The sequence below is a fragment of the Streptomyces sp. NPDC093111 genome (assembly GCF_040683955.1).
Lineage (GTDB): Bacteria > Actinomycetota > Actinomycetes > Streptomycetales > Streptomycetaceae > Streptomyces.
Genome location: NZ_JBFBNW010000015.1, coordinates 230,686 through 288,356 on the forward strand (window position 1 = coordinate 230,686; position 57,671 = coordinate 288,356).

General features: G+C 73.9%; 46 protein-coding genes and 1 pseudogene (2 of these 47 only partly in view). 37 read left to right on the plus strand and 10 right to left on the minus strand.

Annotation, left to right across the window (positions count from 1 at the left end):
* The 22 genes from AB0Q96_RS26780 to AB0Q96_RS26885 form a co-directional block, all read left to right on the plus strand.
* A protein-coding gene (locus AB0Q96_RS26780; protein WP_365329731.1) for a CHAT domain-containing protein crosses the window boundary here: on the plus strand, positions 1-2,483 show its 3' portion. Its footprint begins 895 nt before the window's first position; only the last 2,483 of its 3,378 coding nucleotides appear in the window; its start codon lies off the left edge, out of view; it ends in the stop codon at positions 2,481-2,483.
* The gene (locus AB0Q96_RS26785; RefSeq protein ID WP_365329733.1) at positions 2,480-3,262 is read left to right on the plus strand and encodes a hypothetical protein; all 783 of its coding nucleotides are present in this window, start codon (positions 2,480-2,482) and stop codon (positions 3,260-3,262) included. Before AB0Q96_RS26780 ends, AB0Q96_RS26785 begins: the two co-directional genes overlap by 4 nt.
* Before the next feature lie 35 nt (positions 3,263-3,297).
* Positions 3,298-3,948 carry an RES family NAD+ phosphorylase gene (locus AB0Q96_RS26790; protein WP_365329833.1) on the plus strand — a complete coding sequence of 217 codons (651 nt, stop codon included), beginning with the start codon at positions 3,298-3,300 and terminating at the stop codon, positions 3,946-3,948.
* Positions 3,949-4,078: 130 nt separating this feature from the next.
* Positions 4,079-5,302 carry a glycosyltransferase gene (locus AB0Q96_RS26795; RefSeq protein ID WP_365329735.1) on the plus strand — a complete coding sequence of 408 codons (1,224 nt, stop codon included), beginning with the start codon at positions 4,079-4,081 and terminating at the stop codon, positions 5,300-5,302.
* A gap of 297 nt (positions 5,303-5,599) precedes the next feature.
* Entirely contained in the window at positions 5,600-6,262 is a 663-nt protein-coding gene (locus tag AB0Q96_RS26800; RefSeq protein WP_365329737.1) for a hydrolase, read from the plus strand.
* Positions 6,263-6,267: 5 nt separating this feature from the next.
* Positions 6,268-6,777, plus strand: coding sequence for a DoxX family membrane protein (locus AB0Q96_RS26805; RefSeq protein ID WP_365329739.1), 510 nt, complete (start codon positions 6,268-6,270; stop codon positions 6,775-6,777).
* A 100-nt stretch (positions 6,778-6,877) separates the two neighbouring features.
* Positions 6,878-7,456, plus strand: coding sequence for a DNA starvation/stationary phase protection protein (locus AB0Q96_RS26810; RefSeq protein ID WP_365329741.1), 579 nt, complete (start codon positions 6,878-6,880; stop codon positions 7,454-7,456).
* The gene (locus tag AB0Q96_RS26815) at positions 7,456-8,895 is read left to right on the plus strand and encodes an NAD(P)/FAD-dependent oxidoreductase (RefSeq protein ID WP_365329743.1); all 1,440 of its coding nucleotides are present in this window, start codon (positions 7,456-7,458) and stop codon (positions 8,893-8,895) included. Before AB0Q96_RS26810 ends, AB0Q96_RS26815 begins: the two co-directional genes overlap by 1 nt.
* Positions 8,896-9,053: 158 nt before the next feature.
* The gene (locus tag AB0Q96_RS26820; RefSeq protein ID WP_365329745.1) at positions 9,054-9,896 is read left to right on the plus strand and encodes an alpha/beta hydrolase; all 843 of its coding nucleotides are present in this window, start codon (positions 9,054-9,056) and stop codon (positions 9,894-9,896) included.
* Positions 9,897-9,943: 47 nt separating this feature from the next.
* Positions 9,944-10,900: an alpha/beta hydrolase gene (locus tag AB0Q96_RS26825; protein WP_365329746.1), complete on the plus strand. Its 957-nt coding sequence runs from the start codon at positions 9,944-9,946 to the stop codon at positions 10,898-10,900.
* Positions 10,897-12,780 carry an amidohydrolase gene (locus tag AB0Q96_RS26830; protein WP_365329747.1) on the plus strand — a complete coding sequence of 628 codons (1,884 nt, stop codon included), beginning with the start codon at positions 10,897-10,899 and terminating at the stop codon, positions 12,778-12,780. The genes AB0Q96_RS26825 and AB0Q96_RS26830 overlap by 4 nt, the downstream gene beginning before the upstream one ends.
* Before the next feature lie 13 nt (positions 12,781-12,793).
* Positions 12,794-13,522: a GPR1/FUN34/YaaH family transporter gene (locus tag AB0Q96_RS26835; protein WP_365329749.1), complete on the plus strand. Its 729-nt coding sequence runs from the start codon at positions 12,794-12,796 to the stop codon at positions 13,520-13,522.
* 179 nt (positions 13,523-13,701) lie between these two features.
* Positions 13,702-15,033 carry an extracellular solute-binding protein gene (locus AB0Q96_RS26840; protein WP_365329751.1) on the plus strand — a complete coding sequence of 444 codons (1,332 nt, stop codon included), beginning with the start codon at positions 13,702-13,704 and terminating at the stop codon, positions 15,031-15,033.
* A complete protein-coding gene (locus AB0Q96_RS26845) occupies positions 15,033-15,998 on the plus strand; it encodes a sugar ABC transporter permease (protein ID WP_365329753.1) in 966 nt (321 codons plus the stop codon). Before AB0Q96_RS26840 ends, AB0Q96_RS26845 begins: the two co-directional genes overlap by 1 nt.
* Positions 15,995-16,882 carry a carbohydrate ABC transporter permease gene (locus AB0Q96_RS26850; RefSeq protein WP_365329755.1) on the plus strand — a complete coding sequence of 296 codons (888 nt, stop codon included), beginning with the start codon at positions 15,995-15,997 and terminating at the stop codon, positions 16,880-16,882. The genes AB0Q96_RS26845 and AB0Q96_RS26850 overlap by 4 nt, the downstream gene beginning before the upstream one ends.
* Positions 16,879-19,635 carry an AAA family ATPase gene (locus tag AB0Q96_RS26855; RefSeq protein ID WP_365329757.1) on the plus strand — a complete coding sequence of 919 codons (2,757 nt, stop codon included), beginning with the start codon at positions 16,879-16,881 and terminating at the stop codon, positions 19,633-19,635. Before AB0Q96_RS26850 ends, AB0Q96_RS26855 begins: the two co-directional genes overlap by 4 nt.
* A gap of 130 nt (positions 19,636-19,765) precedes the next feature.
* The gene (locus tag AB0Q96_RS26860) at positions 19,766-20,602 is read left to right on the plus strand and encodes an alpha/beta hydrolase (protein ID WP_365329759.1); all 837 of its coding nucleotides are present in this window, start codon (positions 19,766-19,768) and stop codon (positions 20,600-20,602) included.
* 103 nt (positions 20,603-20,705) lie between these two features.
* The gene (locus tag AB0Q96_RS26865; protein ID WP_365329761.1) at positions 20,706-21,791 is read left to right on the plus strand and encodes an LLM class flavin-dependent oxidoreductase; all 1,086 of its coding nucleotides are present in this window, start codon (positions 20,706-20,708) and stop codon (positions 21,789-21,791) included.
* Complete coding sequence (locus AB0Q96_RS26870) at positions 21,788-22,402, plus strand: FMN reductase (protein ID WP_365329763.1); 615 nt, start codon at positions 21,788-21,790, stop codon at positions 22,400-22,402. Before AB0Q96_RS26865 ends, AB0Q96_RS26870 begins: the two co-directional genes overlap by 4 nt.
* A gap of 60 nt (positions 22,403-22,462) precedes the next feature.
* Positions 22,463-25,330 carry an AAA family ATPase gene (locus AB0Q96_RS26875; protein ID WP_365329765.1) on the plus strand — a complete coding sequence of 956 codons (2,868 nt, stop codon included), beginning with the start codon at positions 22,463-22,465 and terminating at the stop codon, positions 25,328-25,330.
* 137 nt (positions 25,331-25,467) lie between these two features.
* Positions 25,468-26,604: a helix-turn-helix domain-containing protein gene (locus AB0Q96_RS26880; protein ID WP_365329766.1), complete on the plus strand. Its 1,137-nt coding sequence runs from the start codon at positions 25,468-25,470 to the stop codon at positions 26,602-26,604.
* A 112-nt stretch (positions 26,605-26,716) separates the two neighbouring features.
* Positions 26,717-28,972: a helix-turn-helix domain-containing protein gene (locus tag AB0Q96_RS26885; RefSeq protein WP_365329768.1), complete on the plus strand. Its 2,256-nt coding sequence runs from the start codon at positions 26,717-26,719 to the stop codon at positions 28,970-28,972.
* 54 nt (positions 28,973-29,026) lie between these two features.
* Here AB0Q96_RS26885 and AB0Q96_RS26890 read toward each other — a convergent pair whose 3' ends face one another.
* On the minus strand, positions 29,027-30,019 hold the full coding sequence (locus AB0Q96_RS26890; RefSeq protein WP_365329770.1) for an alpha/beta hydrolase: 993 nt from the start codon (positions 30,017-30,019) through the stop codon (positions 29,027-29,029).
* Positions 30,016-31,032 (minus strand): helix-turn-helix domain-containing protein, encoded by a 1,017-nt coding sequence (locus AB0Q96_RS26895; protein WP_365329772.1) that lies wholly within the window; start codon positions 31,030-31,032, stop codon positions 30,016-30,018. Before AB0Q96_RS26895 ends, AB0Q96_RS26890 begins: the two co-directional genes overlap by 4 nt.
* A gap of 306 nt (positions 31,033-31,338) precedes the next feature.
* Here AB0Q96_RS26895 and AB0Q96_RS26900 point away from each other — a divergent pair, with 306 nt between their 5' ends.
* Positions 31,339-32,028, plus strand: a complete 690-nt coding sequence (locus AB0Q96_RS26900) for a DUF6445 family protein (protein WP_365329774.1) — start codon at positions 31,339-31,341, stop codon at positions 32,026-32,028.
* A 250-nt stretch (positions 32,029-32,278) separates the two neighbouring features.
* Positions 32,279-33,295, plus strand: a complete 1,017-nt coding sequence (locus AB0Q96_RS26905; protein WP_365329776.1) for a DUF3533 domain-containing protein — start codon at positions 32,279-32,281, stop codon at positions 33,293-33,295.
* A 112-nt stretch (positions 33,296-33,407) separates the two neighbouring features.
* On the opposite strand, the gene AB0Q96_RS26910 is transcribed toward AB0Q96_RS26905, so the two are convergent.
* Both AB0Q96_RS26910 and AB0Q96_RS26915 read right to left on the minus strand, forming a co-directional pair.
* Positions 33,408-34,421, minus strand: coding sequence for an SDR family NAD(P)-dependent oxidoreductase (locus AB0Q96_RS26910; RefSeq protein WP_365329778.1), 1,014 nt, complete (start codon positions 34,419-34,421; stop codon positions 33,408-33,410).
* Positions 34,418-35,620, minus strand: coding sequence for a UDP-N-acetylglucosamine--N-acetylmuramyl-(pentapeptide) pyrophosphoryl-undecaprenol N-acetylglucosamine transferase (locus AB0Q96_RS26915; RefSeq protein ID WP_365329780.1), 1,203 nt, complete (start codon positions 35,618-35,620; stop codon positions 34,418-34,420). The genes AB0Q96_RS26910 and AB0Q96_RS26915 overlap by 4 nt, the downstream gene beginning before the upstream one ends.
* 72 nt (positions 35,621-35,692) lie before the next feature.
* On the opposite strand from AB0Q96_RS26915, the gene AB0Q96_RS26920 reads away from it, so the two are divergent.
* The 11 genes from AB0Q96_RS26920 (at position 35,693) to AB0Q96_RS26970 (ending at position 49,545) form a co-directional block, all read left to right on the plus strand.
* The gene (locus tag AB0Q96_RS26920) at positions 35,693-36,397 is read left to right on the plus strand and encodes a response regulator transcription factor (RefSeq protein WP_365329781.1); all 705 of its coding nucleotides are present in this window, start codon (positions 35,693-35,695) and stop codon (positions 36,395-36,397) included.
* A gap of 134 nt (positions 36,398-36,531) precedes the next feature.
* A complete protein-coding gene (locus AB0Q96_RS26925; RefSeq protein WP_365329783.1) occupies positions 36,532-37,851 on the plus strand; it encodes a HAMP domain-containing sensor histidine kinase in 1,320 nt (439 codons plus the stop codon).
* Positions 37,852-38,015: 164 nt separating this feature from the next.
* A complete protein-coding gene (locus AB0Q96_RS26930) occupies positions 38,016-38,690 on the plus strand; it encodes a beta-glucanase (RefSeq protein WP_365329785.1) in 675 nt (224 codons plus the stop codon).
* Positions 38,691-38,867: 177 nt separating this feature from the next.
* Positions 38,868-40,208: a lipase gene (locus tag AB0Q96_RS26935; RefSeq protein ID WP_365329787.1), complete on the plus strand. Its 1,341-nt coding sequence runs from the start codon at positions 38,868-38,870 to the stop codon at positions 40,206-40,208.
* Positions 40,209-40,218: 10 nt separating this feature from the next.
* A complete protein-coding gene (locus AB0Q96_RS26940) occupies positions 40,219-41,244 on the plus strand; it encodes an alpha/beta hydrolase (RefSeq protein WP_365329789.1) in 1,026 nt (341 codons plus the stop codon).
* Positions 41,241-42,695 carry a carboxylesterase family protein gene (locus AB0Q96_RS26945; RefSeq protein WP_365329791.1) on the plus strand — a complete coding sequence of 485 codons (1,455 nt, stop codon included), beginning with the start codon at positions 41,241-41,243 and terminating at the stop codon, positions 42,693-42,695. Before AB0Q96_RS26940 ends, AB0Q96_RS26945 begins: the two co-directional genes overlap by 4 nt.
* 179 nt (positions 42,696-42,874) lie before the next feature.
* Positions 42,875-45,571, plus strand: a complete 2,697-nt coding sequence (gene lanL / locus AB0Q96_RS26950; protein WP_365329793.1) for a class IV lanthionine synthetase LanL — start codon at positions 42,875-42,877, stop codon at positions 45,569-45,571.
* Between the two features lie 50 nt (positions 45,572-45,621).
* A complete protein-coding gene (locus AB0Q96_RS26955; protein ID WP_165962041.1) occupies positions 45,622-45,777 on the plus strand; it encodes a VenA family class IV lanthipeptide in 156 nt (51 codons plus the stop codon).
* A 103-nt stretch (positions 45,778-45,880) separates the two neighbouring features.
* Complete coding sequence (locus tag AB0Q96_RS26960) at positions 45,881-46,951, plus strand: ATP-binding cassette domain-containing protein (protein WP_365329795.1); 1,071 nt, start codon at positions 45,881-45,883, stop codon at positions 46,949-46,951.
* Positions 46,948-47,802: an ABC transporter permease gene (locus AB0Q96_RS26965; RefSeq protein WP_365329797.1), complete on the plus strand. Its 855-nt coding sequence runs from the start codon at positions 46,948-46,950 to the stop codon at positions 47,800-47,802. The genes AB0Q96_RS26960 and AB0Q96_RS26965 overlap by 4 nt, the downstream gene beginning before the upstream one ends.
* 345 nt (positions 47,803-48,147) lie before the next feature.
* The gene (locus tag AB0Q96_RS26970; protein WP_365329799.1) at positions 48,148-49,545 is read left to right on the plus strand and encodes an APC family permease; all 1,398 of its coding nucleotides are present in this window, start codon (positions 48,148-48,150) and stop codon (positions 49,543-49,545) included.
* Between the two features lie 87 nt (positions 49,546-49,632).
* On the opposite strand, the pseudogene AB0Q96_RS26975 reads toward AB0Q96_RS26970, so the two are convergent.
* Positions 49,633-50,964, minus strand: a pseudogene (locus AB0Q96_RS26975) (solute carrier family 23 protein).
* A complete protein-coding gene (locus tag AB0Q96_RS26980; RefSeq protein ID WP_365329801.1) occupies positions 50,961-52,085 on the minus strand; it encodes an aryl-sulfate sulfotransferase in 1,125 nt (374 codons plus the stop codon). The pseudogene AB0Q96_RS26975 and the gene AB0Q96_RS26980 overlap by 4 nt, the downstream one beginning before the upstream one ends.
* Before the next feature lie 194 nt (positions 52,086-52,279).
* On the opposite strand from AB0Q96_RS26980, the gene AB0Q96_RS26985 reads away from it, so the two are divergent.
* Positions 52,280-52,834, plus strand: a complete 555-nt coding sequence (locus AB0Q96_RS26985) for an XRE family transcriptional regulator (protein WP_365329803.1) — start codon at positions 52,280-52,282, stop codon at positions 52,832-52,834.
* A gap of 126 nt (positions 52,835-52,960) precedes the next feature.
* On the plus strand, positions 52,961-53,812 hold the full coding sequence (locus AB0Q96_RS26990; RefSeq protein ID WP_365329805.1) for a serine protease: 852 nt from the start codon (positions 52,961-52,963) through the stop codon (positions 53,810-53,812).
* Between the two features lie 102 nt (positions 53,813-53,914).
* Here AB0Q96_RS26990 and AB0Q96_RS26995 read toward each other — a convergent pair whose 3' ends face one another.
* From AB0Q96_RS26995 to AB0Q96_RS27010, 4 genes are all read right to left on the minus strand, one after another.
* Positions 53,915-54,802 carry a hypothetical protein gene (locus AB0Q96_RS26995; protein WP_365329807.1) on the minus strand — a complete coding sequence of 296 codons (888 nt, stop codon included), beginning with the start codon at positions 54,800-54,802 and terminating at the stop codon, positions 53,915-53,917.
* A 175-nt stretch (positions 54,803-54,977) separates the two neighbouring features.
* The gene (locus AB0Q96_RS27000; protein WP_365329809.1) at positions 54,978-55,907 is read right to left on the minus strand and encodes an acetoacetate decarboxylase family protein; all 930 of its coding nucleotides are present in this window, start codon (positions 55,905-55,907) and stop codon (positions 54,978-54,980) included.
* Entirely contained in the window at positions 55,904-56,995 is a 1,092-nt protein-coding gene (locus tag AB0Q96_RS27005; RefSeq protein ID WP_365329811.1) for a hypothetical protein, read from the minus strand. The genes AB0Q96_RS27000 and AB0Q96_RS27005 overlap by 4 nt, the downstream gene beginning before the upstream one ends.
* A gap of 5 nt (positions 56,996-57,000) precedes the next feature.
* Positions 57,001-57,671 carry the end of a hypothetical protein gene (locus AB0Q96_RS27010; RefSeq protein ID WP_365329813.1) on the minus strand. The gene runs 1,288 nt beyond the window's last position, so 671 of the gene's 1,959 nt are visible here — the last part of the coding sequence; its start codon lies beyond the right edge, outside the window; the stop codon is at positions 57,001-57,003.

The window sequence follows — 57,671 nt, forward strand, 5'->3', positions numbered from 1 at the left end:
GCACCGGCGACCCCAAGGCGCTCAACGAGCTGCTCGGCAGGCTGCGTTCGGCGCAGGACCTGCCGCTGCCCGAAGGCTTGGACGCGGCGCCGGCCCTGGAGGCCATCAGGGCCTCCCTGCTCGCCGTCAGCCCGGCCGTGGGCGGCACCCACCAGGACGTGGCGGCGGGGCGCGCCCACATGGACGCGCTGGTCGGCCACCTGGCGAGGCTCCGCGGCGAGCTGCCCGTCGGCGTGGGCGATCCCGCCGTCCTGGGCCGGGCGATGGACATCAGCACCCGGGCGATGGCGGCCCGTGAGGCCGAGAACGCCACCGCGCTCCACGCGCTCGTGGCCGAGGCCGAGGCCCTCGGGGCGGCCGTCACCGAGGACGATCCGCTCCGGTTCGCGGTCGACGTCGCGATCGGCACGGCCCTCGCTTCGCTCGGCATCGTGACCCGGGACAAGGAGACGCTGCTGCGCGCCCTGCCGTACATCGAGCGGGGCGCGACCCGGGCCGGGGAGAGTGACCTGCCGTTCGCCGTCGAGCTCCCCCAACCGTGGGCGCAGGACATCGGCATGAGCCGAGCCGCCCTCGCCGGCGAGGCGCCGCCCCCGGGCCCCGAGCGCGTCCCCCCTCCTCCGGACGCCTCGATGGAGGACCGCTACTCCTTCGCGCTCTCCCTCGGCGTGCGCTTCGATGTGCACCGGGACCCGGCCACCCTCGATGCCATGATCGACGAACTGGAACAGCTCCGGGTGGGCGTCCGGGAGGGGAAGGCCCCACGGATCGCCGCCGATGCGCTGTGGCAGCTCACCGAGGCGTACCACCTGCGCGCGCAGCTCACGGGGAACGCGTCCGACCCGGTCGGTGAGGCCACGGTGACAGCCGCCGAGCAGGCGCTCACGGCGCTCGCCGCCGACGTGCTCCTCCAGGCGGGCGCCGAGCACGGGCTGCTCGCCGCTCGTGCCGGGGCGAGCCGGGGCATCCGGGCGGCCAGGATGGCGGGCTCGTACGGCCGGCTGCACGAGGTGCTCGCCGCCCTGGAGCTGGGCCGGGCGCTGGTCCTCCAGGCGGCCTCCACAACCTCGGCCGTGCCCGAGCTGCTGGAGGCCGCCGGGCGGGAGGACCTCGCGGAGGCATGGCGGGCGGCGTCCGGTGCGGCCGGCGGTACGGGCGGGCCGGGAGCGGTGCCGGGCCTACTGCCGAGCACCGTGCGCCGCGAGGCACTGGAGACCCTCGGCTACCGCGAGAGGGGCGGCCTGCTCGGCATTCCCACCATGGGCAAGCTCTCGGACGGGCTCGCCGAGGCGGGTGCGGACGCGATCGTCTACCTGGTGGCCGGGGACGAGCAGGGGCCGGGCCTGACGATCACCATCGGGCCGAAGCTGGGGGCCGGGGCGGGCTCCCTGCCCTTGCTCACCGATGTCGAGGGCGGCCCGCTGGCCCGGTACGTGGACGCGGCGGCGGCCCGGGACCTCTCCCTGAACGATCCCGACGCCGCCCAGGCATGGGAGGAGGCCCTGGAGGAGTTGTGCGACTGGGCCTACCAGGTGGTCGGGCGGGCCCTCGGCGAGATCGCCGAGCGGCTGAGGACGGTCGACGAGGCACGGGGGGACTGTCCTCCCCGGATCGTCCTGGTGCCCTGCGGGCGCCTGGGCATCGTCCCGTGGCACGCCGCCCGGCTCCCGGCGTCCGGGGAACACGAACGGCTCTGCCAGGCCATGGTGATCAGCTACGCGGCGTCCGGCGGGCAGTTTCTGCGTACGGTCCGGCGCGCACCACGAGAGCCGGCCGCCGCCCCCGTACTGGTGGTGGACCCGCTGATGGAGCTGGGCTACGCCGATCTGGAGGCGAACGCCCTGCGGGACGTCTTCTACCCGCACGCCCGGGTGCACGGTGCGCTCTACGGGGAGGAGCTGCCCCCTGGCACGCCCGAGTCGGTTCTGGGGTTCATGGCCGACGGAACCTCCGTGCTGCACCTGGTCTCGCACGGATCGGCGGGCCCGCAGCCCACCGAGTCCGCCGTGGAGCTGGCGGCCGACGCGGACGGCACGCGAGCCCGGTTGACCGTGGCCCGGATCCTCGACCGCGAGGGCCAACGGGAGTCGAGCGAAGGGCCGTTGGTCGTCCTGAGTGCCTGTCAGACCGACCTGGGCAAACGTGACCACGACGAGGCGTTGACCCTGACCACCGCGTTCATCGCCGCCGGCGCGCGCAACGTCGTCGGGTCACGGTGGTTGGCCCAGGACGGTGGCACGGCCCTGCTGATGGCGGTGTTCCACCACCACCTGGTGGTCGACGGGCTCAGCCCCGTGGACGCCCTGCGGGCCGCCCAGTCGTGGATGCTCGACCCGCACCGCGAGAACCCGGGTTCCCTCCGGGGCGACCTGCTCAGGGAGGCGGAACGCCCGGGCCTGGACCGGACCGCGCTCTGGGCCACCTTCATCCATCAGGGGCATCCGGGCCCGAACGCGACGGACACAGGAGAACCGACCACATGAACGAGGAGGCCCGCGGACGATCCGCGGAGCCGGTGCTCGCCCTGATCAGGGAGCACCGGGAGTCCATTCGGGCGGCACTCGACGAGGAGCAGCACTCCCTGCTGCTGTCCCGGCTGGCCGAGCTGGCCGAGGCGCCGCCGGACAATCCCATGGCGGTCCGCAGGGCGCTCCAGGGCGTCAAGCTGGCGTTGCGCCCGCTGCCGTTCGGCCACCCGGTGCGGGCCGTGGTGGACGGGGTGCGGCTGGTGGCCGCGCCGCCCGGTCCGGCGACCGTGACGGACGCGTTGGCGCTGGTCAACCTGCTGGCGGCCGCCGCCCCGGAACCGGAACCGGAACCGGCCCGTACGCCGGCCCCTGTCCCGGACCCGGACCCTGATCCTGTCCCGGGCCCTGCCTCTGCCTCTGCCTCTGCCCCTGCCCCGGCCTCCGGCCGTACGGCGGACCACGCCCGCGACCCGCTGTTACTGGAGCCCGCCCTCTCCGCGGCCGAGGTCAGGGCCCGCTGCGGTGGCGCGCCGCCGGCCGAGCTGATCAGGCTGCCCGACCCGCCACGCGGGGACCGCTACCCGGAGTTCCAGTTCCCGGCGGGCGGCGGCACCCCGCACGCGGTGGTGCTGGAGGTCAACAGACTGCTGCTGGCGGACATCGACCCGCGCGGCGCCGCCTCCTGGTGGTTCGGAGGCAACAGCTGGCTGGGCGGGCCTCCCGCGTCCCTGCTGGGGCAGCTGCCCGACCACGAACTCGTCGGTGCGGCCACCGCGCTCGTGGAGGGTGAGTGATGAGGACCGTCCTGCCAGTGATCAAGTTCTTCCCCATGATCGCGGACGTACTGCGCCCCAACCTCGAGGTGATCCCGGCGGGCACGGAGCTGTGGCGGGTACACAACTCCCGATACCGACCCGGGCAGTTCAACCCGACCCTCGCCGACATCCACTTCAACGGCGGCCGTTTCGAGGGCACCGTGCTGGACCCGTACCACAGCCTCTACCTGGCCCACAGCCGCCTGACGGCCGTCGCGGAGAGCGTCCTGCGCTCCACTCCCTACGGGCTCGGCGGCAAGCGGGTCATCCCCTATGCCGCCGTCCACGGCCGGTCGTTGAGCATGCTGCGCACCACCTGCGAACTCACCGTGGTTTCACTGGTGCACGAGAAGGACCTGGCCGCCGTCCAGCAGAACGCCGACCTCCTGGACGGCGAGCACAGCTACGCGAAGGCACGGCGTTGGGCGAGCGAGATCAGGGCCCAGGCCCCGGATGCCATGGGGTTGGTGTGGCAGTCCCGCCGGAACCGGCCCGAGAACGTGCTGGTGTTGTTCCACGACCGGTTCGACGACCGCCACGGCAGGGCCCTGGAGGTGGTCCCGGACCAGGGGATCGCCGATCTCGGCTCCCGGGAGGGCGTCAAGGAACTGAACCTGCTCCTGGACCCGTTGTGGGCGGAGGTGTCCCGGCCTCTTGACCGGTGAGTCGGGTCTGTCCGGTGAGTCCGCCGGTGGCCGCCGACGTCACCCGGGCGGTGTCCCGCGCCTTGGGCGACCCGCACTGTGGCGTAGGAGCCTCCTGTGGTGGGGCGTCCGGGTGCGGCACACTGCCGGCATGCGCATCGTGATGATGACGGCGGGGTCGCGGGGTGACGTCGCGCCGTACACGGGTCTGGGTGCCGGGCTCGTGCGGGCGGGGCACGAGGTGACGCTGGCCGCGCACGGGATGTTCGAGCCGCTGGTGGCGGGGTCGGGGGTGCGGTTCCGGCCGCTGCCGGTGGACCCTCGTGCCGAACTGCACTCCGCGCGGGGTCGCCGGCTGCACGAGGCGCGGACCGGCGCGGGGAAGCTCGTACGGCTGGCGTCCATGGCCCGGGGAGCGGTCGACGAGATGACGGCGACCCTGGTCGAGGCGGCGCGGGAGGGTGACGTCCTGCTGGTCGGCGGGTCGCTGGGGCCGCTCGGGTACGCCATCGCCGACGGCCTGTCGGTGCCCGCCCTGGGACTGCATCTCCAGCCACTGCATCCGACGGGCGCGTTTCCCGCCCCGGTCCTCGGGACGCGGTCCCTGGGCGTGGTGGGGAACCGTCTGAGCGGACGGGCCGTGATGACGTCGGTGGACCTGCTCTTCGCAGGCGCCGTGCGGTCGCTGCGGCGGTACGGGCTCGCGACGGCGGTCCGCTCCCGGGGACGGCGGACGCGGCTGGTGCTGCACGGCTACAGCGAACTCGTCGTCCCCAGGCCCCGGGACTGGCCCGATGCGCTGAAGGTGTGCGGGTACTGGTGGCCGCACGAGACCGGGCGGTTGTCCCGGGAGGTGGAGGACTTCCTCGCGGCCGGGCCCCGACCGGTCTTCGTCGGCCTGGGCAGTGCCACCGTCCCCGATCCCGAGCGAGTGAGCCGCGAGATCGTCACCGCCCTGCGCGTGGCCGAGGTCCGCGGGATCGTGCAGCGCGGCTGGGCGGGACTGGAGGCCGGGGGCGACGACATCCTGACCGTCGACGAAGTGCCGCACGCCCTGCTCTTCCCCCGGACTGCCGCCGTCGTCCACCACGCGGGAGCGGGCACGACCGGCGCCGTCCTGCGGGCCGGGGTGCCCTCCGTTCCGGTGCCGGTCCAGTTCGACGCCGCGTTCTGGTCGTCCCGGCTGACCGCGCTGGGCACCGCCCCCGGAGCGGTGCCGCTGCGCCGCCTGACCTCCGGGACCTTGGCCACGGCCCTGCGCCGGGCGACGGAGAACAGCTCCTACCGCGCCCGCGCCCGTGCGCTGGCCGACGGGCTGGCCGTGGAGGACGGCGTCGCGCCGGTGCTCGCCGCGCTCGCCGGCTTGGCCTCCTGACCGCTCGTCGGACGAGCCTGGCGGGGCCGCGACGCTTCCACTCGTCCTCAGGAACAGCGCGGCCCGGGCCGGAGGTGGGGTTCGCCCGGCAGTGCCCCCGGTGCCGTCGGCGTACCTCCGGGAGAGGGTGCGTCGGGCCCCTCCTCGTGCCGGTCCTCGCCATTGACGGGTTGTGCGCTGTCGTGCCAACCCCTGGGCGCAGGAGGTCAACTCGGGCGTTCGGGTCGCTCGTAGCTTGAAGGAGTGCCGAGCCGCGAGGCGGCGGGCACGTTGCCGATCGCTTCGAGAGGACCCCTCATGTTCGACATCAACAAGGTGCAGGCCGCCCCGAGCAAGGATCTGCTCACGCCCGACAACGCGGTCATGCTCTTCGTGGACCACCAGCCGCAGATGTTCTTCGGCACCGGCAGCGGCGACCGTGCCGCGATCATCAACAGCACCGTGGGTCTCGCCAAGGCGGCCAAGGCGTTCGACGTGCCGGCCGTCCTGACCACGGTCGCCGCCGAGTCGTTCTCCGGGCCCCTGCTGCCGCAGCTCGCCGAGGTGTTCCCCAAGAACGAGATCATCGACCGCACCACCATGAACGCCTGGGAGGACGAGGCGCTCGTCGCGGCGGTCAAGGCGACCGGGCGCAAGAAGATCATCCTGTCGGGTCTGTGGACCGAGGTCTGCCTGGTGCTGCCCGCGCTCTCCGCGCTGGAGCAGGGCTACGAGGTGTACGTCGTGACCGACGCCTCCGGCGGCGTCAGCCCGGCCGCCCACGAGCACGCGCTGCAGCGGATGATCGCCGCCGGCGCCGTCCCGGTGACCTGGGTCCAGGTCCTCCTGGAGCTCCAGCGCGACTGGGCGCGCCAGGAGACGTACGGCGCCGTCATGGAGATCGTCAAGGCCCACGCGGGCGCCTACGGCCTGGGTGTCGTGTACGCGCAGAGCGTCATCGGCGCGCACGCGGCCGGCTGACCCCTGTGGACACCGGCATTCTGATCCTGCGTCTACTGGTGGGACTGCTCGTCGCCGGCCACGGAGTGCAGAAGGTCAGCCGGCACCTGGGCGGCAAGGGACTCGAAGGCGGTACCGAGGAGTTCCGTGGCGACGGCTTCCGCGGCGGTGCCCTCACCGCCCTCGCCGCGGGCGGTGGTCAGATCGGCTCCGGCCTGCTGCTCGCCGCCGGCCTGCTGACCCCGCTCGCCGCGACCGGTGTCGTCGGCGTCATGACGGTGGCCCTCACCGTGAAATGGCGCCACGGGCTCTGGGTGCAGAACGACGGGTACGAGTACCCGCTCGTCCTCATCGGCACCGCCGCCGCCCTCGCCGCCACCGGCCCCGGCGCCTGGTCCCTCGACGCGGCCCTCGGCCTCACGCCGTACCCGCTGTGGTGGGCCGCCCTCGCGCTCGCGGCCGGTCTAGGCAGCGGACTCCTCGCCCGGCTCGTCCTGCACCGGGCCCCCGCCGCCCCGGCGATCGCCGAGCGCTGAGCGCTGAGCGCGAGCGACACAGACCGGGTCCGGCCGCCCGAAACCCCCCGACCGGGCGGCCGGGCCCACCCACCCCCTTCTCCCCGTACAGGAGCACCCGATGGACACCCTCACGACCTCCCACGGCGGCGGCCAGCCGCTGCTGCACCAGAAGGGCGCCGAGACCCAGGCGTTCGGCACGCTCAAGCAGCTGCCGATCGGCCTCGGCCACGACACCCGCATGTACGCCTGTCAGCGCCTGAACCGCGTCCTCGCCGACACCCAGATCCTCCACTCCCTCTACAAGAAGCACCACTGGCTCATGCGCGGGGCGACCTTCTACTCGCTCCACCTGATGCTGGACAAGCACGCCGACGCCCAGCTGGCCATCGTGGACGCGCTGGCCGAGCGGGTCCAGAGCCTCGGCGGCGTCGCCGTCGGGGACCCGCGCCACGTCGCGGAACTGACCGCGATCCCCCGGCCGCCGGACGGCGTCGAGCCGGTGCCCGTCATGCTGTCCCGGCTCCTGGACGCGCACGAGCGGATCCTGATCGACGCCCGCGACGCCGCCGCCCGGCTCTCCGGGGAGGGCGACGAGGGCAGCGCCGACCTGCTCGTCTCCGATGTCATCCGTACCGGCGAGGCGCAGGTCTGGTTCCTGGCCGAGCACCTCGTGGACACCCCGCTGGTGCACGGCTGATGGACACCACGCACGCGCACACGTACGACGTCGTCGTGGTCGGCGGCGGGCCGGCCGGAGAGGTCCTCGCCGACCGGGCCGTCCGCTCGGGGCTGACCGCCGTCGTCGTCGAGGCCGAGGCGGTCGGCGGCGAGTGCTCCTACCGTGCGTGTGTGCCGAGCAAGGCCCTGCTGCGTCCCGGCGCCGCCCGGGCCGCGGCCCGCTCGGTCGACGGGGCCCGGCAGGCCGTCACCGCGCCGCTCGACCCGGCGCGCGTCCTGGCCCGCCGTGACCGCTTCACCGGGCGCGGTGACGACACCGGCCAGGCCGACTGGCTCGACGGTGCGGGCATCGCGCTGGTACGGGGACACGGACGGCTCGCCGGTGAGCGCCGGGTGGAGGTGACCGGGACCGACGGCACGGTCAGCGCGCTGCGGGCCCGGCGCGCGGTCGTGGTCTGCACCGGCACGGCAGCCGCCCTTCCGCCGGTCGAGGGGATCGACCGGATCGGTGTGTGGACCAACCGGCAGGCCACCACCGCCGACGCGGTGCCCGCGCGGCTCGTCGTCATCGGCGGGGGAGTGGTGGCCTGCGAGATGGCCACCGCGTGGCGCTCGCTCGGAGCCTCCGTGACCCTGCTCGTCCGCGACCGGGCGCTCCTCACCGGCTGGGAGCCGTGCGCAGGCGAAGAGGTCGCCCGGGGGCTGGGCGATCTGGGCGTCACGATCCGCTTCGGGGTGTCGGCCGTCCGCGTCGCCCGTGACGAGGACACCCGCACCGTGACCGTGGACACCGACGACGGCACCGCCCTCGTCTGCGACGAGGTCCTCGCCGCCGTGGGCCGGCGCCCGCGCACGACCGACCTCGGCCTGGAGACCGTCGGACTGCCCGCCGGCGACTGGCTCCCGGTCGACGACACCTGTCGGGTCACCTCGGTCGAGGGCGACTGGCTCTACGCCGTCGGCGACGTCAACCGCCGGGCTCCGCTGACCCACATGGCCAAGTACCAGGCCCGCGCCTGCGCGGCGGCGATCGCCGAACGCGCCGCGGGGCGCCCGGCCACCACCGGCGGCCGGCAGCCGTGGAGCGCGGAAGCCGACCGTTACGCCGCCCCGCAGGCCGTCTTCACCCGTCCCGAGGTCGCGAGCGTCGGTCTCACCGAACACGCGGCACGCGAAGCGGGTCTCGCGGTGCGCGCGGTGGAGTACCGCATCGACGACGTCGCCGGCGCCGCGCTGCACGCGGACGACTACCGCGGTCTCGCCAAGCTGGTCGTCGACGAGGCCCGCGGCGTCGTCGTCGGCTGCACGCTCACCGGCCCCCTGGCGACCGAGCTCATCCACACCGCCACCGTCCTCATCGTGGGCGAGGTCCCCCTGGAGCGCCTCCGGCACGCCGTGCCCGCCTTCCCGACGGTGAGCGAGGTCTGGCTCCGGCTTCTGGAGGCGTACGGCCTCTGAGACGAGGGCCCGCCCGGCCGCCGTACCTGATCGGCCTGCCCCCGCATCCGCCCGCCCCACCGGCGCCCGCTCCCCCCCGCATCCGCCCGCCCCACCGGCGCCCGCTCCCGCCCGCCCGAGCGCACCCGAACGCTTCACCACCCGCCAAGGAAACCCTCATGCATCTCAAGCGGCGTACCCTCGCCCTCGTCCTGCCGGCCACGCTGGCCGCCCTCGTCGGCGCCGCACCCGTCCCTCCCGCCGCACCCGCGAGCGTCCCGGCCGCCGCCGCCGGTACCGACCGGCACGAACCCAAGCCCACGGTCGTCCTGGTCCACGGGGCGTTCGCCGACGCCTCCAGTTGGAGCGGCACGATCAGGGGGCTGCAGCACGCCGGTTACCCGGTCCTGGCGCCCGCCAACCCGCTGCGCGGTCTCGCCGCGGACACCGCCTACCTGCGCAGCGTGCTGGCCGCCGTCGACGGCCCCGTCATCCTGGTCGGGCACTCCTACGGCGGCGCCGTCATCAGTGGCGCCGCGGTGGGCGACAGCCGTGTGCGGGCCCTCGTCTACATCGCCGCGTTCACCCCGGACAAGGGCGAGAGCGCGGCCGAGCTCGCCGCCAAGTTCCCCGGCTCCACGCTCGGCGACACCGTGAACCCGCGGTCGTACCCGCTGCCGGGCGGTGGCACCGGCACCGAACTCGTCATCGACGAGGTGAAGTTCCACCGCCAGTTCGCCGCCGACGTCCCCACCGCCGACGCGGCCGTCATGGCCGTGACCCAGCGCCCGGTCGCCACCGCCGCGCTGGAGGAGAAGGCCGGCGGGGCGGCCTGGAAGACGATCCCGTCCTGGGCGCTGGTCGCCACCGCCGACAAGAACATCCCGCCGGCCGCCCAGCGTTGGATGGCCCGGCGCGCCGGATCGCAGGTCACCGAGGTGGAGGCGTCGCACGCCGTGGCCGTCTCCCGTTCGGCCGTGGTCACCCGCGTGATCCTCGCCGCCGCACGGGCGACCCGCTGAGCCCCCGGCCCGCCCCCTCCCGCACGTCCCCCGAAGGAGAACCCCTCATGCACAAGAACCGTCCGGTCCTCGAAGCCGCCGCCCAGGCCTTCGCGGACGCCACGGCCCAGCCGCCGTACCTCTACCAGATCCCCGTCGCCGAAGGCCGCAAGGCCGTGGACGGCGTCCAGGGCGGCGAGGGTGTTCCGCTGCCCGCCGTCGACGAGGAGTGGATCACCGTCCACGGCGGTCCGACCGGCGACGTCCGTGCCCGGATCGTCCGCCCCCGCGGCGCCACCGGTCCGCTTCCCGTCATCCTCTACATCCACGGCGCCGGCTGGGTCTTCGGCAACGCCCACACCCACGACCGGCTCGTCCGCGAGCTCGCCGTCGGCACCGGAGCGGCCGTCGTCTTCCCCGAGTACGACCTCTCGCCCGAGGCCCGCTACCCCGTCGCCATCGAGCAGAACTACGGCGTCGCCCAGTGGATCGCCCGCGAGGGGCACCACAAGGACCTCGACGGCGGCCGGATCGCCGTCGCGGGCGACTCCGTCGGCGGCAACATGACCGCCGCCCTCACCCTCATGGCCAAGCAGCGCGGCGACGTGACGCTCGTCCAGCAGGTGCTGTTCTACCCGGTCACGGACGCGAGCTTCGACACCGACTCGTACCGCCAGTTCGCCGAGGGCTACTTCCTGCGCCGCGACGCCATGAAGTGGTTCTGGGACCAGTACACGACGGAGGAGGCCGAGCGCGCCCAGATCACCGCCTCCCCGCTGCGCGCCTCCACCGAGCAGCTCACGGGCCTGCCGCCCGCCCTGGTCATCACGGCCGAGGCGGACGTCCTGCGCGACGAGGGCGAGGCGTACGCGGCGAAGCTCCGCGCCGCCGGCGTCCCCGTCACCACCCTGCGGGTGCAGGGGGTCATCCACGACTTCGTGATGCTGAACGCGCTGCGCGAGACGCGGGCCGCGGAACTCGCCATCGGTCTCGCCACCGACACGCTCCGCAAGGCCCTCGCATGACCGCGCCGTCGAGCATGCCGGTGGCGGGCCTCGTCCCCGCCCCGCGCCGGGAGCGCGAGCACGCCGACCTCCTCGTCCGCAACGCCAAGGTGTTCACCGGCGACCCCGACCGGCCCGGGGCGCGCGCCGTCGCCCTCCGCGACGGCCGGGTCGCGGCCCTCGGCGACGACCACGACCTCGCCCACCTCGTCGGTCCGGGAACGAAGGTCGTCGACGCCCTCGGCCGCCGGGTGATCCCGGGGCTCAACGACTCGCACCTGCACGTCATCCGGGGCGGCCTGAACTACGTCCTGGAGCTGCGCTGGGACGGGGTGCGCAGCCTGCGCCACGCCCTCGCGATGCTGCGCGAACAGGCCGGCCGCACCCCCAAGGGGCAGTGGATCCGCGTCGTCGGCGGCTGGACCGCCGAACAGTTCGCCGAGCGCCGGATGCCGACCGTCGCCGAGCTGAACGCCGCCGCCCCCGACACCCCGGTCTTCGTCCTGCACCTCTACCAGTCGGCCCTGATGAACCGGGCCGCCGTCCAGGCCGCCGGATTCACCCGGGAGACCCCCGACCCGCGCGGCGGGCAGATCGTCCGGGGCCGTGACGGCGAACCCAACGGCGTCCTCCTCGCCGCTCCGAGCGCCCTCATCCTGTACTCGACCCTGGCCAAGGCGCCGGCCCTGGACGAGACCGACAAGCGGACCTCGACCCGGCACTTCCTGCGGGAGCTCAACCGCTTCGGACTCACCTCGGCGGTCGACGCCGCCGGCGGGTTCCAGAACTTCCCCGACAACTACGCCACGGTCACCGACCTAGCCCGGTCGGGGGAGCTGACCCTCCGGATCGCCTACCACCTCTTCCCGCAGACGGCCGGGCAGGAACTCGCCGACCTCAAGCGCTGGACCGAGATGGTCAAGCCCGGCGACGGGGACGAGTGGCTCCGCCTCAACGGCGCCGGCGAGAACCTGACATGGGCCGCCGCCGACTTCGAGAACTTCTCCGAGCCCCGGCCCGAACTCGCCGCGGGGTACGAGACCGAGTTCGAGAGCGCCGTCCGGCTCCTGCTGGAGAACGGCTGGGGCTTCCGCCTCCACGCGACGTACGACGAGACGATCCGCCGCGACCTGGCCGTCTTCGAGAAGCTGGCGGCGGAGGGCCTGTTCCCCGGCGGCAACCGCTGGCTCTTCGACCACGCGGAGACCGTCTCCGCCGACAGCCTCGACCGGATCGCTGCCCTCGGCGGCGCCCTGTCCGTCCAGAACCGGATGTCCTTCCAGGGCTCCGCCTTCCTCGACCGGTACGGCGCCGAGGCCGCCGCCCACACCCCGCCGGTCCGCGCGATGCTCGACCGGGGCCTCACCGTCGCCGCCGGCACGGACGCGACGCGCGTCTCCTCGTACAACCCCTGGGTCGCCCTCCACTGGCTGGTGACCGGCCGGACCGTCGGCGGCACGGCCCTCTACCCGGCCGGGAACCTGATCGACCGGGAGACCGCCCTCGGCCTCTACACCCGGGGCGGCGCACAGCTCACCGGCGAGCAGGACGTCAAGGGAACGCTGCGCGAGGGCTGCTACGGCGACCTCGCGATCCTGTCCGACGACTTCCTCACCGTGCCCGAGGACGCCATCCCCGGCATCGAGTCCGTGCTGACCGTCGTCGGCGGCCGCATCGTCTACGCGACCGCCGAGTACGAGGGGCTCGACGAGGCCGTCCCGCCGGTGGCCCCCGAGTGGAGCCCCGTCGCCCGCTTCGGCGGCTACCAGAACGGCGCCCGCCAGGCGTCGGCCGTGGCCGAGGCCGCCGCCGAGTCCGAGCAGCACCGCCGGTGGCGCGTCGCGCGCGGATCCGTTCCCGAGACGACGCCGTCCTTCGTCGACCCCTGCTTCGATCACTGAGAGAGACCACACGATGAGTACAGCCTCCCCCGCCACCGACGGCGGCGACGAACACCCGGCGGCCGTGCCGGCACGCCGTTTCGAACCGGACCTCCGGTCGATGACCCGGATCAACCTCCGCCCCATCGCCTCGCCCATGCCGCTCGGCTTCTTCACGATCGCCATCGCGTCCGTGATGACGGGCTGTCTCCAGCTCGGGATCTTCGGGGAGGAGGCCCGCGCCGCCGTCGCCTTCACCGTGCTTCCGGCCTTCGTCCTGCAACTCCTGGTGAGCGTCCTGGCCTTCGGGGCCCGTGACGTGATCGCGGCGACGCTCATGGCGGTGTTCGCCGGCAGCTGGCTGCCGTACGCGCTCATCATGCTCACCGGCGCGGCCGACGGCCTGAAGGTCCTCGGCGTCTTCAACCTGGCACTCCTGTGCTTCGGGGCGCTGATGGCGGCCGTGACCCGGCCCAAGCGGGCGCTGTGGCTGGTGATCGCGGTCTCCCTGCCCCGCTGGGCGGCCACCGGCCTGGCCGGCATCACGGGCGCCGAATGGCTGACGCGCACCTCGGGAGCGCTCGGCCTGGTGGTGGCGCTGGTCGCGATGTACACGGCGTTCGCCCTGATGCTGGAGGACATGCGCAGCGAGCAGGTCCTGCCCATCGGCCGCAGCGGCCCCGCCCACCTCGCGGTCGAGGGCGACCTCGGCGTCCAGCTGCGCAACCTGGAACGCCAGGCGGGCGTGCGCCGCACGCTCTGACCGCACCCACCCGCCTCGTCACCTGACGACCGGACAGGAGCTGATCCAGGACGCGGCCCGGGCCGCCGTCCGACGACCTGATCGTTCACGATCGAACGATTAGTCGATATTGTTCGAGCGCTGGTAGCTTCTGGTCGCCCCCGAGCACGCCTCGGTGGGCGATCGGAGGAGATACACCCATGAGGTTCGGCGCGAGGCTCGCTCTCGCGGTCATCACCCTCGCCGTCACCGCCACCGCCTGCGGCACCCCGCAGGCCGGCAGTTCGCGGACGCACACCACCGCGGACTGCGGACGGTACGCCCGGTACGGCGAGCACCCCGGCACCGAGGTCACCGTCTACGCGGAGAACCGGGACCGGGAGGCCGACCTGTTCGAAGCGACCTGGGCGGACTTCGCGGCCTGCACCGGAATCGACGTCCAGTACGAGGGGGACGGGGGGTTCGAGGCCCAGATCCAGCTCCGGGTCGACGGCGGGAGCGCGCCGGACGTGGCGTTCTTCCCGCAGCCCGGGCTGCTGGAACGCTTCGCCCGGTCCGGGAAGCTCAAGCCCGCGAGCCCCGGGGTCGTCGCCCTCGCCCAGCAGGGCTGGTCGGCCGACTGGAACAGCTACGCCACCGTGAACGGCACGCTCTACGGCACGCCGCTGGTCGCGAACGTGAAGTCCTTCGTCTGGTACTCGCCCAGGTTCTTCCGCGACAGGGGACTGAGCGTTCCCCGCACCTGGTCCGAGCTGATGGCCCTGACGGAGAAGGTGGCGGCGTCGGGGGTCAAGCCCTGGTGCGCGGGCGTCGAGTCCGCCGAGGCGACCGGCTGGCCCGTGACCGACTGGATCGAGGACGTCCTGCTGCGTCAGCAGGGCCCGGACGTCTACGACCAGTGGGTCGCCCACCGGATCCCGTTCGACGACCCCCGGGTGATCAAGGCCATGGACACCGTGGGGTCCATCCTCAAGAACGACCGGTACGCCAACGGCGGTTTCGGCCCGGCCCGGTCGATGGCGTCGATCTCCTTCCAGGAGGCCGGCACGCCGATCCTCTCCGGCGACTGCGCGATGCACCGCCAGGCCTCGTTCTACGCCGGCATGTGGCCGAAGGGCACCGAGATCGGACCGGACAAGGACGTCTACGCCTTCCTCCTCCCGGGGGCCGATCCGGCGAGCCGCCCCGTGCTGGGCGGTGGGGTGTTCACCGCCGCGTTCGCCGACCGTCCCGAGGTGCGGGCGTTCCAGGAGTACCTGGCCTCCGCGGACTTCGCGAACGCGCGGATGAAGAAGGGACCGTTCGTCTCGGCCAACAGGGGCGTGGACCCGGCGAACGCCGCGACCCCGGTCGACGAGCTCTCGATCCGGCTGCTCCAGGATCCCCGGACGCAGTTCAGGTTCGACGGTTCGGACCTCATGCCGGCCTCGGTCGGTGCCGGGACCTTCTGGAAGGGAGCCGTCGACTGGATCGGCGGCGCGAGCACCCGACAGGTCGCCGGCTCCATCGAACGGTCCTGGCCGAGAAACTGATGTCGTTCGACGCCGTCGCCCAGCAGCCCAAGCTGATGTACCTGCTCCAGGGCGTCGCCGCCTTCGCGGCGGTGGTCGCCCTGGTCCTGTTCGCGCTGCACCGGGGGCCGGTACGCAGGAGGGCCGCGGCCCTGATCCTGCTGACCCCGGCCCTGCTGCTGCTCACGGTCGGCCTGCTCCTGCCCGGTCTGCGCACCCTGGCGCTGTCGTTCACCGACGACGGGGGAGCCACCTGGGCCGGGTTCGACAACTACGTGTGGATGTTCACCGACCCCCGGGCGCTGGTGGCGCTGCGCAACACCCTGGCGTGGGTGGTGCTCGTGCCGTCGCTGGCGACCGCGGCCGGTCTGCTCTACGCGGCGGCCGTCGTACGGTCGCGGTGCAGGGCGTTCGCGCTGTCCCTGCTCCTGGCGCCGATGGCGATGTCGTTCGTCGGCGCGGGTGTCGTCTGGAAGTTCGTCTACGCCTACCGTCCCGAGGAAGCCGGGCAGATCGGGCTGCTGAACCGCCTCGTCGTGGCGCTCGGCGGCGAACCGCGGCAATGGCTCGTGGACTCTCCCTGGAACGTCCTGTTCCTCATCGTGGCGATGGTGTGGACCCAGGCGGGCTTCGCGGCCGTCCTGCTGGCCGCCGCGATCAGGGCCGTTCCCGAGGAGCTGACCGAGGCCGCCCGGCTCGACGGCGCGTCCCCCCGGCAGATCTTCCGGCGGATCACCCTGCCGTCGATCAGGCCCACGCTGCTCGTCGTGCTCCTCGCCCAGGCGATCGGCACCTTCAAGGCCTTCGACATCGTCAAGACCATGACCGGCGGACAGTTCGACACGGGCGTCCTCGCCCACGAGATGTACGACCAGGCCTTCCGCTACGGCGAGACGGGCCGCGGCGCGGCGCTCGCCGTGCTCCTCTTCGTCCTCGTCACGCCCTTCGTGGCCCACCAGGTCCGGGCCCGGCGGAGGGCCGGGTGAACGGCGTCCGGGAGCGTCTGGCCTCCCGTGCCCTCACGGCGATCGCGGTGCTGATCGCGGTCCTCTGGACGACCCCGACCCTCGGTCTGCTGCTGTCCTCGTTCCGCCCCGAGGACGAGATCAAGACGACCGGCTGGTGGACCGTGCTCGGTACGCCGCACTTCACGCTCGACAACTACCGCGAGGTGCTGTCCGGCGGAAGCAGCGGGTCGGGGCGGCTCGCCGAGTACTTCGTCAACTCCGTCGTCATCACCCTTCCCTCCGTGCTGTTCCCGCTCGTCCTCGCCTTCTTCGCGGCGTACGCCCTGGCGTGGATCGACTTCAGGGGGCGGGACGCGCTCGTCGTCGGCATCTTCGCCCTCCAGATCGTGCCGCTCCAGATGGCGCTCGTCCCCCTCCTGAAGCTGCTCTCCGAGGGCTGGCTGTTCCTGCCCGCGTGGCACCTCACCGGTCCCGCGCGGTTCGCCCAGGTCTGGTTCGCCCACACGGTCTTCGCGCTGCCGTTCGCCGTGTTCCTCCTGCACAACTTCCTCGCCGGGCTGCCCCGGGACCTGATCGAGGCCGCCCGCGTCGACGGCGCGTCGCACGGCACGCTGCTGCTCCGGATCGTGCTGCCCCTGGCCCGCCCGGCCCTGGTCACCTTCGCCGTCATCCAGTTCATCTGGGTGTGGAACGACCTCCTCGTGGCACTGACCCTCTCCGGCGGAACGGCCGACACCGCGCCGATGACGGTCAGACTGGCGAGCCTGGCCGGGACCTACGGCAACGAGTGGCAGCGGCTCACCGCGGGAGCCTTCGTGGCTGCACTCGTCCCGCTGCTCGTCTTCCTCTCCCTCCGGCGGCACTTCGCACGGGGACTGCTCGCCGGATCGGTCAAGGGATGAGCCCCGACCGGCCCGAGGAGCACACCGCGGCGACGGGCCTGAGCAGGCCCGGTCTACGGGGCCGCGAAGCCGAGCTGGAGCGGCTGCGCGCCCTGGTCGAGGCGGTGCGCGACGGCGAGGGCGGAGCGATCGCGCTGCTCCTGGGCGAGCCCGGCATCGGGAAGACCGAACTGCTGCGGGAGACCCTCGCGATCGCACGGGCCCACGGATTCGTCGTCAGCCACGGACGCGCCGAGGAACTGCACGAGCTGGCACCGCTCGCCTCACTGGCCTCCGGCCTCCTGCACGGTGACCCGCCGCTGCTGTCCGGCTCGGACTTCGCGGACCTCGCCGGCCACCACGACCAGCGCATCTGGCTCGTCGAACGGCTGGCCCAGCTGATCGAGGAGCGCTCGGTGGGCACGCCCCTGCTCATCGCCGTCGACGACGTCCAATGGGCCGACCCGCTGAGCCGGTTCGCCCTGAGCGTCATGCCCGCACGGCTGCTCAGCTCCCCGGTCCTCTGGCTGCTCACGGGCCGGGAGGACCCCGACCTGTACGGGCAGGGCCCGCCCACCACGACCCTCCCCCTGCGGCCGCTGCCCGACACGGCCCTGACCGAGCTGGCACACGACGTCCTCGGCGCGGACGTGCCGGAGCGGCTCGCGGGGCTCCTCGACGGGGCCGGCGGCAACCCCTTCCTCGCCACCGAGATGCTCGCCGGCATCGCGGCCACCGGCGCGGACGGGGCGGCACCGCCGGAGCGGCTGGTCCTCGGCGTACGCGACCGGCTGGCCGGCCTCCGGCCGGACACCCTCCACTTCCTGCGGATCGGCTCGGTCCTCGGCCGCGCGTTCTCGCTCGCGGACGCCGCCGCCCTGTGCGGCCGGCCCGCCTCCGGACTCAGCGCCGAAGTGGACCAGGCGATCGACGCCGCCCTCCTCCACGACGACGGCGACCGCCTCCTGTTCCGCCACGACCTGCTCCGCCAGGCGGTGTACGCCGACCTCGCCCCCTCCGTACGCCGGGCGCTGCACCGGGAGGCCGCGCGCCGGCTCGTCGCCGCCGGCCGGAGCTCCGTCGACGCGGTCCCGCATCTGCTGAAGAGCGCCGAACCCGGCGACACGGAGGCGATCGGACTGCTCGACACGGCCGCCACGGACCTGATCGCCGTGCTGCCCGGCCTCGCCGCCGACCTGGCGCTACGCGCCCTGGAACTCGTACCGCCCCGTTCTCCCCTGGCGTACGACCTGGGAGAACGGGCCATCGTCGCGCTCACCCGCGCGGGGCGCTACACGCAGGCACGGGAGGCCGGCGACGCGCTGCTCGCCCGGCAGCCTCCCCTGGACGTCTTCGCCCGTCTGCAGTCCGTACTCGGTGACACGCTGTGGCACCTCGACGACGTCCAGGAGCTGAACCGCCGCCTGACGGCGGCGCTGGCAGCCGTCACCGACCCGGCCGTCCGCGCCCGGCTGACCGCCCGGCTGGCCCTGGCCCGGTCCCGGGGGAGCGACCTCGGGGCCGCTCGCGAGACCGCCGAACGGGCGCTCGCCGAGGCCGAGCGGGCCGGCGACCGGGAGGCCCGCGTCCTCGCGCTGTGGGGGCTCGGCGAGATCGCCCTCAACGCGGGCGACTGCGCCGCCGCCGTCGAACACCACACGGTGCTGAGCGTGTTCGACGCGGCCTTCCTGCCGGAGGAGGCCGTCGCCCGGATCCACACGGACGACTTCGACACCGTACGGAGACTGCTCCGGACGGCGGGCGACCCTCCGCTGCGCCCCGCGATGCTGATCTGGGCCCAGGGAACCCTGCACATGGGGCTCGGCCTGCTCGACGACGCGGATGCCGACCTCGTCACCGCCGAACGGCTCGAATCGGAGCTCCACGTGCCCGGCAACCTGGTCAACATCCGCGTCAACCGCGGCCTCCTCGCGCTGCTGCGCGGCGACCGGGAAGCCGCGCGGGAACACCTGGACGTCGTGCGGACGACGCTGGCCGACCGGCCGAACACCGGCAACCACGCCGCGCACCGGTACTTCGAGGCCGTCGTCGCCGACGCCGACGGCGACCACGCGGCAGCGGCCGAACTGCTCCGGTCCGTCCAGCGGGACCACCCCTTCCTCCGGTGGCGGCTGCTGCGCCCCCACGTCGTCCAGGCCGTGCGGATCGCCCTGCGCGGCGGGGACCGGAAGCTGGCCGAGGACCTCGCGTCCCAGGCCGCCGAACACGCCACCCGCAACCCCACCGTGCCCACCGCCCGGGGGACGGCCGAGCACGTGGCCGGCCTGGTGAACGCCGACCGCGAACTCCTGGAGCGCTCGGTCCGCACCCTCCGCACCGGCCCCCGGCCGCTGTCCCTCGCCGCCGCGTCCGCCGACCTCGGGCACGCTCTCCTCACCGCGGGCGACCCCGCCGCGACACCCGCCCTGACCAAGGCGCACGAGCTCTACGCCCAGGCGGGGGCCGACGGCGAGGCCGAGCGGGTCCGCGCCGATCTGGAACGGGCCACCAGCCGCCCCGGCCGGCGCACCGGCGGCCCCGGGACGCGCCCCGACCAGGGCTGGGACGCGCTCACGGCCTCGGAACGCAAGGTGGCCCGGCTGATCGCCGCGGGCCACACCAACCGCTCGGCCGCGGAGACCCTCGTCGTCTCCCCGCACACGGTCAACACCCAACTGGCCTCGATCTTCCGCAAGCTCGCCGTGCGCTCCCGGGTCCAGCTGGCCCGGATCGTCCTCGCGGAGGACGACGCCGCACCGACCGCCGGCGACTGAGCGAGCTCTGCGCCCCCGTGCAAGGTGTGGTGCGCGGGACGGCAACATCGGCTGCGGGACCGGTCCTAGCGTGACGGGCGTACCGCGCCGCTCCGACGCGCGGACGAGCCACCCCGAATCGAGGAAACCCATGCCGTACATCACCGTGGGCCAGGAGAACACCAACCCCGTCGAGCTGTACTTCGAGGACCAGGGAGCCGGGCAGCCCGTCGTCCTCATCCACGGCTTCCCCCTCGACGGACGCTCCTGGGAGCGCCAGAGCGCCGCGCTGCTCGAAGCCGGCCACCGCGTCATCACGTACGACCGCCGCGGCTTCGGGCAGTCCTCGCACCCGACCACCGGCTACGACTACGACACCTTCGCCGCGGACCTGAACACCGTGATGGAGACCCTCGACCTGAGGGACGCCGTCCTCGTCGGCTTCTCCATGGGCACCGGCGAGGTCGCCCGCTACGTCTCCACGTACGGCTCCGAGCGCGTCGCCAAGGTCGCCTTCCTGGCCTCCCTGGAGCCCTGCCTGCTCAAGAGCGACGACAACCCGGACGGCGTCGCCCCGAAGGAGTTCTTCGACGGAGTCGTCGCCGCCGTGAAGGCCGACCGCTACGCCTACTACACGGCCTTCTTCAACGACTTCTACAACCTCGACGAGAACCTGGGCACCCGCATCAGCGAGGAGGCCGTCCGCAACAGCTGGGACACCGCCGCCCGCGGCGGCTCCTTCGCCGCGTCCGCCGCGCCGGCCACCTGGTACACCGACTTCCGCGCCGACATCCCCGCCGTCGACGTCCCGGCGCTGATCCTGCACGGCACCGCCGACCGCATCCTGCCGGCCGAGGGCACCTCGCGCCCCTTCCACAAGGCGCTCCCGTCGGCCGACTACGTCGAGATCGAGGGCGCCCCGCACGGTCTGCTGTGGACGCACGCCGAGGAGGTCAACACCGCCCTCCTCGCCTTCCTGGCGAAGTGACGCGGCACCGTTGACCCGCCGGGGTGACGCCGGAGCCCCCGGCGGCACCCCGGCCCCCGGTTCCCCGGCGCGGGAACCGGACGAGCTCAGGAGAGAACACACCATGCAGTTCGGCATCTTCACCGTCGGGGACGTGACCCCGGACCCCACCGACGGCCGCACGCCGACCGAACACGAGCGCATCAAGGCGATGGTCGCCATCGCGCTCAAGGCCGAGGAGGTCGGCCTGGACGTCTTCGCGACCGGCGAGCACCACAACCCGCCGTTCGTCCCGTCCTCACCGACCACCCTGCTCGGCCACATCGCCGCCCGCACCGAGAAACTGATCCTGTCCACGTCCACGACGCTGATCACCACCAACGACCCGGTGAAGATCGCCGAGGACTACGCGACGCTCCAGCACCTGGCCGACGGCCGGGTCGACCTCATGCTGGGGCGCGGCAACACCGGTCCGGTCTACCCGTGGTTCGGCCAGGACATCCGCCAGGGCATCAACCTCGCCAAGGAGAACTACGCGCTGCTGCGCCGCCTGTGGCGCGAGGACGTCGTGGACTGGGAGGGCACGTTCCGTACGCCGCTCCAGGCCTTCACCTCGACACCGCGGCCGCTGGACGGCGTCCCGCCCTTCGTCTGGCACGGATCCATCAGGTCCCCCGAGATCGCGGAGCAGGCCGCCTACTACGGCGACGGCTTCTTCCACAACAACATCTTCTGGCCGGCCGACCACACCCGGCGCATGGTGCAGCTCTACCGGCGCCGGTTCGCGCACCACGGCCACGGCCGGCCGGAGGACGCCGTCGTCGGCCTGGGCGGGCAGGTCTTCATGCGCAAGAACTCCCAGGACGCCGTACGGGAGTTCCGCCCCTACTTCGACAACGCTCCCGTGTACGGCCACGGCCCCTCGCTCGAGGACTTCACCGAGCAGACCCCGCTGACCGTGGGCTCCCCCCAGCAGGTCATCGACCGGACCCTGTCGTTCCGTGAGTCCGTCGGCGACTACCAGCGCCAGCTGTTCCTGATGGACCACGCGGGGCTGCCGCTGAAGACCGTACTGGAGCAGCTCGACCTCCTCGGCGAAGAGGTCGTGCCCGTCCTGCGACGGGAGTTCGCCCAGGGACGTCCGGCCGACGTGCCGCAGGCCCCCACGCACGCGTCCCTCCGAGCCGCCCGGGAGGTGTCCGCCGCATGAGGCTGATCGTCGTCTCCGCGGGACTGAGCACCCCCTCCTCCACCCGCCTGCTCGCGGACCGGCTGGCCGAATCGGCCCGCGACGAGCTCGCCGCCCGGGGGCGGGCCCCGTCGACCGAGGTCGTGGAGCTGCGCGAACTGGCCGGCGACATCGCCAACCACCTCGTGACCGGATTTCCCCCGCCGCGACTGAGCGCCGCGATCGACGCGGTGACGGCGGCCGACGGCCTGATCGTCGTGACTCCCGTGTTCGCGGCGTCCTACAGCGGTCTCTTCAAGTCCTTCTTCGACGTGATCGATCCGGACGCCCTCACCGGCAAGCCCGTCCTGATCGCGGCGACCGGCGGTACCGCCCGCCACTCCCTGGCCCTCGAACACGCCGTGCGCCCGCTGTTCGCCTACCTCCGCGCCGTCGTCGTCCCCACCGCCGTGTTCGCGGCCTCCGAGGACTGGGGCTCGGGCGGGGACGAGTACACCGACGGCCTGCCCGGCCGCGTCCGCCGCGCGGGCGTCGAGCTCGCCACGCTCATGGCGGCGCGCCCGGCCGGCGAGGAGCCCGAGGACGACGTCACGGCACTCGAACGGCAACTCGCCGACCTGCGCTTCGACTGAGACGGGCCCGTGGGCCGGGCGACGGCGGGGTGGTTCCCATGGTTCATACTGTTCCGCCGTATGAGCGTGAACCGAGTGACGACAAGGACCGTGCCCGAGGAGCTCGACGGCGCACGGACGCCCCTCCGCGGCAGGGACGCCGAACTGGCGTTCATCGAGGCGCTGCTCGACGCGCTCGGCCGGGGCGAAGGGGGGATCGTCCGCGTCCAGGGCCCCGCCGGCATCGGCAGGTCCAGGATGCTCGCGGAGGCCGCGGCAGCCGCGAGGCGGCGCGGGACGAGGGTGTTCGAGGGCGCGGCGGACCCGGACGGACAGTTCGTGCCGCTCGGCCCGCTCCTCGACGGTGTGCTCGCCGGCGAGGGGCCGCTGTCGGGCGTCGCCCGTCTCCGGGACCTCGCCACCACACCCGGCCAGCGGTTCTGGCTGCTCCAGGAACTGGGGAACCGCTTGCGGGAGACCGTCCGCAAGGGCCCCTTGCTCATCGTCCTCGACGACCTCCAGTGGTGCGACGATCTGACCCTCCTCACCTTCCACACCCTCGCGGCCGGCCTCTCGTCGCACCCCATCCTCTGGCTGGTCGCCGTCCGCGGTGGCAGCGTGCCCTCGGGAGTGCGCACCACCCTGGACCGGATCCGGCAGGCGGGGGCACACGAGCTGGCCCTCGGCGCGCTGGGGGACCTGGCGACCACACAGATCAGCGAGGACGTCCTGGGCGCCGCCCCGGGACCGGACGTCCTGCGCGTCGCGCGCCGCGCCGAGGGGGTGCCACAGCTCCTGGTCGAGCTGATCGGCTCCCTGCGGAAGGACGCGGCGGTGACGATCGAGAACGGTACGGCCAGGCTGTCCGACGGACCCCCGGCCCCACGGGAGCTTCCCTCCGTCGAGCGCCGCCTCGACCAGCTGTCGGACGAGGCCCGCGAGCTGGTGCGGACGGCCGCCGGCGTGGGCGGCCCGGTCACCGTCGCGCTGCTCGCCGAACTGCTCGGCAGGTCCCCGGCGGCGCTCATCAGGACGGTGCAGGAATCCCTCGACGCCGACCTGCTCGCCGAGGACGGCGACCGCCTCGCCTTCCGTCAGGACCTGATCCGCGAGGCGGTCGAAGCCGGCCTGCCCCTGCCCCTGCGCCAGGCCCTCCGCCGGCAGACCGCCGGACCGGCGCCGGGAGGCGCGGGCGCCCCCGTCGCCCGTCCCGGGCCGCCTGAGGGAGCGGACGCAGCGCAGCGAACCGCGGAGGCGGGTGATGCCGTAGAGGCCGACCGGCTGCGCACCGAGGCGGCGGAACTCGCGGCCACCGCTCCCGGAACCGCCGCGGAACGCAGCCTCAAGGCCCTCGAACTCACCGCCGCCGCCGCTCCGGAGCGGCCGCGGATCATCGCCGAGACGATCCCGCTGCTCTGGCAGACGGGCCGTGCGGCCCAGGCGCGTGACCTGGGAGCCACCGCCCTGGCGGCCGGCGGCCTCGAACCCGAGGGCGAGGCACTCGTACGCCTCGCGCTGGCCCGCCTCTCCGTACAGTTCGACTTCTCCGAGGCCGTCCGGCAGGCCCGCGCCGGGGCGGCACTGCCCGGGATATCCGTCACCGTGAGGGGACGGCTGCTCGCCATGCTCGCCATCGGCCTGTCGATGTCGGGCGAGCACGCGGCGGCCGAGCGGATCGCCGCCGAGGCGTGGGAGACCGCGGCGGCGGCGGGCGACCGCACCGCCGAGGCCACGCTGACGACGGTCCGCTCGGCGGCCAGTTTCCACCGGATGGACCTCACCGAGGCGTTCCGGCAGGCCGAGCGGTCCGCCGCGCTGGCCGTCGCCCTCGGAGTCAGCACCTCGCTGTGGGTACCGGAGGCCCTGTGGCACGCCCTCCTGTCCAACACCACCGGACGCACCGCGGAGGCGCTCGCCGTCGCGGAGGAGGGCATCCGGATCACCCGGGAGCAGGGCCGGACGGCAGCCACCCGCATGTGGCTCATGACCCGCTCCCGCATCCATCTCGAAACCGGACGGCTGACGGACGCCCGGGCCGACGCCGAAGCCGCGGCCGCAGGGGCCGACGATCCCGGCCCGGGCAACCTCGCCGACGTCACCCTCCGGTACGTGATGCTGCGCGTCGCCCTCCACACCGGCGACCGGCGGACCGCGCGCGCGTACGCGGCGGAGGCGACGCGCATGCGGACCGACGGCGCGCCCGTCGTCCGGCACTTCGGCACCTGGATGCTGGCGCTGATGGCCGACTTCGACGGCCGGCCCGACCGTGCCATGGCCGCACTCGACGAGGTGATGACCTCACCCGCCGCGGACCGTCCCGCCTACGCCGGCCTGATCGACCCCGCCGACGCCCCGGTGCTCGTCCGCCTGGCGCTGAGCGCGGGCAGGCGCGAACCGGCCGCGCAGGCGGTCGCCCTGGCCGAGCAGCGAGCCGCCCTCAACCCCGAGCTCACCTTCCTCGCCGCCACCGCCGCGCACGCCCGGGGACTCCTCGACAACGACCTCGCCCCCCTCGTACGCGCCGTCCGGCTGTACGAGGACTGCCCGCGGGTGCTGGCCCGGGCGTCGGCGCTTGAGGACGCCGGACGCAAGCTCGCGGCCACCCGCAGGTCCGAGGCGGTGCCCCACTTCGAGAAGGCCCTCGCGCTCTACACGCGAGCGGGCGCCGAACGGGACGTCACCCGCGTCCGTCGGCGCCTGCGGGCCGCCGGCGTCCGCCGCCGGCCCTCGACGTCCGGCCTCTCCGACGCATGGCCCGAACTGACGGCCGCGGAGCTACGCGTGGTACGGCTCGCGGCCCGGGGGCTGACCAACCAGCAGCTGGCCGAGCACCTCTCCCTCTCCCCGCACACCGTGAGCTCGCACCTGCGCCGGGCCTTCACCAAGCTGGACGTCACCTCGCGCGTCGAGCTGACCCGGCTGGCGAGGCACCGCGACGACGGAGCGTAATCGCTTCGTATCCCATGTGGGCGTCGTGGCAATGGACGATTCGTGCGATGTGCCGACGTCCTCGTTTCCTCAGACTGATCAAGAACCGCGGAACGCAGAAGTCCGCGGGGCACCCTTGATCGTGAGAGGAACACCGCATGACCGTAAGGCTCCAGCGAGCCCGCCCCGGCAGCCCCGAGCTCCAGGCAGGCGCCGACGAGCGCGCGGAGCGGCTCGGCCGGTCCGTCGCCTTCGACGACCCGCTGGTCCGCACGGTCCGCACGAGACGCCCCCTCGGCGACGAGGACCCGGTCCGCGTCGGCGCCCCGCCGCCGGGCCGCGCCGAGCACGCGACCCTCCGCCACGTCCTCGCCCAGGGCGCGACCCAGGAGCGGGTGCCTCCGCAAGCTCCCGCTGCGGTCCCGCCCTCCGCCCGCTCGGGGTGGCTGGTCCAGATGCTCTCCGAGATGCCGGACACGGACGAGTCGAACCACGTGTACCTCGGCGTCCACGTCCGTGGACCCGTCACCGTCGTCCACGGACGCGCCGAGACCCCGTTGGAGCCGAACGACCTGGTCTTCTGCGACCCGGCCCGCCAGCACCTGCTGCGGTTCGGCGAGGACTGCCGGATGATCTTCTTCCGGGTGCCCCGCTGCTACCTGGGCGTCACGGAGCCGGAACTGAACCGGGTGCTCGGCGTCCCCGTACGCGGCGGGGAGGGGATCGGGGCACTGGCGTCCGGCTTCCTGACCGCGCTCGCCGCCGAGGCGGAGTTCCGCCGGTCCACGATCGGGGACCGGCGCGCCCGGACGGCCGTACACCTCCTCTCCGTCCTGGTCGTGGAGCTCCTCGAAGCGGACACCACGGACGAGGCCGACGACGCCTCAGGGGCCGCCGACGAGATGCTGTCCCGCGTCCACGCCCACATCGAGGAACACCTGATGGACCCGGACCTCTCACCGGAGTCGATCGCCCGCGCCCACCACATCTCCGTCCGGTACCTGCAGAGGCTCTTCCAGAACGACGGCAGCACGGTGAGCCAATGGGTACGGCGGCGCAGGCTCGAGTCCTGCCGGTTCGAGCTGAGCCGTTCCGGCCGGAGAGTCACGATGGCCGCGCTCGCGCATCGCTGGGGCTTCAGCAGCCCCTCGCACTTCAGCCGTACGTTCCGTGGGGCCTACGGCATGAGCCCGAGCGCATGGCAGGCCCTGGCGACCTCGGCCTTCGCCCCGATGCCCGAGGACACCGAGGACACCCAGGACACCCAGGACACCCAGGACGAGCGAAGGCGCTGAGACGCCCGCACGCCGTCCTGCCCGGCGCCCAGAAGTGAACGCTCCCCGGCCCGGGGTCCTGCCCAACAACGCACCTTGCTCTTCGCCCGGGGGCAGGGAGGAAAGAGGAGTCGTGTACGGGAAGAAGTCCTTCGGAGCCGTGCTGCGCGGACTGCGGCAGCGAGGCCGTCTGACGATGGAGGAGCTGGCCGAGGCATCGGGCGTGAGCGTCCGGGCCATCGGCGACATGGAGCGGGGGCGCAGCCTGGTGCCGCAGCGGCGCACGGTGGTGGCGCTGGCGGAGGGGCTCGGACTCGCGGACGACGAGCGGGAGGCACTGCTGGCCACGGTGCGGGCGGCGCGTCCGACGCGCGCGGTCGCGGTGGCGGGAACGGTCGTGCCGCCGCGATCGGTGGGGGACTTCACGGGACGCGAACCGGAGCTGGCCCTCCTGCGGGAGGCCGCGGAACGGACCCTGGACGGCGGACGGGCGTCGGTATGGGTCGTCTCGGGTCCTCCGGGGTGCGGGAAGACGACACTGGCGCTGAAGGCGGCGGCGGATCTGGCGGAGAAGTTCCCCGACGGCTGTTTCGTGGTGGACCTGCACGGCGTGGACGGCCCTGTGGACACGGGCGAGGCGCTGCTCAAGCTGCTGAAGGCCCTCGGCGTGTCGGACCGCCGGCTCGCGCAGGAGGACCAGCGGGGCCGCGCGGGGCTGCTGCGGGCGCTGCTGGGCGACCGCCGGTGCCTGGTGGTGTGGGACAACGCCCGCGACGAGGGACAGGTGCGTGCGCTGCTGCCGGCCGGCGGGCGGAGTCTGGTGCTGGTCACCAGCCGGCGGCCGCTGACCGGCCTCGAGGACGTCGGCCGCCTGCCGCTGTCGGAGATGACGCAGGAGGAAGCGGTCGATCTGCTGCGCCGGATCCTGGGCGAGGAGCGGGCGGACGCGGAGGCCGCGGCGGTGGCACGGGTGGCGGAGCTGTGCGGGCGACTGCCGCTGGCCCTGCGGGTGGCGGCGAACTGGCTGACGGTCCGGTCCGGATGGACCGTCGACCACCTGGTCCGGCGCCTGACCGACGAAGAACGCCGCCTGGGCGCGCTCGCCGCCGGCGACACGCGCGTGGAAGCGGCGTTCGAACTGTCCTACCGTCAGCTGACCGGCCAGGCGGCGCGCATGCTGCGGCTGCTGAGTCTGGTTCCGGGGCCGGACATGACCGCCGCCTACGGTGCCGCCCTGACCGCCACCGACGTCTTCGAGGCCGAGGACGTGATGGAGGAGCTCGTCGAGGCCGGCCTGCTGCAGGCCACCTTCACCGGCCGCTACCAGGTGCACGACCTGCTGCGGCTGTTCGCCCGCGCCCGGCTGGCCCGCGAGGGAGGACCCGGCGAGCGGGAGGCGGCCGACGACCGGCTGCGCGCCTGGCTCCTGGAGACCGCCGTGATCGCCGGCCGCTGGTACAAGCCCGCGTACGGGGCGCCGCCCTCCTCCTGGCGGGGACCGGTCCCGCTGGAGAGCGCCGAGGAGGCCCGTGCCTGGCTCCAGAACGAGGCCCCCTCCTGGCTCGCCGCGCTGCGGGGCGCCGCCCGTCGGGGTGAGCACAGCCGGGTCGTGGAGACCGCCCACGCCATGGAGTGGTTCTGCAACCTGTGGGTCCACTGGGGGCACTGGCCCGAGGTCTTCCGGCTGGCCGGCGAGGCCGCCACCGCCCTCGACGACGCGTACATGCAGGCCTTCCACCTCAACGTGTACTCCTGGTCCCTCTCCTGCGAATCCCGGTACCGGGAGGCCGTCGAACGGGCCGGCGAAGGGCTGGAGTGCGCCCGCCGCGCCGGTGACACCGCCCAGCAGGCCTCGGCGCTGGCGCTGGCGGCCTGGGCCCTGTCGGAGCTCGGCGAGGTCCAGGAGGCGGCCGACACGTCGCTCTCCGCCATCGGCCTCTACGAGGAGACCGACGACCGCGCGGGCTGGCTGGGCGCCATGTTCACCCACGGAACCTCGCTGCGCCTCCTCGGCCGCGCCGAGGAGGCCCTGGCCCAGCACCAGCGCATCCTCACCTTCCTGGACGCGCGGGACTGCCCGGTGAGCGGGCACCTCGCCGACATGTACCGGGCCAACACGACCGGCGCGCTCGGTCGCGGCCATGCGGTCCTGCGGCGCTGGCGCGAGGCCGCCGACCACCTGCGCGACGCCGTGGCGCAGTCCCACCGCATCGGCATCCCCCACATCGAGGGCAGCGCGCTCGTGCACCTGGGAGAGGCCCTGATCGAACTGGGGGAAGCCGACGAGGCCCGCTCCCGTCTCCGTCAGGTCGTCGCGTTCGGCGAGGCGGTCGACGGCAAGGACCTGAGGGCCGCGCGCAGGCTCCTGGACTCGCTCCCCGCCGGGTGAGCGGCACCGCCGTCGGGTGAGGGGCGCCCGCCGCCGGGTGTACGGGGCCGGGGCTCAGTCGCGGTGCCGGTGCAGGGCGACGTGCACGGTGTCGAGAGCCTGGACGAGGGCGGCCCGGGCGGCGTCCGTGTCGCGGAGCGGATCGAGCACCATGAAGCCGTGGACCGTCCCGTGGTAGCGCACGGACACCACCGGCACGCCGGCCGCCCGGAGCTTCGTCGCGTACGCCTCACCCTCGTCGCGCACCACGTCGGCCTCGCTGGTGATCACGAGTGCCGGCGGGAGACCGGCGAGCTGTTCCAGGGAGGCCCTCAGCGGCGACGCGGTGACCTCGTTCCGCCGCCGTACGTCGGGCAGGTACTGGTCCCAGAACCAGCGCATGGTGTCACCGCCGAGGAAGTAGCCGGTGGAGAACTCCCGGTACGAGGGGGTGTCGAAGGCGGCGTCGGTGACCGGGCAGAGCAGCACCTGCTGGAGCAGCCGCACCCCTCCGCGCTCCTTGGCGAGCAGGGTCAGCGCCGCCACCAGGTTGCCGCCCGTCGAGTCGCCCACGGCGGCCATCCGGCTTCCGTCCAGGCCGATCTCGCCGCCTCGCTCGCAGACCCACTTCGCGACGGCGTAGCACTGCTCGACGGCGATCGGGTACCGCGCCTCGGGGGCTCGCTCGTACGCGACGAAGACCACGGCCGCGTCCGTGCCGAGGGCGAAGGCGCGCACCAGACGCTCATGGGTGTCGGCGTCGCCCAGAACCCAGCCGAGGCCGTGCAGGAACAGCACGACGGGGATCTCGCCGACGCTGCCGGCGGGCCTGACCACCTGCACCCGCACGTGACCGGTCGGCCCGCCCGGCAGGGCGAACCACTCCGTGGAGACGGCGTCCCGGTCGCTAGGGTCGGGGGCGTACGTGCCCTGGAGCCGCGCGAGGTCCAGACGGGCCTGCCCCAGGTCCTGGTCGCACGCCGACGGCGGGCAGGCGTGCCGGGCCACGAACGCCCGGGTGGGCCGGTCCAGGACGGGCCGGGGGGACGAGGGGACGAAGTCGGTCACCCAGGGCCTCCTGCCGAGAGTGGCTGAAGGGAGAGGGAGGTTCGGTGCGCGGGTCCTTGCTCGGGCGGCGGAACACGCAGGTTGCGCCATTCCCGGGGGGAGACGCCGTAGGCGGCGCGGAAGGACCGGCTGAAGTGGGCCGGGCTGACGAAGCCCCACCTCTGGGCCACGGCGGACACGGTGGGGGCCGTCGTGCCGCGGCGGGCCAGTTCGCGGCCGCACTCCTCCAGGCGCCGTTGCCGGATGAGCTGACCCACCGTCGTCCCCTCGCCTTCGAACAGCCGGTGCAGGTAGCGGACGGAGATCCGTTGCGCCCGGGCGATGCGCTCCGGCGACAGATCCGGGTCGGCCAGGTTCCGGTTGATGTGGTCCCGGACACGCGTCACCAGATGGCTCGGCGCGTCCGTGTCCGTGCCGCCCGGGTGGGCGCGCTCGGCGATCAGGGTGGCGAACAGCTCGACGACGTTGCCGGCCAGCCGGTCCGCGACGGTCGGCGGATAGCCGCCGGCGGGGGAGGAGGCCAAGGCCGCCAGGAACGGGAGCAGCATCGCGCCGAAACCGTCCCCGGTGCCGATCGCGTGGCCCGTGACCTGTCGGATGTCGCCGTCCGGCACGCCCAGCGTCCGGCGCGGAAGCTGGAAGACGTGGGTGGCGAACCGCTGCGGATAGTCGAAGGAGTACGGCCGGTTCGTGTCGTACACGACCAGGTCGCCCTCACCCACCTCGGCCCGCCGGCCGTCCTGGACGAAGGTGGCCGTGCCGGATATCTGGACACCGACCGCCACCAGCGCCTCGGACGACCTGGCGATCAACTCCGGCGTGCGGCTGACCCGCTTCGCGTCGGCCTCCACGGTGGCGACCTGGAGGTACCCGAGACGGTCGGTGGCGATCCGGCCGTCGAACGGCCCGTCACCCCGAGGGGTGACGGCCATCGGCACCAGCGACCTGCTCACCGCGTCGTTCCAGTACGCGACCTTGTCCTGGTCCGGCACGGAGGCGGTCGTCAACACCACGCTCAATTTCTCTCCGCTCGGGGGGATCGGGGGGAGGTGACTCCGGGGCTGCCACCGGCGGAACAGGGCGCTGCGCCCGCCCGGTGGAAGGCGGCCGGGGATTCCCGCCCGCACGGACCAGCCAAGCAGCGTCCCGTTTCCGTCTCCAGGCAGAACCACCGGCAGGAATCGGCACTGCCGGATTCCTGCCCCGACCGGCCGCCACGGGGACTTTTTCCCTTCCGCTTGCCTGGATAGGGATCTCTTGCCGCAGTCTTGGCGGCCCCTTGGAGGCCGGCGCCCTCCCCGGCCCCTAGCGTTCCCGTCATGCCGTCCTTGCCGTCGCACCCCCCACGTCACAGCAAGCCCCGGGCCCTTCCGTACCGCAAGCCCACCCGCGGTCGGGACTACTGGATCCTGGACGACGTCCTGCCCGACCCCGACGCCGTGCGGGCGCGCATGCTCGCCCGGGACGACTGGGTGGAGGGCTACCCGCACAAGCCCGAGCCCTGGCCTGGGCTGCGGACCATGCCCGGCCTCGAACCGGCCGAGCTGGCCCGGGTCGAGAGACTGGTGCGCGGGGCCACGGGAGCCCGGAAGCTCTGGGCCGTGGACCCCGCCGGCGGTGGCACCTTCAACCACAACTGCGTCCAGGTCGTCGGCAAGGACGAGTGCGAACCGCGCCCGCACACCGACTCACGGAGCCTGTGCCGCTACGCGGCGGTGCTGTACCTCAGCCCGGACCCGCCGAAGGACTGCGGCACCAGCTTCTACCGCCAGAGCCTGCCCGGCGGGGTGCTCGGCGGCAACCAGGTGCTCGCCCCGCACAACAACCTGGTCGACGCGCTCGGCACCCGCTTCGTACCGGAGGACTCCTTCACCGAGGACCTGCGCGTCCCGCCCCGCTACAACCGCCTGCTGCTGTACGCGGCCAACCTCATCCACACCGCGACCGGCTACACCGGCACCACCCTGGACGACAAGCGGATGACCGCCGTCTTCTTCTGGATGGCCTAGCGGTGGGCGGACGTCCCGAGTGGTCCCGTGGCCGTCCGCCATGGGGTGACGGCGCGGTCGGCGAGAGGTGATCCGGGCCAGGGCGGTAGGTTGCGTTCCCGCGGGACCAAGGACCCCTTTTTCGCGGGACCTCCGTCCCTCCGCGAGCCGTTTCGACGCGCCATTGCCCTTATGGGCGGCGAGAGTTGAGCGGTCGGTGGGGAAACAAGAGGCATAAAGGCCCTTCCGGGGAGGTGCTTAGCCTGTACGGATGAGTTTCCGTACCGAAATGAAGCGCGCCGTCACGCCGCGGGCCGCTTTGCTCGTCGTGGGCGTCCTCGTCCTGCAACTGCTCTTCATCGCCTCGTACGTCGGTGCCCTGCACCACCCGAAGCCGAAGGACGTCCCCTTCGGCGTGGTGGCCCCCCACACCGTGTCGGCGCAGTTCGTCGGGCAGCTGGAGAAGCTGCCCGGGGCGCCGCTCGACGCGCGCGTCGTCGCCGACGAGGCCACCGCCCGCGAGCAGATCGCGCAGCGCGAGATCGACGGGGCCCTGGTCGTCGACCCGGCCGGCCGCACGGACACCCTGCTCGTCGCGTCCGGCGGCGGCTCCGCGCTCTCCCTGGGCCTGGAGGAGATGATCACCAAGGTGGAGGGCGCCCAGCACCGGCAGGTGGACACGGTCGACGTGGCCCCCGCCGCTGCGGGGGACTTCAACGCGCTCTCCGCGTTCTACCTGGTCGTCGGCTGGTGCGTCGGCGGCTACATCTGCGCGTCCATCCTGGCCGTCAGCAGCGGCTCCCGGCCGGACAACAAGCCCCGTGCGCTCATCCGGCTGGGCGCCCTCGCCGTGTCCGCGGTCCTCGGCGGACTGGGCGGCGCGATCATCGTGGGCCCCGTCCTGAACGCCCTGCCCGGCAGCATCGCCGCCCTGTGGGGCCTGGGCACCCTGGTGGTCTTCGCCGTGGGCGCGATAACGCTCGCCCTGGAGTCGATCTTCGGGATCGTCGGCATCGGCCTGGCGATCCTGCTCATCGTGGTGATGGGCAATCCGAGCGCGGGCGGCGCCTTCCCGCTGCCGATGCTGCCGCCGTTCTGGCAGGCGACGGGCCCCTTCCTGCCGCCGGGCGCGGGCACCTGGGCGGCGCGCTCGATCGCGTACTTCCAGGGCAACGCCATGGGTACGTCCCTGCTGGTCCTCGGCTTCTGGGCGGCCCTCGGATCCGCCGTCACCCTGGCGATGGCGCGGCCCCGCCGCCCGCGCGACACGGCGGCCGTCACGAGCTGACGCGACCGTACGGACAGGGCGGGGGTCCGGCACGTCACACGTGCCGGACCCCCGCCCTGTCCGCGTCCGTCTCCGTACCCGTCTCCGCGTCCGGGCCGAGGTCCGTACCCGGTCAGACCTGGTAGCGGTCCGGCGCGAACAGGTGGGGATGGGCGGCGATCCAGTCCGAGGTGCGGCGCAGGCCCTCTTCGAGGGAGACGCGGGGCTCCCAGCCGGCCCAGTCGCGGGCGCGCGCGTTGTCGGAGAGCAGCCGCTCGACCTCGCTGCCGGACGGGCGCAGCCTGGTGCGGTCCACGACGACCTCCGCCTCCCGGCCCGAGGCCGTCACGAGCGCCCGGGCGAGGTCACCGACGGAGATCTCGCGGCCGGTGCCGAGGTTCACCACGTGGCCGAGCGCCCGGTCGCACTCCGCCACGGCCAGGAAGCCCTCCGCGGTGTCCGTGACATAGGTGAAGTCACGGGTCGGGGTGAGCGAACCCAGCTTGATCTCCCGGGCGCCCGCGTGCAGCTGGGCCAGGATGGTGGGGATGACCGCGCGTGCGGACTGGCGCGGCCCGTACGTGTTGAAGGGCCGTACCACCGTCACCGGGAGCGCGAAGGCGTGGTGGAAGGAGAGGGCCATCATGTCCGCGCCGATCTTCGACGCCGAGTACGGCGACTGCGGCTGGAGCGGGTGCGACTCCGCGATGGGGGCGGTGCGGGCGGTCCCGTACACCTCGCTGGTGGAGGTGTGGACGAGACGCCGCACGCCGTGCCGGCGGCACGCCTCGGCGATGTGCTCGGTGCCCGTCACGTTCGTCTGCACGTACGCGCCCGGCGACACGTAGCTGTACGGGATGCCGATCAGCGCCGCCAGGTGGAACACGGTGTCGCAGCCGGCGACGGCGTCGTCGACCCGGCCCGGGTCGCGGACGTCGCCCGCCCACATCTCCACCCGGTCGTCGTCCAGGTAGCGCGCCAGATGGCCCTTCTCGCCGTACGGCTTGTAGTGCACGAAGGCGCGGACCCGGGCGCCCCGCTCCACGAGCAGGTCCACGAGCGTCGATCCGATGAAGCCCTCGGCGCCGGTGACGAGGACGGTCCGGCCCTCCCAGACGGAGGGGACGAGGGTCGGGGTGCCGGTCATATGAGCTCCAGTGCGGTGGTGAGGGAAAGGGGAAGCGGGTGGCCCGCGAGGCGCAGCACCTCGGCGGCGAGCAGGTCGGCGGCGTGGGCGTGCGGCCCGGGCGCGGCGGCCCCCGCCATGGCGGCCAGCCGGGCCGGCGCGTCGAGCAGCGGGGCGAGCAGCGAGGCCAGCCGCCCGGCGGTGGTCTCCGCGTCCGGCAGCAGCAGTCCGGCACCCGGATCGGTGAGGACCCGCGCGTTGTGCGTCTGGTGGTCGCCGGGGGCGTACGGGTAGGGCACGAGGACGGCCGGGACGCCGGTGGCCGCCAGCTCCGCGACCGTCGCGGAACCCGCCCGGCACACCATCAGGTCGGCCGCGGCGTACACCTCGGCCATCGCGTCCAGGTACGGCACGGCCCGTGCGACGCGCGCCCCGCCGCCCTCCGCCAGCCGCCGCCGGGCGTCCGCGAGGGCGGCGGGCCCGGTCTTGACGAGCAGGTGGACGTCGTCCCGGTCGCGCCACAGCTCGGCGAGGCCCAGCGCGGCCTCGGTGAGGCGCGCCGCGCCCAGGCTGCCCCCGTTGAAGACGATCAGCCGCCGCCCCTCGGGCACGCCGAGCCGCCGCACGGCCTCGGCGCGGCGGGCCTCCCGGGCGCCGGAGCCGACCGGGAGGGCGGCCAGCGCGGCGATCCCGGCCGCGATCGGCATGCCGGTGGTACGGGCGTCCTGCCCGCCGTGCAGATGGCTCCGGCTCGCGTCGAACGCGACCGCGAGGTGCGGGGTGACCCGGGCCGCGAACCGGTTGGCCCGGCCCGGCACCGCGTTGGACTCGTGGATCAGCGCGGGCAGACCGGCGAACCGCGCGCCGAGCACCGCCGGGGCGCTGGGGTATCCGCCCATGCCCACGACGACCTCCGCGCCCCCGGCGCGCAGGATCTCGCGGGCCTGCCCCGCGGACTTCAGCAGCGCCGCCGGCAACAGGAAGCGGCGCGCCCCGAGCCCGGGGTCGAAGGGGATCATGTCGACGAGGTGCAGCGGATATCCGGCGTCCGGGATCAGCCGGCCCTCCAGACCGCGGGCGGTCCCGATGAAGGAGACGGCGGCTCCGGGGACCGCGCGGCGCAAGGCGTCGGCGAGGGCGAGACCCGGGTAGATGTGACCCCCGGTGCCGCCCGCGCCGATCACCACGGAGAGCGGCGGCCGGGTGCGTGGTGTGTCCATGGCCGCACTCTCACGGCTCGCCCTAAGAAGGTTCTAAGAGGGGGTTCGCTCGGCTTTGGCATCATTCGGGGCATGGAGCCGAAGGTGTACCGCGTGCTGGTGGTCGACGACGAGCCCGAGGTCCGGGCCGCCGTCGAGGACGGACTGACCGTGGAGGGATACGAGGTGCGCGGCGCGCCCGACGGCCTCGCCGCCCTGTCGGCGGTGGCCCTGTGGGAGCCGGACGCCGTCGTCCTCGACGTGATGATGCCGGGCATCGACGGCCTCGCCGTGTGCCGCGGGCTGCGCGCGGCCGGCGACCGCACCCCGATCCTCGTGCTCACCGCCCGCGACTCGGTCAGCGAACGCATCGACGGCCTCGACGCGGGCGCCGACGACTACCTCGTCAAGCCCTTCGCCCTCGACGAACTCCTCGCGCGCGTACGGGCGCTGCTCCGCCGTGCCGCCCCCGAGCCCGCCGGACAGGACGGGGGCCCGGAGCCCCTGGCGTACGAGGACCTGCTCCTCGACCCCGGGACGCGGACCGGCCGCCGGGGCGGGCGGACCCTCGAGTTCAGCCGCACCGAGGCGTCCCTCCTGGAACTGCTGCTGCGCCACCCCGGCCAGGTGCTGCCCCGCGAGCTCATCCTCGAACTCGTCTGGGGCCGCGACTTCGGCCCGGAGTCCAACTCCCTCGCCGTGTACGTCGGATACCTGCGCCGCAAGCTGGAGGCGGGCGGCGAACCACGGCTCGTCCACACGGTGCACGGCGTCGGCTACCGGCTGGGACCGGCGTGACGGCGCGCGGCGGGGAGCCGGAAGAGCCGGCGCGGGAACCGGGGGAGGCGGAGGGGGGTGCGGGCGAGGCGGCCCGGGGCGGGCGGCACCGCAGCCGGGCGCGGTGGCGCCGCCGCCGGCCGCTGCGTACCCGGATGGCACTCGCCGCCACCGCGGCCGTCGCCGTCGTCGCCGTCGGCATGTGCGTCGCGGCCTTCCTCATCGTCCGGGCCCAGCTCGAACACCAGCTCCAGCTGAACCTCACCCAGTACGCCCGCCTCGTCGCCCAGCGGAACCACGGGGCCGGGCCCGGCGTCCTCTCCGGGGAGTGCCGCTTCCTGGCCGCGCCCGGCTGCGCCCAGGTGGTGCCCGCCGACCGGCGGGACGACCCGCCCGACCCGTACATCCTGCCGGTCACCGACACCGCGCGCGCCGTGGCGGCCGGGCGGCACGGGCCGTACTACTCCGAGATCACCGTGGCCGGCCGGCCCACCCGGATGCTCACCACCGACTTCGCGCCCGGCCGCGCCCTCCAGGTCGCGATCCGCTCGGACACCGTGGAACGCGGAGTGGACCAGGTCGCCCGGCTGCTCACCCTCACCTGCGCCATCGGCGTGGTGACGGCCGGCTTCCTCGGCTCCTGGGTCGCCCGCACCGGACTCGCCCCGGTGACCCGGCTGACGGCGACCGCCGAGCGCATCGCCGCCACGCGCGACCCCCGCCACCGGATCGGCCCGGCGTCGCCCGGCCCGGGGGCCGCGCCCGCCGACGAGATCACGCGCCTCGCGGCCAGCTTCGACGTCATGCTGGACGAGCTGGAGAAGTCGGTCACGGCCCGGCGCCGACTGGTCGCCGACGCCTCGCACGAACTGCGCACCCCGCTGACCGCGCTGCGCACCAACGCCGAACTGCTCACCCGCGCCGACCGGCTGACCCCCCGGCAGCGCGACCGCGCCGCGTCCGCCGTGCACCGCCTGCTCCGTGAGGTGAACGGCCTGGTCGCCGACCTGATCGAGCTGGCCAGGGACGAGGAACCCCGGCCCCTGCTCGAACAGGTCGCCCTGGCCCCGCTCCTCGCCCACACGGTGGCCACGGCCCGCGACCACTGGCCCGCGGTCCCCTTCGAGGTACGGGTCACCGGCGCACCGGTCGTGCCCGGCGTGCCGGCCCGCCTGACCCGGCTCGTCGGCAACCTCCTCGACAACGCGGCCAAGTTCAGCCCGCCCGGGCAGCCGGTCGAGATCACCCTCGACGCGCACGAGCTGACGGTGCGCGACCACGGTCCCGGCATCGCGGAGGAGGACCTCCCCTACGTCTTCGACCGCTTCTACCGCGCCACGGCGGCCCGCGCCCTGCCCGGATCGGGCCTCGGCCTGGCCATGGCCCTCCAGATCGCCCGGGCCCACGGCGCCGAACTGACGGCGGAGCGGGCCCCGGGCGGCGGCGCCCTGTTCCGGCTGACGTTCCCCGGCTGACCCCCGACCCCGGCCGGCCCGACGCCCGCCCGTTCCCCGCGCTCGCGCCCGCGCTCGCGCCGTGTGGCGACTTCTCGACAGGAACGGATGATTCCGTATCGGACCGGCTCGGGTGGGCACAACAGCCGCAGGCACCTTGACATCCGCAGACGTGAGGAGCGCGCATGTCCACCTGGCCGTCGTCGGAAGAGCCGGTCTTCACCGCGGACTTCACCTCGCGGGACCAATGGGTAGCGGGCCGCAGCTGGGCCTATCCGAACGGAGGCCCGGTCAACCCGGGCGACAACAAGCTGGACCACCTCGTCGACGACCCGGAGTACAGCCGTACCGGGCGCTTCCGGGCCACCCGGCGGCGCGACGGCCTCTGGGACGCCGGCCTGCTCACCACGGAAGGCAGCCGGGACGGCTTCGAGCTCCGTACGGGGGACACCCTGGAGGCCCGGGTCAGACTCCCCGAGGAGATGGGCGCCTGGCCGGCGATCTGGACCTGGCGCGACGGCGGCCAGGAGGTCGACGTCTTCGAGTACCACCCCGACAACCCCGACCTCCTGGAACTGACCAACCACGTCCGCAACGCCCACCGCTACCACCGCTCCTCCGCCGTGCGGCCCGGCGGCTGGATCGCCCTGCGCGTCTCGTTCGGCGCGCGGTCCGTGACCTGGTACCTGGACGGCGAGGAGATCTTCGACGACGGCCGGGGCGTCGGGCGCGGCTGGCACGCCTATCTGATCGTCAACCTCTCGGTCTGCGCCGGGCGCTACCACCCCGCCCCCGACGCCACCGCCACCGAGATGTCGTACGAGGTGAGCGATCTGCGGGTCTATCGCCGGGGGTGGTGAGCCCGGCGGCGGTCCGTACCGCCCGATGTGGAGAGGGCCGCCATGTGCGCGGCCCTCTTTGTGTGGGGCGACCCCATGCCCCGGTGTCGCCCCGCCCGCCTAGCGTGTGCTCACCCGGTGCCGGGACGGCATCGGGCGGCCGCGCTGAGGGCGCACGAGTGGGGAAGAGGCCGGATCATGGCCGGAAGACGGAGCCGGGGGCGGGGCTGGCGGGCGCGGGCCGCTCGGATCATGGCGGTGGCGGGGGTGGTCACGGCGGCCCTCGTGGTGCCGCCCGCCACCGCGAGCGGGCAGCCGGCGGGCGCCGCCGCCGGTGCCCGGGCGGTGGCCGCCGCGCCGCCCTCGTACCTCAGCCTCGAAGCGAGTTACGGCGCGGGGACCGTCACCAACGGCTGGAGCCGGGTCGAGCGGTACGCCGACACGACGGCCGGGTTCCGCACCGAGGGCTTCCCGGCGGACGGCCGAGGGGACCAGGACGGGGTGCGGGTCACCTACTTCGGCGGCGTCGCCCGGCCCTCCTCGGGGAAGTTCCTCCTCTACTCGGCGCCCGGCTGGGACACCGGCAGCCGCACCACGCCCGTCCTCCTCGTGCACGGCGCCAACGACACGGCGGACCGGGCGTGGGCCAACCCCGGCGAGTCCGGCGGCTACGGCTGCGGCGCCGCGAGCTGCCCGTCCACCGGCCTCATGCAGTACCTGTCCGCGCGCGGCCACCGGGTCTTCGCCGTCGGCTTCGCCCACAAGCAGGGCGACAACCTCATGCAGGCGCAGGTCGTCGGCGACGCCGTCGCCGTCATCAAGGTCCGGCTGGGCGTCGCCCAGGTGGACCTGGTCGGGTGGAGCAAGGGTCAGATGTCGACCCGGGCGTACGTGTCGTCCGTGAAGCCGAGCTGGGGGCGCGCGTACGCCGGTGACGTACGCCGGCTCGTCACCGTCGGCGGCCCGAACGGCGGCTACGACTACCCCTACGCCCACGGCTGGGCCCACGACTTCTCCCTCTGGCCCGAGTGCGGCGGCAAGATCAACGCCCCCTCCCCGCACTCCCACATGACCTGCTACGGCCTGTACACCGCCCACCCGGAGTTCTCGTTCACGCCCTCCGGCGGCCAGGACAACTACCCCGGCCAGCGGCAGATGCTCGCCCGCTGGGACGGCGTGTACGGAGTCGACGGCGCCGCCCAGGACTGGTACACGACCTACTACGGCGGCCAGGGCTTCTACACGGCGGGCGGCGGCATCCAGGCCGCCATCGACGCCGGGTCGCTCATCGCGCCGCTGCACAGCGCGGGCGTACCCGCCTCCGTCACCACCTACCTGCTGGCCGGCGGCTCCGCCGACATCCTCGGCATCTTCAACGAGAACCGCGGCCCCAGCGACGGTGTCGTCTTCACCGCCAGCGCCCTCGACACCACCGGCATCCCCACGGTCGGCGGCAAGGCCACCGTCGCGGGCGCCAACCACCTCGAACTGGGCTGGAACAGCTCGGCCGCCGCCCAGATCGCCACCTGGCTTTCCTGAAGGACCCGACATGAACACGCTCCGCACCCGCCACGTCGCCACCGCCCGGCTCACCCAGCGGATCACCGAGGTCCGCGACGAGGGCGAGGTCGTCCTCTTCGTCCACGGCAACGTCTCCTCCTCCGCGTTCTGGCACCCCGTCCTGACCGCGCTGCCGGACCGCTACCGCCCCATCGCCGTCGACCTGCGCGGCTTCGGCGGCACCGACCCGCTGCCCGTCGACGCCACCCGGGGCGTGCGGGACTACGCCGACGACCTCGCCGCGCTCCTGGAGGCGCTCGGCGTCGACCGGGCGCACCTGGTCGGCTGGTCCATGGGCGGCGGCGTCGTGATGCAGTTCCTCCGCGACCACCCGGCCGCGGTCCGCTCCCTGTCGCTGGTCAACCCGGTCTCCCCGTACGGCTTCGGCGGCACCCGCGGCGTGGACGGCGTCCTCAACTCCGCCGACGGCGCCGGGTCGGGCGGCGGCACCGCCAACCCCGAGTTCGTCCGCCTGCTGGCCGAGGGCGACCGCGGCGAGGACTCGCCGCTCTCCCCGCGCTCCGTCCTCGCCACCTGCTACGTCAAGCCGCCGCTGCGCCCCGCGCACGAGGACGCGTACGTGGAGGCCATGCTCACCACCCGCACCGGCGACGACCACTATCCGGGCGACAGCAAGCCGTCCGACGCCTGGCCCGGCATCGCGCCCGGCACCCGCGGGGTGCTCAACTGCCTCGCCCCGACCCACTTCCGCGTCGACGACCTGCACCTGATCGGCCCCAAGCCGCCGATCCTGTGGATCCGCGGCGAGGACGACGTGATCGTCGCCGACACCTCGATGTTCGACCTGGCGCACCTCGGCGCGCTCGGCGCCGTACCGGGGTGGGACGGGACCCCGGCGCAGCCGATGGTCGCGCAGACCCGGCACGTCCTCGACCGGTACGCGGCGGCCGGCGGGAAGGTCCGGGAGGTCGCGGTCGCCGGCGCCGGGCACTCGGTCCACCTGGAACGCCCCGAGGAGTTCGGCGCCGCGCTGATCGAGGTGCTGACGGCATGACCGTGCGCACGACCCGGCAGGGCGCGGTCCGAGGCCGCGCCCTGCCCGACGGCGTGACCTCGTTCCTCGGCATCCCGTACGCCGCCCCGCCCTTCGGTGGCCTGCGGTTCCGCGCCCCGGCGCCGCCCGCCTCCTGGACGGGTGTCCGGGACGCCACGGCGTACGGCCCGACGCCGCCGCACGCCCCCTACGCGCCGCCGTTCGACGCGCTCATCCCGGACGACGTCACCGAGGGGGAGGACTGCCTCAACCTCAACATCTGGACGCCGGCCCCGGAGCGCGGTGCCGGGCTGCCGGTGATGGTGTGGCTGCACGGCGGGGCGTTCACCAACGGGGCCGGCTCGGTGTCCGCGTACGACGGCGGTGCCTTCGCCCGTGACGGCGTCGTCTGCGTCACCCTCAACTACCGGCTGGGTGCCGACGGCTTCCTGCGCCTGCCCGGCCGCCCCGACAACCGGGGCCTGCTCGACCAGATCGCCGCCCTGCGCTGGGTGCGGGAGAACATCGACTCGTTCGGCGGCGACCCCGAACGGGTGACCGTCTTCGGCGAGTCGGCCGGCGCCATGAGCATCGGCATGCTCCTGACCGACCCGGCGGCCCGGGGGCTGTTCCGCCGGGCGATCCTCCAGTCCGGCGCCTGCCACCACTTCCTGCGCCCGGCCTCGGCCGAGCTGGTCACGGCCCGGCTCGCGGCGAAGCTGGGCATCGACCCGACCCCGGAGGCGTTCGCCGCCGTCCCGCTGCCCGAACTCCTGCCCGCCCAGGCGGAGTTGCGCGGCGAGCTGAACGCCCGACCCGATCCGGCGCTCTGGGGCGAGGCCGCGCTCAACATGATGCCGTTCGAACCGGTGGCGCCCGCCCTGGCCCTGCCCGGACCCGACTGCGGGATCGACCTGCTCATCGGCAGCAACCGCGAGGAGTACCGCCTCTTCCTCGTCCCGACCGGGCGCCTGGACCTCGTCCCCGCCACCACCCTCGACGCCCTCGCCACGGCCTACGGCCTCGACCCGGCCGTGGCCCTCCCCGTCTACGAGGCCGCCCGGCCCGGCGCCACGCCGGGCGAACTCCTCGACGCGGTGGCCACCGACTGGTTCTACCGCGTGCCCGCCGTCCGGCTCGCCGAGGCCGTCCCCGGCTCGTACCTGTACGAGTTCTCCTGGCGCTCCCCGGGCTTCGACGGCGCGCTCGGATCCTGCCACGCCCTGGAACTCCCCTTCGTCTTCGACCGCCTCCACGACCCGGCCTACGCCCCGCTGCTCGGCGCCGACCCGCCGCAGGCGCTCGCGGACGCCCTGCACGGGGCGTGGGTGTCCTTCGCGCGGACGGGCGACCCCGGCTGGCAGTCGTACGAACCCGGGACCCGTACGACGATGGACTTCACGGATGCCGGTCCCGCCCAGGTCAGCGATCCACGAGCCGGTGAACGGAGGCTGTGGGACGGCGTGCGCTGAGCAAAGTGCGCCCCGTAATGCGCGGCCGCACGCCGTCTTCGCGCGGTCGCGCCACAAGGTGGCACAACGGACCCGTGCGCTCGCCGATTCAAGTGAATCCGACGGCGTGTGTGTTGATACGACTTTGACCTCGGGGCACGCTCCCTCCCAGCGGTTCTCACCCGTTGAGAGGGATGGGCATGACGACCCAAGTCACCGAGTCCGAGCTGGAAGCCCTGCTCCATGGCGCACTGCGCGCCAAGGGGGCGGGCGAGCGCTGGGCCACCGAGTCGAACGAGAGCTGGTGCCGGGTGGCACCACGCTCCGGGACCGGGCCGGCCCAGGGCTGGAAGCTGCACGTGTCGGCGACGGCCGCGTCCGCCCCGGCGGTCCTGGAGAGGGCCCTGGACGTCCTGCTCAAGGACGGCTCGGCCTTCAAGTTCGCCCGCTCCCTGGAGCAGGTGAGCGCCCTCAACACCCGGGCCACGCCCCGGGGGAGCTCGGGCAAGTTCCTCACCGTGTACCCGGCCTCCGACGCCGACGCGGCCCGCCTCGCGCAGGCCCTCCACACGGCGACCGAGGGGCTGGCCGGCCCCCGCATCCTGTCCGACCAGCCCTACGCCCCCGACAGCCTGGTGCACTACCGCTACGGCGCCTTCGTCGGCCGCCGGCGCCTCTCGGACGAGGGGCTGATGGTCTGGTACATCGAGGACCCCGACGGCAACCCCGTGGAGGACAAGCGGACCGGCCGGTACGAGCCGCCCGCGTGGGCCGTCAGCCCCTTCCCCGACTCCGTGCCCGTCGCACCGCCCAGGACCGAGGCGCCGCGCCGCCCCGTCCTGCTCGGCGGCCGGTTCTCGGTGCGGGAGGCCATCCGGCACACCAACAAGGGCGGCGTCTACCGGGGCACCGACGTCGAGACCGGCGCCCCGGTGGTGATCAAGGAGACCCGGCCCCACGTGGAGGCCGACGCCTCCGGCAACGACGTCCGCGACTGGCTGCGCACCGAGGCCCGCACCCTGGAGAAGCTCAAGGGCACGGGGCTCGCGCCGGAGGCGCTCGCGATGTTCGAGCACGGCGGGCACCTGTTCCTGGCCCAGGAGGAGGTGCCGGGGATCCCCCTGCGCAACTGGGTCGCCGAGCACTTCCGCGACAGCGGCGCCGAGCGCTACCGCACCGACGCGCTGGTCCAGGCCGGACGCCTGGTGGACCTCGTCGAGGCCGCCCACGCCCGAGGCTGCGTGCTGCGCGACTTCACCCCCGCCAACGTGATGGTCCGCCCCGACGGCGGGCTGCGCCTCATCGACCTGGAGCTCGCCGTCCTCGCCGACGACGAAGCCCTCCCGAGCCGCGTCGGCACCCCCGGCTTCAGTCCCCCCGAGCGCCTGGTGGACGCGCCCGTCTCCCCGACCGGCGACTACTACAGCCTCGGCGCGACCCTGTGCTTCGTCCTGACCGGCAAGGTGCCGGCCCTGCTGGAGGAGAAGCCCGCCACCCGGCCCGCCGAGGACCGGCTCGGCGAGTGGCTGCGCGCCTGCGCCGCCCCCCTGGACCTGCCGGACGGCCTGCGCACGATGATCCTCGGACTGATGAAGGACGACCCCGCCGCCCGCTGGGACCCGGCCCGGGCACGGGACGCGCTCCGGGAGAGCGCCCCGGTGAGCGCACCCGGGACGGCCTGTACGGACACGGCCCGCACGGTCACCTCCGGCGCGGACACCGGCACCGGCACCGACCCGATCGACCTCGCCGTGGCCGGGATCGTGGAACACCTCGTCGACTCCATGACGCCGGACGACGACCTGCGGCTGTGGCCGGTGTCCGTCAAGGCGGGGGAGACCGACGCCTGCATCGTCCAGCAGGGCGCGGCCGGTGTGCTGTCCGCCCTGACCCGCTACTTCGAGCTCACCGGCGACCCCCGCCTCCCGCAGGTCATCGCCACCGCGGGCCGCTGGATCGCGGACCGCACCGACACCCGCTCCACCCGGCCCGGCCTGCACTTCGGCGGTCGCGGCACGGCCTGGGCGCTGTACGACGCGGGCCGCGCGGTCGAGGACCGCGCGCTCGTCGACCACGCCCTCGCCCTGGCCCTCGCGCCGCAGGAGCCGACGCCCAGCCACGACATCACCCACGGCTCGGCCGGCAGCGGACTCGCCGCCGCCCACCTGTGGCACCGCACCGGCGACCCACGCTTCGCCGCGCTGGTCGCCGAGGCCGCCGACCGGCTGGCCGCCGCGGCCCGGCGCGAACCGGCCGGAGTGAGCTGGCCGGTGCCCGCGGAGGCCGTCGTCGAGGAGGCCGGCAAGCGCTACCTGGGCTTCGCCCACGGCACCGCCGGCATCGGCTGCTTCCTCCTGGAGGCCGCCGCCGTCACCAAGAACCCGGAGCACCGGGAACTGGCCCTGGCGGCCGGCGAGCTCCTCGTGACGCACGCCGTCACCGTCGGCGACGCCACCCAGTGGCCGGCCCAGGCCACCGACGTGCCGACCGCGCCGTACTGGTGCCACGGCTCCGCCGGCATCGGCTCGTTCCTCGTCCGGCTGTGGCGGGCGACCGGCGACGAACGGTTCCGCGACCTCGCCGTCGGCGGCACCCGCGCCGTGGTGGAGCGCGCCTCCCGCGCCGCCGTCACCCAGTGCCACGGACTGGCCGGCAACGGCGACTTCCTCCTCGACATGGCCGAGGCCACCGGCGACCCCGCCCACCGGGCGCGCGCCGAGGAACTGGCCCGCCTCATCGTCTCCGAACGGTCCCACCGCGGCAGCCACGTCGTCTTCCCCAACGAGTACGGGGACGTCTCGACGAGCTGGAGCGACGGATCGGCGGGAATCCTGGCGTTCCTCCTGAGGATCCGCCACACAGAGCCCCGGCACTGGATGGTCCAGCAGCCGGTCTGAGCGGCAGGAGTCTCTGCCGCCCACGTGTCACACAAGAGAAGGAGATTGTCATGGAGAACCAGGACCTCGAGCTGCTGGCCCACCTGCACGCCCTTCCGGAGACCGACCCGGTCGGTGTCGACGGCGACTCGTTCAGCGGAACGTGCGCGTGCGTCGGCCTGCTGACGCTCCTCAACACCATCTGTATCGGTATCAGCTGCGCGTAACACCGAAGCACCCCCCGGCCGGTGGTTGCCCCGAGGCAGCCGCCGGCCGGAGCGGGCTCCGGCTCCGTGCGGACGACGAGGAAGAGGACGAGGACGAGACCCCATGCAGGCATCCGCAGGTGACGACGCACTCGCCGCAGCACCCCTCATGACCGCAGAGGTCACCGGACCCCGCGCGGGGGAGCCCCCGCACGACCCCGGATACGCGATCAGCACCCGCGGACTGGTGAAGAGCTACCCGGGCCCGGACGGCACCTCCGTCGACGCGGTCCGCGGCCTCGACCTCGACGTGCGCCGGGGCGAGACCTTCGCCTTCCTCGGCCCCAACGGCGCCGGCAAGTCCACGACCATCGCCCTGCTGTGCGCCCTCGCCCGCCCCACCTCCGGTCACGCCACCGTGGCCGGCTTCGACGTGTCCACCCGGCCGCACGACGTGCGCCGCCAGGTCGGCATCCTCTTCCAGCACAGCGCCCTCGACCCGGACCTGACCGTCGAACAGAACCTGCGCATCCACGCCCGCCTCTACGGACTGCCCCGCCGCGAGGTGCGCCGGCGGACCGCCGAGGTGCTCGAACCCGCCGGACTGACCGACCGGCGCCGGTTCCCCGTACGCGCCCTGTCGGGCGGCATGCGGCGACGCCTGGAGATCGCCCGCCAGTTGCTGCACTCCCCGAGCGTGCTGTTCCTGGACGAGCCGACCACCGGGCTCGACCCGCACGCGCGCGCCGAGATCTGGGACCATCTGCGGGCCCTGCGCGACCGGCTCGGCAGCACCCTCTTCGTCACCACCCACTACCTGGAGGAGGCGGAGAACTGCGACCGGATCGCGATCATCGACGGGGGCCGGCTTGTCGCCCAGGGCACGCCGCACGGGCTCAAGGCGGAGATCGGCGACGACCGGGTGGTGCTGCGCACCAGCGACGACGGGCGGGCCCGGAAGGTCGTCGCCCAGGCGGCGCCACCGGACCGTCCCGTCACCGTGGATGCCGACGGCACATGGCTGCGGGTGCCCGACGGCAGCGCGTGGATCCCGCGCCTGTGCGCCGCGCTGGAGGCCCACGGCATCGCCGTGCACGCCGCCTCCGCCACCCCGCCAACCCTCGACGACGTCTTCTTCCACCACACCGGCCGCAGCATCACCACCACCCCCGCGGCGATCGGAGCCGGCCGATGACCGCCCTCACCCTCCAGGCGCCCGAGACCACCGAGCGGGGGCCGGCGCCCCGGCTGCGCCACGAACTGCGGGCGATCCACGCCCTGGTCCACCGCGACCTGCTGCGGCTGGCCTGCCAGCGCTCCCACACCGCGCTGGTCCTGCTGCAACCCGTGCTGTACCTCTTCGCCCTCGGCGGCGGGCTCGCCACCCTCATCCCCGCCGCCTCGCTGGGCACCGGTTACCAGACGTACCTCTTCCCCGGCATGCTCATGATGACCGTGCAGACCCCGGCCATCATGGTGGGCATCCGGCTCATCACCGACCGGCAGAGCGGCTACCTGCGCGAGCTCCTGATGGCCCCCGTCAGCCGCTCCACCCTGCTCCTGGGCAGCTGCGCCGGCGGCACCCTCGTCGCCGCCGTGCAGGGCGCCGTCCTGCTCAGCCTGGCCGGTGCGGTCGGCCTGCCGTACGACCCGGTCCTCCTGCTCCTCCTCCTCGGCGGCATGCTGCTGGCCTCCTTCGCCCTCACCAGCCTGACCCTGGCGCTGTCGGTGACGCTGCGCAGCCCCGAGCTGTTCCACACCCTCCTCAGCCTGCTGATGATGCCGCTGCTGTTCCTCTCCGGCGCCTTCTTCCCGCTGGAGTCCATGCCGGGCTGGGCGCGCGGCCTCGCGACCGTCAACCCGCTCGCGTACGGGGTGGACCTGCTGCGCCGCTGCATCACCCTGCGGGTCCCGGACCAGGCGGCCGTCGGCGGCATCGAATGGGCGGGCCGGCAGCCGCCGCTGCTCCTGGAGGCCGGGCTGCTGCTCGCCGTCGGAGCCCTGACGCTCCTCTGGGCCGCCCGCCGCTTCAGCCGCCCGGAGTGACGGCACCGCCCCGCGTTCCCCGGCTCCTCGACTCCCCGGCGCCCCCGCGGCCCGCCCCATCGGCGGGCCGCGGGGGCGTGCCGGGGTAAAGCGCGGGAAAAGTCCTGGTCGGACCGCTGCGGTTCCCGCACGGAGTGTTTACGGCGTCTTATCGCGTTCTTAGCGCCCCAGGAGCCCGTACGGGCGTCCTGGAACGACGGATTCCGCAGCGGGAGAGGCATTGACCTGCGGTTCCGCCCGAGCTTCCATTCAGGCCGGGAGCCACGGACCCACTGATCACCGGACGCCTCGGAGGCGATACCGCTCCCGTTCACAAACACCGCTCGCACCGATCGGAACCGCCTGATGACGGACACCCTCAGCGCACCGCACGCGTTGGCCCCCCAGACCGGCCCCGTGCCGCAGAAGCTCAAGCGCTCCATCGGTGTCGTGGGCGGCACCCTGCTCACGCTGTCGTGCGTGACACCCGCCTCGACCCTCTTCGTGGTCGTCCCGGACCTGTTCGACGGTGTCGGCACCTACGCGGCCCTGACCATCGCGATCGGCTCGCTGCTCTGCATCGGCGTGGCGTTCTGCTACTCCGAGCTCGGCACCCTGATCCCGAGCGCGGGCGGCGAGTACGCCATCGTCTCCACCCTCGCGGGCCGGCTGGCCGGCTGGCTGGTGTTCGTGCTGTCCCTGCTGGTGGTGATGATCGTGCCACCGGTGATCGCCATGGGGACCGCCGACTACCTCGCGCCCCTCGTGCACATCCCGGCCCCGCTGGCCGGTGCCGGCGTCATGGTCCTCGCGACCCTCGCCGGTCTGCTCGACCTGCGGGCCAACGCCTGGATCACCGGCATCTTCCTCGTCCTGGAGGTCGTCGCCGCCGGCATCGTCGCGGTCCTCGGCTTCTCCCACTCCCAGCGGGGCGTCGGCGCCCTGGTCCACGGCCAGGTCGCCTCCGCCGGCGGCGGACACTCGCTCGTCACCGGCGCCATGGTGGTCTCGGGCCTCGCCATCGCCCTCTTCGTCACCCAGGGGTTCTCGACGGCCGTCTACCTCTCCGAGGAGCTGGAGAACCCGCGCCGCACCGTGGCCCGCACCGTGCTCGCCACGCTCGCCATCTCCACCGCCGTGATCCTGGTGCCCGTCGTCGCGATCACCCTCGGCGCCGGCGACCTGGCGACCCTCACCGGCGGAGACATCAGCGGCATGATCGCCGCCTGGTCCAACTCGGCCGTCGGCACCTTCATCAGCCTCTGCGTCGCCCTGGCGATCGTCAACGCCGGCATCGTCATGGTCATCCAGAACTCCCGCGTCCTGTTCGCCTCCGCCCGCGACAAGGCCTGGCCGGAGCCGGTCAACAACGCCCTGTCCCGGCTCGGGCGCTTCGGCTCCCCGTGGGTGGCCACCCTGGCCGTCGGCGTGCCGGGCGCGGCCCTGTGCTTCGTGAACCTCGACACCCTGTACGGCGTCACCGGCGTCTCCGTCACCGGCATGTACCTGCTGGTCGCGGTGGCCGCCCTGTTCAGCCGCCGCGGCGCGCACCGCGAGATCGCGGCCTGGCGCATGCCCCTGTGGCCGGCCGTGCCGGTCCTGCTCATCGGCGTCCTCGCCTACGTCCTGTACATGCAGGACGGCAAGTACCTGGCGTGGACCGGCGGCATCACGGCCGCCGCCACCCTCTACTGGGCGCTGTACCTGCGCCCGCGCCGGGACACCCGCTGGCTGGTCAGCATCCCGGAGGACGAGCAGCTCTGACCTCCCCGAGGCACCCGAGGGCCGGGACGGCGAAAGCCGCCCCGGCCCTTCGGCGTCCGCGGCCGGGCCCGGCGGACCGCTCCGGACTCACGGCTCCGGCGGGCGCCGTCGTCGGCCGAAGCGTCCCAGGACGCCGGTCAGGAGGACGGCGGTGAGGGTGCCGGCGACGACGCCGCTGCTCAGGACGGTGCGGGCCCAGGAGGGGAAGCCCGCGTACAGGTCGGGGGTGAGGAGGGGGAGCAGGCCCATGGCGAGGGCGAGTGCGGCGGTCAGGGAGCCGGTTCCGGTGCCGGAGAGGTCGGCGCGGCGCAGCATCTCGACGCCCATCACGGCGATGACGGCGTAGACGACGAGGGCGGAACCGCCCACGACGGCCTCGGGGATGCCGGCGAGGGCGCGGGAGACGGGGGTCGCCACGCCGAGCACGATCAGCAGGGCGCCGGCGGCGGCCGTGACGTACCGGCTGCGGACACCGGTGAGGCGGCCGATGCCGATGTTCTCGGCGCTGGTGACCATGAGGGAGGTGCCGAACAGGCCGCCGGCCAGGGAGACCAGGGCGTCGGCGCGGGCGACGCGCGGGACGTCCCGGCCCGGGTCCGGGGTGCGGCCGACGGTCTCGCTGTTGAGGACGGTCTAGCCGGTGATCTCGGCCAGCGTGGTGAGGCTGAAGACCAGCAGCGGCAGGGCGGCGACCAGGTCGAACCGGGGCGTGCCGTACGGCAGGAGCTCGGGCAGCGCGAAGCCGGAGCCCGCGGCGGGGGTGAAGGCGCCGAGGCCGGTGACGGCGGCGACCAGGGTCCCGGCGGCCATGCCGGTGAGGACGGCGGTCTGCCGCCAGACGCCGCGCAGCAGCACGTACGCGGTGACGGTCGCGGCCACCGTGAGGGCGGCGAGGAGCACCGCGCGCGGTTCGCCGGTGCCGTCGGGGCCGGTCACCAGCCGGGCGGCGACGCGGATCATCGCGATGCCGATGAGCAGCACGGTCACGCCCATGACCAGGGGCGGGAAGAGCCGCACGATCCGCCCGTACAGGGGGAGCACGGCCACCAGCAGGGCCGCCGCGAGGAGGACGGAGCCGGCCGCGGTGGGGGCGCCGTGGTCCTGGGCGATCTGGAGGAACAGGGCGGTCGCCGCGCCGCCCGGCAGCATGACGAACGGCAGCCGGCTGCCTATCCGCCAGACGCCGAGGGACTGTAGCAGGGCGCCCGCGCCGCACAGCAGCAGGACGGCGCTGAGCAGCGAGGCGGTGGCGGCGGGGGAGAGGCGCAGGGTGCCGCCGACGAGGAAGACGGTGGAGACCGGGGCGGCGATCATCGCCAGGACGTGCTGGGCGGCGAGCGGCAGCAGCCGGTGCGGCGGCACGGGGGCGTCGGCGGCGTCGGGGGCGTCCGGCCCGGCGGGGATCGTGGCGGGCGTCATGCCGTGACCTCCAGCCACGGGATCTCCTCGGCGGCGTAACGGTAGGCGCGGAAGACGGCGTTGGGCTCGGCCGGAAAGAGGCCCCGGACCTCCCGCTCCGCGTACCCGCCGAAGTGCGGGACGACGTACTCCCAGCACAGGTAGCCGTCCTTCGTCACCTCGAAGAGGCGCCCGGACGGGGAGTCGGTGACGAGGGTGTTGCCGTTGGGCAGGCGCTGCGCGGAGCCCATGAACGGCGCGAAGAAGAACTCGCGGGCCGGGTCGTGGTACTCCCAGACGACCTCGCCGTCGGCGCGGTCGAGCTCGACGACCCGGGAGTACGGGACGTCGTGGCCGGGCCGGAACACGCCGTTGTCGAAGACGAGCAGCCGGCCGTCGGCCAGTTCGGTGGGCGCGTGCTGCTGGCTGACCGTGCCGGGGCGGCTGCGCCACAGGATCTCGCCCGTCTCGCGGCTGATGACGACGACGGCCGAGACGCTGCGCAGGCTGGCGAGGACGGTGCCGTCGGGCAGCGGGGTGACGCTGTTGACGAGCGGCCAGTGCTCCCGCGCGTAGGCCTCGTGCAGGGGGAACTCGGCCGGGTCGAGGTGGTCCGCGGCGCGCCAGGACCAGAGGAGTTCGCCGTCCGGGCCGACCTCGCGGAGGGTGTCGGCCCAGACCGTGCCGCCGGCGGCCTCGGAGCCGGGGACTCCGCCCCGTACCGCCGCGGCCCGCTCGCCCGTCAGGGGTTCGAGGGCCGTGTAGAGGATGCGTCCGTCGTCGAGGTGGTGGGCGTCGTGGTGCTGGAGGGGGTCGCGGTGCTCGCGCAGCACGGTGCCGTCGGGCGCGGCCTTGAGCATCACGCCGCCCCGGTACTTGTGCCACATCGGGAACAGGGCCTCCTCGCCGGGCAGGACGCCGTTGTAGGCGAGGGTCCCGTCGGCGAGCAGCCGGGCGTGGCGGCCGGGGCGGTAGGGGAGGTCCCAGCGGTGGACGGGACGTCCGCGCAGGTCGACGAGGTGCACCTGACCCGTGCCGGTGAGCGGGGCGTAGAGCGTGTAGCCGGGGTACGCGGCCTCTTCGTCGAGGGCGATGAGGCCGGTGGGGCGTCGGCGGCGGGAGTTCTGGTCGACCACGGGCATGGCGGGGCTCGCCTCCAAGGCGTCAAAGTTTCTTTGATGAGAGCAACGGACTTTGACGTTAGAGGCGTGGTGTGACGGGCGTGTGTCAGGAGTGCGAAACCGTTCCCGGGGCGGTGCCGCGGGCGGCGTAGGGTGCCGTCAGGCAGGGAGAACGGTGCGGTGGGCGCCGCGAGGGCGGGGAAGGACGGACATCCATGGAGGCCGCGAACACGCCGCGGGTCGGGGCGGCCGTGCGCCGCCGGCGCCGCGCGCTCGATCTGACCCTCGCCGACGTCGCGGGGCGCAGCGGCCTCTCCTCGCCGTTCCTCAGCCAGATCGAGAACGACCGGGCGCGGCCCAGCATGCGCTCGCTCCAGCTGATCGCCGACGCGCTCGACACCACCGCCGTGCAGCTGCTCGCCGCCTCCGACGAGACCCGGACGGTCGAGGTGGTCCGCGCGGGCGACGCCGGCGGGCTGAGCGAGGGCGCGCGGGTCCGGCCGCTGGTGCGCGGCCGTCACCAGCTGCACGCCCTGGAGTTCACCGGCGACCAGGAGGCGGACCGCGAGTTCCGGCACCGCAACGACGAGTTGATGTACGTGGTGGACGGCGCGGTGGAGGTGGAGGCCGAGGGGCGGGTGCACCAGCTCGGGCGCGGGGACTCGCTGCTGATGTCCGGTGGTGTCCGGCACCGCTGGCGCACCGCCGGGCCGGGGGCGCGGGTGCTGGTGGTGGCGGTGGGGGACCACGTGGAGGTCCTGGGGGCCTGACGGGTGCGGCGGGTGTGACGGTGGCTCGATTCCGCACGCCCTCTTGTGGGTTGGCGTCCGGGTTCTAAGAATGCTCATGACAACCGGAGGATCTTCGGTTGCATGTCATCAGAGGGGAACCCCCACATGAAGAAGCCTCTCGTCGGCGCCCTGCTCGCGCTGCTCCTGACCGGAGCGGCCGCGGCCCCGGCCATGGCGTCCGCGCCGCCGCAGGCTCCCGCGGCCAAGGAGCGGGCGGCGGCCGTCGCCGTCGACTTCGCCGGCACCGTCGCGCTCAGCAACTGCTCCGGCTCGCTCGTCCGCATGCCGAGCTCCCAGCCGAACGACCCCGCGCTCGTCCTCTCCAACGGGCACTGTCTGGAGACCGGCATGCCGGGGGCGGGCCAGGTCGTCAGGAACGTGGCGTCCAGCCGCTCGTTCTCGCTGCTCAACTCGGCCGGCACCAAGGTCGCGACGCTGCGCGCCAGCAAGATCGCGTACGGCACGATGACCGACACGGACATCTCGATCTACCAGGTCACCAAGACGTACGCGCAGATCCAGAGCCAGTACGGCATAGGCGCCCTCACCCTCAACGACGTCCGCCCGACCCAGGGTTCGTCGATCAAGGTGGTGTCCGGGTACTGGAAGCGGATCTACAGCTGCAACGTCGACGGCTTCGTCTACCGCATGAAGGAGGGCGAGTGGACCTGGAAGGACTCGGTCCGCTACACCTCCTCCTGCAACACCATCGGCGGCACCTCCGGCTCGCCGGTCATCGACACGACCACCGGCAAGGTCGTCGCCGTCAACAACACGGGCAACGAGAGCGGTGAGAGCTGCACCGTGAACAACCCGTGCGAGATCGACGAGAACGGCGCCGTGACCGTCCGCCAGGGCATCAACTACGCCCAGGAGACGTACACGATCGTCCCGTGCGTCGGCCCCGGCAACGTGATCGACCTCAACCGCCCGGGCTGCACCCTGCCCAAGCCGTAACGCCGCGACGCACCTCGCGGGTCCGCCCGCCCGGTCACTCGGAGACCGGGCGGGCGGTACGGGAGGTGCGGGCGGTACCGGCGGTGCAGGTACGGACAGCGCTCAGCCGAACATCCACATGCGGGTGATCGTGCCCTGCAACAGGGACTGCGCCGCCGCCGCGCCGATCCCCGTCGAGCGGTCGGTGACGACCCAGATCCCCGCGTTGAACACGTACGAGCGGCCGGGGACCATCGTGAACTGGAGCTCGGGACCGGTCATCGGCCGCGGTCCGTCGCCGCCCCTGCTCTCCTCACCCGCGCTGATCCGCGAGCGCCACAGCCGGGTGCCCGCGCCGGCGAGGAAGCGGCCGTCCTCGAACACGGTCAGCTCGAAGCCGCCCTCCGAGGTGGCGTTGCCGCCGACCCCGACCGTCTTCAACGCGAAGGAGTACCGGCCGGGGTTGAGCACGGCGTGCGGGAACTTCTGCCCCGGGTTCGTGGTCGGCAGGGTCACCCCGAACCCGGCGTGCGCGGCGACGAGTCCGGCGACCCCCTCGGGCAGCGAGCCCGAGCGGGCGTCCAGGCCCACCTCTCCGGTGGCCCGGTTGAGGATCCGGCTGTGCGGCGGGAAGCCCGCGCCGTCGTGCCAGGCCCAACTGAAGTCGTAGGGCGGGACGAACCCCACGGAACGCACGTCCGTCCGGACGTGGGGCGGGAAGTAGGAGGCGCCGTCCTCCCGCAGCGCGTCCGACTCGCCGAGCCGCAGCACCTCGCGCGCGGCCAGCGTCCCGGCCGCCCGGGCGGCGGCCGGGTCCTCCCGGACGAGCCGGGTCAGCGGCGCCTCCAGCGCGTCCGTGAGCTCCGCCAGCTCGGCCTCGGCCGCGCGTTCCCGGGCCGTGCGCGCCGTGGAGTGCTCCACGAGGGAGGCCACCGCGCGCTCCGCGTCCCGCCGGTCCGCTTCGGGCATGTCGTCGTGGAACGAGATCTGGAAATCTGTCGCACCAGTCATGATGTCGCGACTCTCTCGGCTCGGAGATACGTCCTTACGGAGATCCGATCGGTCCGATCGCTCACCAGTGTGGCCGCGAGGGGGCGGGGCCGGGCGGTCCGGCTAGGCCGAACGGGTGAGCCGCGTGCGCGGGCGGGCGCCCGGCCGGCGCCCGCGAGCACCAGCGACCGCCGGGTCACGGGTGCGGCCCCACGTCCAGACCCGGCGGCGCGGGCCACTCCTGCGAGAGCCCGAGGCCGACCACGCTGTCCAGCCCCTCCCCGTACGTCCGCCCCGGCTCCCCGCCGGTGAGGAACCAGCACTCGAAGTGGTCGTCGAGGACCCCCTGAGCCGACGGCAGGAACAGCGTGAACAGCGGAGCGTCCGCGATGCCCAGGTCGTGCAGGGGCGCGACCCGCGGCGCGTCGCCGAGCACGAGCCGCGCGCGGGCCCGCCGCCCGACCGCGACGTCCGCCGCGCCGTCGAGGTAGACGGTCGACTTCATCAGCATCCCGCGGAACGCGCAGCAGTTGACCGCCGCCGCCTTCACCGGCAGCGCCGTGGCCGGCGGGCGCTCGATCTCGATGTACATCCCGAGCCGCCCGCCCACCTCGTACTGGCTGGAGACCGTCGTGTCGCCCACCCTGAAGTCGAGACTGGCCTGATGCTTCGGCATCCCCCAGATGCCCTTGCCGCCCTTGACCGAGATCTCGCTGCTCACGGGCAGGTCCAGCACGTACTGGCCGGTGCGGAAGGCGCCCCGCAGCAGGCCGGGGAGCAGCGGCGGGGCCGGCCGGGGGCCGTGGGTGCAGGCGAGCGCGACGGAGAACTCGATGTAGCGGCCGATGTCCGTCCGCAGGTAGTCGACGACCGTGACCAGGAGCAGCCCCTTGCCGCCGGGCAGCGTCACGGGGTGCAGCTCGTCTCCGGGCAGCAGCCGGGCCGCGGCCCGGCGGTCGACGGGGAATCCGGCCATCAGGGCGGGCGTGTCGACCGAGTCGACGGGCAGCTCGAACGGGATGCCGTCGACCAGGGAGTGGCGTCCCGCGAGCCGCCGCTGGCGACGCGGCACCGGGGACGGCAGGGCCGCGAGACCCCGCCGGCCGAGGTCCAGGAACCGGTTCATCGGGCGAGCTCCTCCAGGATCAGCGGGTACGTGTCGGTCGCCGCGCGGCGGCCCAGGAACACGTCGAGATGGCCGTAGCCGGGGAGCAGGTGCAGCGCGTCGCGGCCCGGCCGGTGCGCTTGCAGGAAGTCGTACGTGCGCTGCTGGGACTCGGCCAGGAAGCAGCGGTTGTCCTCGCCCGCGAGCAGCACGATCCGCGCGTCGGTCCGCGGCGCGCGCTCGGCGAAGGCCCGCGGCAGCCCCTCGATGCCCTCCGTCGACACCAGCTGCCCGGCCCGGACGCACCGGTTCATCTGGGCGAAGAAGGTCAACGGCACCTCGGCGAACTCACCGCGGATCCACTCGTGCGTCGCCTCGTCGAGGTTGGCGTGCGACCACAGCGCCGGCCGGCCGCTGCCGTACGTGAAGCTCACCATGCGGCACACCGTGTTCCGGCACTCCGGGTGCGTCGCGCGCACGCCCCACACCAGCGCCCGGGACAGCGGGCCGACCGGCCGGTCGCCCCAGGCCGGCGAGAGCGACGGCACCAGACGGGAGACCAGCGGCGCCAGGCGGGCCAGCTTGAAGGTGGAGAGCCGCGGGACGACCGGGTGCAGCGACACCGCGTTGCTGACCACCGTCTCCACCTGGGGGAGCAGCCCGGCCGTCAGGGCCATCATGAACGACGTCGAGCCCTGGCAGTGCACCACGGCCTTGAGCCGGTCCGCGCCGGTCTCCGCGAGCACCCGCGCCACGGCGGCGGGATGGTCGTACGCGGCGGCCTGGTCCAGCGTCCACGGCACCGGTTCGAGGTCGATCGAGGCCCGCCAGTTCAGCAGCCACACGTCCCAGCCGGCGTCGATCAACGCGTCCACGAAGGTGCGGCGCAGCGGCGGCCGGAACAGCTCGGCGCGCACCCCCGCACCGTGCGCGACGAGCACCGGGCCACGGGTGGGCGGGCGGCTTCCCCGGACGTGCACCAGGGTCAGCGGACGCCCGTCGAGCGCGGCCAGCGGCAGCACCTCGGTGACGTGGTCACGGCGGACCGTGGGAGGGTCCGGCGGGCCGGAGGCCGCTCCGGGGCCGCGGGCGGGCGGTCTGCGGGTCATGGCGGTCACGCTCCCCGGGAGATCACGAAGGGCTCCTCGATCAGCCGCACCGTCGGGTGGCGCACGGGCACCGGCCGTTTCGCGGGCACCGGCCGCCGCGTCGCCGGGGCGGCCGGGCCGGGCGCGTGGCGGGACCGGCCGCCGGTCGGGTCGTCGGCCAGCTCCCAGTCGCGGCAGACGGCGGTGAGGGCCAGCGGGTGGACGGTGAGGTCGCCGCCCGGGGCGATGTGCAGCCGCAGGAAGCCCTTGTGCTCCTCGATGGACTGGCCCGACATCTGCCATTCCGCCACCGGCCCGGCGCGCGCGGACAGCACCCACAGCGCGAAGACGCCCGAGCCCACGACCGCGCCGAACCCGGCGGCGACGGCCAGACAGACCGGCAGCACCGCCCAGCCGGGCCAGGACGCGGGGAAGGGCAGGGCCAGGGTGACGGCGAGCGCCGCCAGCGCGACCGTCGCCTGGGTCAGCGCCGCGACCGCGGCGGGGGACGGCGGGGACGCCCGCCGCCTCCGCAGCAGCCGGCTCAGGAACCCGAGCAGCAGCAGCCCCCCGGCCACGCCGAGACACACGGCGCCGAAGCCCCAGAAGGCGCCGACACCGGACCGGCGCACGGCGTCGACGGGCCGCGTCACGCCCTCCGCCAGCGCGAACAGGAAACTGGACAGCAGGAAGAGCC

Excerpts from the sequence above, each read along its gene's own strand:
- AB0Q96_RS26820 (WP_365329745.1), top strand. The coding sequence starts at position 9,054 with ATGCATCTCAAGCGGCGTACCCTCGCCCTCGTCCTGCCGGCCACGCTG.
- AB0Q96_RS26835 (WP_365329749.1), top strand. The coding sequence starts at position 12,794 with ATGAGTACAGCCTCCCCCGCCACCGACGGCGGCGACGAACACCCGGCG.
- AB0Q96_RS26970 (WP_365329799.1), top strand. The coding sequence starts at position 48,148 with ATGACGGACACCCTCAGCGCACCGCACGCGTTGGCCCCCCAGACCGGC.
- AB0Q96_RS26790 (WP_365329833.1), top strand. The coding sequence starts at position 3,298 with ATGATCGCGGACGTACTGCGCCCCAACCTCGAGGTGATCCCGGCGGGC.
- AB0Q96_RS26980 (WP_365329801.1), bottom strand. The coding sequence starts at position 52,085 with ATGCCCGTGGTCGACCAGAACTCCCGCCGCCGACGCCCCACCGGCCTC.
- AB0Q96_RS26840 (WP_365329751.1), top strand. The coding sequence starts at position 13,702 with ATGAGGTTCGGCGCGAGGCTCGCTCTCGCGGTCATCACCCTCGCCGTC.
- AB0Q96_RS26785 (WP_365329733.1), top strand. The coding sequence starts at position 2,480 with ATGAACGAGGAGGCCCGCGGACGATCCGCGGAGCCGGTGCTCGCCCTG.
- AB0Q96_RS26795 (WP_365329735.1), top strand. The coding sequence starts at position 4,079 with ATGCGCATCGTGATGATGACGGCGGGGTCGCGGGGTGACGTCGCGCCG.
- AB0Q96_RS26865 (WP_365329761.1), top strand. The coding sequence starts at position 20,706 with ATGCAGTTCGGCATCTTCACCGTCGGGGACGTGACCCCGGACCCCACC.
- AB0Q96_RS26830 (WP_365329747.1), top strand. The coding sequence starts at position 10,897 with ATGACCGCGCCGTCGAGCATGCCGGTGGCGGGCCTCGTCCCCGCCCCG.
- AB0Q96_RS26965 (WP_365329797.1), top strand. The coding sequence starts at position 46,948 with ATGACCGCCCTCACCCTCCAGGCGCCCGAGACCACCGAGCGGGGGCCG.
- AB0Q96_RS26855 (WP_365329757.1), top strand. The coding sequence starts at position 16,879 with ATGAGCCCCGACCGGCCCGAGGAGCACACCGCGGCGACGGGCCTGAGC.
- AB0Q96_RS26845 (WP_365329753.1), top strand. The coding sequence starts at position 15,033 with ATGTCGTTCGACGCCGTCGCCCAGCAGCCCAAGCTGATGTACCTGCTC.
- AB0Q96_RS26815 (WP_365329743.1), top strand. The coding sequence starts at position 7,456 with ATGGACACCACGCACGCGCACACGTACGACGTCGTCGTGGTCGGCGGC.
- AB0Q96_RS26940 (WP_365329789.1), top strand. The coding sequence starts at position 40,219 with ATGAACACGCTCCGCACCCGCCACGTCGCCACCGCCCGGCTCACCCAG.
- AB0Q96_RS27005 (WP_365329811.1), bottom strand. The coding sequence starts at position 56,995 with ATGACCCGCAGACCGCCCGCCCGCGGCCCCGGAGCGGCCTCCGGCCCG.
- AB0Q96_RS26960 (WP_365329795.1), top strand. The coding sequence starts at position 45,881 with ATGCAGGCATCCGCAGGTGACGACGCACTCGCCGCAGCACCCCTCATG.
- AB0Q96_RS26920 (WP_365329781.1), top strand. The coding sequence starts at position 35,693 with ATGGAGCCGAAGGTGTACCGCGTGCTGGTGGTCGACGACGAGCCCGAG.
- AB0Q96_RS26810 (WP_365329741.1), top strand. The coding sequence starts at position 6,878 with ATGGACACCCTCACGACCTCCCACGGCGGCGGCCAGCCGCTGCTGCAC.
- lanL (WP_365329793.1), top strand. The coding sequence starts at position 42,875 with ATGACGACCCAAGTCACCGAGTCCGAGCTGGAAGCCCTGCTCCATGGC.
- AB0Q96_RS26995 (WP_365329807.1), bottom strand. The coding sequence starts at position 54,802 with ATGACTGGTGCGACAGATTTCCAGATCTCGTTCCACGACGACATGCCC.
- AB0Q96_RS26880 (WP_365329766.1), top strand. The coding sequence starts at position 25,468 with ATGACCGTAAGGCTCCAGCGAGCCCGCCCCGGCAGCCCCGAGCTCCAG.
- AB0Q96_RS26905 (WP_365329776.1), top strand. The coding sequence starts at position 32,279 with ATGAGTTTCCGTACCGAAATGAAGCGCGCCGTCACGCCGCGGGCCGCT.
- AB0Q96_RS26930 (WP_365329785.1), top strand. The coding sequence starts at position 38,016 with ATGTCCACCTGGCCGTCGTCGGAAGAGCCGGTCTTCACCGCGGACTTC.
- AB0Q96_RS26910 (WP_365329778.1), bottom strand. The coding sequence starts at position 34,421 with ATGACCGGCACCCCGACCCTCGTCCCCTCCGTCTGGGAGGGCCGGACC.
- AB0Q96_RS26875 (WP_365329765.1), top strand. The coding sequence starts at position 22,463 with ATGAGCGTGAACCGAGTGACGACAAGGACCGTGCCCGAGGAGCTCGAC.
- AB0Q96_RS26915 (WP_365329780.1), bottom strand. The coding sequence starts at position 35,620 with ATGGACACACCACGCACCCGGCCGCCGCTCTCCGTGGTGATCGGCGCG.
- AB0Q96_RS26925 (WP_365329783.1), top strand. The coding sequence starts at position 36,532 with ATGGCACTCGCCGCCACCGCGGCCGTCGCCGTCGTCGCCGTCGGCATG.
- AB0Q96_RS26985 (WP_365329803.1), top strand. The coding sequence starts at position 52,280 with ATGGAGGCCGCGAACACGCCGCGGGTCGGGGCGGCCGTGCGCCGCCGG.
- AB0Q96_RS26945 (WP_365329791.1), top strand. The coding sequence starts at position 41,241 with ATGACCGTGCGCACGACCCGGCAGGGCGCGGTCCGAGGCCGCGCCCTG.
- AB0Q96_RS26955 (WP_165962041.1), top strand. The coding sequence starts at position 45,622 with ATGGAGAACCAGGACCTCGAGCTGCTGGCCCACCTGCACGCCCTTCCG.
- AB0Q96_RS27000 (WP_365329809.1), bottom strand. The coding sequence starts at position 55,907 with ATGAACCGGTTCCTGGACCTCGGCCGGCGGGGTCTCGCGGCCCTGCCG.
- AB0Q96_RS26935 (WP_365329787.1), top strand. The coding sequence starts at position 38,868 with ATGGCCGGAAGACGGAGCCGGGGGCGGGGCTGGCGGGCGCGGGCCGCT.
- AB0Q96_RS26825 (WP_365329746.1), top strand. The coding sequence starts at position 9,944 with ATGCACAAGAACCGTCCGGTCCTCGAAGCCGCCGCCCAGGCCTTCGCG.
- AB0Q96_RS26990 (WP_365329805.1), top strand. The coding sequence starts at position 52,961 with ATGAAGAAGCCTCTCGTCGGCGCCCTGCTCGCGCTGCTCCTGACCGGA.
- AB0Q96_RS26800 (WP_365329737.1), top strand. The coding sequence starts at position 5,600 with ATGTTCGACATCAACAAGGTGCAGGCCGCCCCGAGCAAGGATCTGCTC.
- AB0Q96_RS26900 (WP_365329774.1), top strand. The coding sequence starts at position 31,339 with ATGCCGTCCTTGCCGTCGCACCCCCCACGTCACAGCAAGCCCCGGGCC.
- AB0Q96_RS26870 (WP_365329763.1), top strand. The coding sequence starts at position 21,788 with ATGAGGCTGATCGTCGTCTCCGCGGGACTGAGCACCCCCTCCTCCACC.
- AB0Q96_RS26860 (WP_365329759.1), top strand. The coding sequence starts at position 19,766 with ATGCCGTACATCACCGTGGGCCAGGAGAACACCAACCCCGTCGAGCTG.